Origin of the sequence: Cerasicoccus sp. TK19100 (assembly GCF_027257155.1) — a bacterium.
Classification (GTDB): Bacteria; Verrucomicrobiota; Verrucomicrobiia; order Opitutales; family Cerasicoccaceae; genus Cerasicoccus; species Cerasicoccus fimbriatus.
Map to the genome: position 1 here is coordinate 628,291 of NZ_JAPWDU010000002.1, position 57,671 is coordinate 685,961.

The 57,671-nt window shown below is 54.7% G+C and carries 45 protein-coding genes (2 of these 45 only partly in view); 26 read left to right on the top strand and 19 right to left on the bottom strand.

Annotated elements, in window-relative coordinates; all coding sequences use genetic code 11:
• Positions 1-2,523 carry the 5' portion of a PQQ-dependent sugar dehydrogenase gene (locus tag O3S85_RS06145; RefSeq protein WP_269538932.1) on the bottom strand. The gene continues 759 nt to the left of window position 1, outside the view, so the window shows 2,523 of its 3,282 coding nt (coding positions 1-2,523); the start codon lies at positions 2,521-2,523; its stop codon lies beyond the left edge, outside the window.
• A 241-nt stretch (positions 2,524-2,764) separates the two neighbouring features.
• Entirely contained in the window at positions 2,765-4,249 is a 1,485-nt protein-coding gene (locus O3S85_RS06150) for a tryptophan halogenase family protein (protein ID WP_269538933.1), read from the bottom strand.
• A 263-nt stretch (positions 4,250-4,512) separates the two neighbouring features.
• Here O3S85_RS06150 and O3S85_RS06155 point away from each other — a divergent pair, with 263 nt between their 5' ends.
• Positions 4,513-5,433: a PEP-CTERM sorting domain-containing protein gene (locus tag O3S85_RS06155; RefSeq protein WP_269538934.1), complete on the top strand. Its 921-nt coding sequence runs from the start codon at positions 4,513-4,515 to the stop codon at positions 5,431-5,433.
• Positions 5,434-5,771: 338 nt separating this feature from the next.
• Here the strand turns inward: O3S85_RS06155 and O3S85_RS06160 are convergent, their stop codons facing one another.
• The 4 genes from O3S85_RS06160 to O3S85_RS06175 are packed head-to-tail and all read right to left on the bottom strand — an operon-like array spanning position 5,772 to position 13,413.
• Positions 5,772-7,265, bottom strand: a complete 1,494-nt coding sequence (locus tag O3S85_RS06160) for a glycoside hydrolase family 30 protein (protein ID WP_269538935.1) — start codon at positions 7,263-7,265, stop codon at positions 5,772-5,774.
• Positions 7,266-7,271: 6 nt separating this feature from the next.
• On the bottom strand, positions 7,272-8,660 hold the full coding sequence (locus O3S85_RS06165; RefSeq protein ID WP_269538936.1) for an MFS transporter: 1,389 nt from the start codon (positions 8,658-8,660) through the stop codon (positions 7,272-7,274).
• A gap of 20 nt (positions 8,661-8,680) precedes the next feature.
• The gene (locus O3S85_RS06170; protein ID WP_269538937.1) at positions 8,681-12,133 is read right to left on the bottom strand and encodes a hypothetical protein; all 3,453 of its coding nucleotides are present in this window, start codon (positions 12,131-12,133) and stop codon (positions 8,681-8,683) included.
• A 17-nt stretch (positions 12,134-12,150) separates the two neighbouring features.
• Positions 12,151-13,413 (bottom strand): glycoside hydrolase family 2 TIM barrel-domain containing protein, encoded by a 1,263-nt coding sequence (locus O3S85_RS06175; protein WP_269539062.1) that lies wholly within the window; start codon positions 13,411-13,413, stop codon positions 12,151-12,153.
• 158 nt (positions 13,414-13,571) lie between these two features.
• Here O3S85_RS06175 and O3S85_RS06180 point away from each other — a divergent pair, with 158 nt between their 5' ends.
• The 4 genes from O3S85_RS06180 to O3S85_RS06195 all read left to right on the top strand — a co-directional run bounded on the left by O3S85_RS06180 (position 13,572) and on the right by O3S85_RS06195 (position 19,853).
• On the top strand, positions 13,572-14,636 hold the full coding sequence (locus tag O3S85_RS06180; protein WP_269538938.1) for a LacI family DNA-binding transcriptional regulator: 1,065 nt from the start codon (positions 13,572-13,574) through the stop codon (positions 14,634-14,636).
• A 260-nt stretch (positions 14,637-14,896) separates the two neighbouring features.
• Positions 14,897-15,391, top strand: coding sequence for a hypothetical protein (locus tag O3S85_RS06185; protein WP_269538939.1), 495 nt, complete (start codon positions 14,897-14,899; stop codon positions 15,389-15,391).
• A gap of 104 nt (positions 15,392-15,495) precedes the next feature.
• Positions 15,496-19,176, top strand: coding sequence for a hypothetical protein (locus O3S85_RS06190; RefSeq protein WP_269538940.1), 3,681 nt, complete (start codon positions 15,496-15,498; stop codon positions 19,174-19,176).
• 17 nt (positions 19,177-19,193) lie between these two features.
• Positions 19,194-19,853, top strand: a complete 660-nt coding sequence (locus O3S85_RS06195) for a hypothetical protein (protein ID WP_269538941.1) — start codon at positions 19,194-19,196, stop codon at positions 19,851-19,853.
• A 201-nt stretch (positions 19,854-20,054) separates the two neighbouring features.
• Here the strand turns inward: O3S85_RS06195 and O3S85_RS06200 are convergent, their stop codons facing one another.
• Both O3S85_RS06200 and O3S85_RS06205 read right to left on the bottom strand, forming a co-directional pair.
• Entirely contained in the window at positions 20,055-21,977 is a 1,923-nt protein-coding gene (locus O3S85_RS06200) for a sodium:solute symporter family transporter (RefSeq protein ID WP_269538942.1), read from the bottom strand.
• A gap of 33 nt (positions 21,978-22,010) precedes the next feature.
• Positions 22,011-23,111, bottom strand: a complete 1,101-nt coding sequence (locus O3S85_RS06205) for a hypothetical protein (RefSeq protein ID WP_269538943.1) — start codon at positions 23,109-23,111, stop codon at positions 22,011-22,013.
• Between the two features lie 372 nt (positions 23,112-23,483).
• Between O3S85_RS06205 and O3S85_RS06210 the strand changes: the two genes are divergently transcribed.
• Both O3S85_RS06210 and O3S85_RS06215 read left to right on the top strand, forming a co-directional pair.
• The gene (locus O3S85_RS06210) at positions 23,484-25,580 is read left to right on the top strand and encodes a hypothetical protein (RefSeq protein ID WP_269538944.1); all 2,097 of its coding nucleotides are present in this window, start codon (positions 23,484-23,486) and stop codon (positions 25,578-25,580) included.
• A gap of 9 nt (positions 25,581-25,589) precedes the next feature.
• The gene (locus tag O3S85_RS06215; RefSeq protein WP_269538945.1) at positions 25,590-26,114 is read left to right on the top strand and encodes a DUF456 domain-containing protein; all 525 of its coding nucleotides are present in this window, start codon (positions 25,590-25,592) and stop codon (positions 26,112-26,114) included.
• On the opposite strand, the gene O3S85_RS06220 is transcribed toward O3S85_RS06215, so the two are convergent.
• Entirely contained in the window at positions 26,111-26,608 is a 498-nt protein-coding gene (locus O3S85_RS06220) for a hypothetical protein (protein WP_269538946.1), read from the bottom strand. The two genes, O3S85_RS06215 and O3S85_RS06220, sit on opposite strands and share 4 nt — an antisense overlap.
• Positions 26,609-26,616: 8 nt before the next feature.
• Entirely contained in the window at positions 26,617-27,105 is a 489-nt protein-coding gene (gene coaD, locus O3S85_RS06225) for a pantetheine-phosphate adenylyltransferase (RefSeq protein WP_269538947.1), read from the bottom strand.
• 169 nt (positions 27,106-27,274) lie between these two features.
• Here coaD and O3S85_RS06230 point away from each other — a divergent pair, with 169 nt between their 5' ends.
• The 5 genes from O3S85_RS06230 (at position 27,275) to sigJ (ending at position 30,778) form a co-directional block, all read left to right on the top strand.
• Positions 27,275-28,033, top strand: coding sequence for a Nif3-like dinuclear metal center hexameric protein (locus O3S85_RS06230; protein ID WP_269538948.1), 759 nt, complete (start codon positions 27,275-27,277; stop codon positions 28,031-28,033).
• Between the two features lie 167 nt (positions 28,034-28,200).
• Positions 28,201-28,650, top strand: coding sequence for a type II 3-dehydroquinate dehydratase (gene aroQ / locus O3S85_RS06235; protein ID WP_269538949.1), 450 nt, complete (start codon positions 28,201-28,203; stop codon positions 28,648-28,650).
• 15 nt (positions 28,651-28,665) lie between these two features.
• Complete coding sequence (locus tag O3S85_RS06240; RefSeq protein ID WP_269538950.1) at positions 28,666-29,295, top strand: GNAT family N-acetyltransferase; 630 nt, start codon at positions 28,666-28,668, stop codon at positions 29,293-29,295.
• A 69-nt stretch (positions 29,296-29,364) separates the two neighbouring features.
• Complete coding sequence (locus tag O3S85_RS06245; RefSeq protein WP_269538951.1) at positions 29,365-29,898, top strand: hypothetical protein; 534 nt, start codon at positions 29,365-29,367, stop codon at positions 29,896-29,898.
• 4 nt (positions 29,899-29,902) lie between these two features.
• Entirely contained in the window at positions 29,903-30,778 is an 876-nt protein-coding gene (gene sigJ / locus O3S85_RS06250; RefSeq protein ID WP_269538952.1) for an RNA polymerase sigma factor SigJ, read from the top strand.
• A 70-nt stretch (positions 30,779-30,848) separates the two neighbouring features.
• Here sigJ and O3S85_RS06255 read toward each other — a convergent pair whose 3' ends face one another.
• The 3 genes from O3S85_RS06255 to pgsA are packed head-to-tail and all read right to left on the bottom strand — an operon-like array spanning position 30,849 to position 32,192.
• On the bottom strand, positions 30,849-31,049 hold the full coding sequence (locus tag O3S85_RS06255; protein WP_269538953.1) for a hypothetical protein: 201 nt from the start codon (positions 31,047-31,049) through the stop codon (positions 30,849-30,851).
• A 12-nt stretch (positions 31,050-31,061) separates the two neighbouring features.
• Complete coding sequence (locus tag O3S85_RS06260; RefSeq protein ID WP_269538954.1) at positions 31,062-31,589, bottom strand: phosphatidylglycerophosphatase A family protein; 528 nt, start codon at positions 31,587-31,589, stop codon at positions 31,062-31,064.
• Positions 31,590-32,192, bottom strand: coding sequence for a CDP-diacylglycerol--glycerol-3-phosphate 3-phosphatidyltransferase (gene pgsA, locus O3S85_RS06265; RefSeq protein ID WP_269538955.1), 603 nt, complete (start codon positions 32,190-32,192; stop codon positions 31,590-31,592).
• Positions 32,193-32,448: 256 nt separating this feature from the next.
• Between pgsA and O3S85_RS06270 the strand changes: the two genes are divergently transcribed.
• The 9 genes from O3S85_RS06270 (at position 32,449) to O3S85_RS06310 (ending at position 40,689) form a co-directional block, all read left to right on the top strand.
• On the top strand, positions 32,449-32,946 hold the full coding sequence (locus O3S85_RS06270; protein ID WP_269538956.1) for a MotA/TolQ/ExbB proton channel family protein: 498 nt from the start codon (positions 32,449-32,451) through the stop codon (positions 32,944-32,946).
• A gap of 110 nt (positions 32,947-33,056) precedes the next feature.
• The gene (locus tag O3S85_RS06275) at positions 33,057-33,449 is read left to right on the top strand and encodes an ExbD/TolR family protein (RefSeq protein ID WP_269538957.1); all 393 of its coding nucleotides are present in this window, start codon (positions 33,057-33,059) and stop codon (positions 33,447-33,449) included.
• Between the two features lie 920 nt (positions 33,450-34,369).
• A complete protein-coding gene (locus O3S85_RS06280) occupies positions 34,370-34,906 on the top strand; it encodes a helix-turn-helix domain-containing protein (RefSeq protein ID WP_269538958.1) in 537 nt (178 codons plus the stop codon).
• A gap of 78 nt (positions 34,907-34,984) precedes the next feature.
• A complete protein-coding gene (locus O3S85_RS06285) occupies positions 34,985-36,358 on the top strand; it encodes a glycoside hydrolase family 88 protein (protein WP_269538959.1) in 1,374 nt (457 codons plus the stop codon).
• A 102-nt stretch (positions 36,359-36,460) separates the two neighbouring features.
• Complete coding sequence (locus tag O3S85_RS06290) at positions 36,461-37,222, top strand: sugar phosphate isomerase/epimerase family protein (RefSeq protein WP_269538960.1); 762 nt, start codon at positions 36,461-36,463, stop codon at positions 37,220-37,222.
• A gap of 43 nt (positions 37,223-37,265) precedes the next feature.
• Positions 37,266-38,078 carry a sugar phosphate isomerase/epimerase family protein gene (locus O3S85_RS06295; RefSeq protein WP_269538961.1) on the top strand — a complete coding sequence of 271 codons (813 nt, stop codon included), beginning with the start codon at positions 37,266-37,268 and terminating at the stop codon, positions 38,076-38,078.
• A 38-nt stretch (positions 38,079-38,116) separates the two neighbouring features.
• Entirely contained in the window at positions 38,117-39,268 is a 1,152-nt protein-coding gene (locus O3S85_RS06300) for a Gfo/Idh/MocA family protein (RefSeq protein WP_269538962.1), read from the top strand.
• A 2-nt stretch (positions 39,269-39,270) separates the two neighbouring features.
• Positions 39,271-40,044 carry a 3-ketoacyl-ACP reductase gene (locus tag O3S85_RS06305; protein ID WP_269538963.1) on the top strand — a complete coding sequence of 258 codons (774 nt, stop codon included), beginning with the start codon at positions 39,271-39,273 and terminating at the stop codon, positions 40,042-40,044.
• A gap of 18 nt (positions 40,045-40,062) precedes the next feature.
• Positions 40,063-40,689, top strand: coding sequence for a bifunctional 4-hydroxy-2-oxoglutarate aldolase/2-dehydro-3-deoxy-phosphogluconate aldolase (locus tag O3S85_RS06310; protein WP_269538964.1), 627 nt, complete (start codon positions 40,063-40,065; stop codon positions 40,687-40,689).
• Between the two features lie 83 nt (positions 40,690-40,772).
• On the opposite strand, the gene O3S85_RS06315 is transcribed toward O3S85_RS06310, so the two are convergent.
• A complete protein-coding gene (locus O3S85_RS06315) occupies positions 40,773-42,284 on the bottom strand; it encodes a sulfatase family protein (protein WP_269538965.1) in 1,512 nt (503 codons plus the stop codon).
• Complete coding sequence (locus O3S85_RS06320; RefSeq protein ID WP_269538966.1) at positions 42,281-43,024, bottom strand: helix-turn-helix domain-containing protein; 744 nt, start codon at positions 43,022-43,024, stop codon at positions 42,281-42,283. Before O3S85_RS06320 ends, O3S85_RS06315 begins: the two co-directional genes overlap by 4 nt.
• A gap of 368 nt (positions 43,025-43,392) precedes the next feature.
• Here O3S85_RS06320 and arfB point away from each other — a divergent pair, with 368 nt between their 5' ends.
• Entirely contained in the window at positions 43,393-43,803 is a 411-nt protein-coding gene (arfB, locus tag O3S85_RS06325; RefSeq protein WP_269538967.1) for an alternative ribosome rescue aminoacyl-tRNA hydrolase ArfB, read from the top strand.
• Here arfB and O3S85_RS06330 read toward each other — a convergent pair.
• A complete protein-coding gene (locus O3S85_RS06330; RefSeq protein WP_269538968.1) occupies positions 43,800-44,447 on the bottom strand; it encodes a response regulator transcription factor in 648 nt (215 codons plus the stop codon). The two genes, arfB and O3S85_RS06330, sit on opposite strands and share 4 nt — an antisense overlap.
• Before the next feature lie 67 nt (positions 44,448-44,514).
• Between O3S85_RS06330 and O3S85_RS06335 the strand changes: the two genes are divergently transcribed.
• A complete protein-coding gene (locus O3S85_RS06335; RefSeq protein ID WP_269538969.1) occupies positions 44,515-47,247 on the top strand; it encodes a TonB-dependent receptor domain-containing protein in 2,733 nt (910 codons plus the stop codon).
• A 16-nt stretch (positions 47,248-47,263) separates the two neighbouring features.
• Here O3S85_RS06335 and O3S85_RS06340 read toward each other — a convergent pair whose 3' ends face one another.
• Entirely contained in the window at positions 47,264-48,145 is an 882-nt protein-coding gene (locus O3S85_RS06340) for a hypothetical protein (protein WP_269538970.1), read from the bottom strand.
• Positions 48,146-48,766: 621 nt separating this feature from the next.
• On the opposite strand from O3S85_RS06340, the gene O3S85_RS06345 reads away from it, so the two are divergent.
• On the top strand, positions 48,767-52,270 hold the full coding sequence (locus O3S85_RS06345) for an ATP-binding protein (protein ID WP_269538971.1): 3,504 nt from the start codon (positions 48,767-48,769) through the stop codon (positions 52,268-52,270).
• Positions 52,271-52,337: 67 nt separating this feature from the next.
• Here the strand turns inward: O3S85_RS06345 and O3S85_RS06350 are convergent, their stop codons facing one another.
• Complete coding sequence (locus O3S85_RS06350; protein ID WP_269538972.1) at positions 52,338-52,730, bottom strand: hypothetical protein; 393 nt, start codon at positions 52,728-52,730, stop codon at positions 52,338-52,340.
• A 398-nt stretch (positions 52,731-53,128) separates the two neighbouring features.
• Here O3S85_RS06350 and O3S85_RS06355 point away from each other — a divergent pair, with 398 nt between their 5' ends.
• Positions 53,129-55,192 (top strand): hypothetical protein, encoded by a 2,064-nt coding sequence (locus tag O3S85_RS06355; RefSeq protein WP_269538973.1) that lies wholly within the window; start codon positions 53,129-53,131, stop codon positions 55,190-55,192.
• A gap of 143 nt (positions 55,193-55,335) precedes the next feature.
• On the opposite strand, the gene O3S85_RS06360 is transcribed toward O3S85_RS06355, so the two are convergent.
• Positions 55,336-55,947, bottom strand: a complete 612-nt coding sequence (locus O3S85_RS06360) for a PEP-CTERM sorting domain-containing protein (RefSeq protein WP_269538974.1) — start codon at positions 55,945-55,947, stop codon at positions 55,336-55,338.
• A 133-nt stretch (positions 55,948-56,080) separates the two neighbouring features.
• On the opposite strand from O3S85_RS06360, the gene O3S85_RS06365 reads away from it, so the two are divergent.
• Positions 56,081-57,671 carry the beginning of a type ISP restriction/modification enzyme gene (locus O3S85_RS06365; protein ID WP_269538975.1) on the top strand. 1,799 nt of this gene lie beyond the right edge of the window, so the window shows 1,591 of its 3,390 coding nt (coding positions 1-1,591); its start codon is at positions 56,081-56,083; the stop codon falls past the right edge of the window.

Below are 57,671 nucleotides of genomic sequence, written 5' to 3' on the forward strand. Positions count from 1 at the left end.
TCCTCCATCGAAAAGCCCCAAAGTAATGACACGCTCTGCCAAGTCAGCGTCGTTCACCGTTTCGGTGACCAAGATGCGCCCATAAACACTCGCGCCGCGATCACCCGTTGTGTCGAGGGTGAACTCAGCATCACCATCACCTGAAGCAATCGGAAAATAGAAGTAACCGAGGTCATCCGCGTTCAGCCGGTGGTTAACACCCGTCGGCGCAAATGGCGTAGCCGGAAGAAAATCGCGCGCTCCAGGAACCGGATAGGGAACGCGGTTAGCGCCGGTGCTAAGCCCGATGTCAACCGCTGCCGGATCACCGCGCGTATCCAACACCCGTCCGGCCAGAGCCGTATCTGAAAAGTACAAATCCAGGTCGACATCGGCACCGTTATCCAAATCAACGGCGAAGCCCCGCGTAATCGCAGCCAAGCCTTGCGGCAGGCCATCATCGGCGACGATCACCATCGCTGGCCCGGTCAGCGCCGCATTGATCGCCAAGTTGATGCTAGCGCCCGCAGGGATCGTCAGCGCATTGGAATCCGTCCCGCTGCCACCGGTGATTGCGGCTGGCGTTACGGCATCGGCTTGGAAGAATGTCAACTCAATGTCGTCGCTCATCGTATTGCCCGACCCGCTACTGGCGTCAAAAATATCGCCACTAATCGTAATGCTAGGTGACTCAAAAACTGAAATCTCCTGCTCAGCGGTATCGGTTAGCGTGAGCGCATTCGACACGGTCAGGCTCACCGAATAAACACCCGCATTCGCGAACGTATGTTGTGGACTTGGCTGGGTGGAAGTGGAGCCATCATCAAAATCCCATGCCCATGAAGCTACAGTGGAATCAGGTGCCGTCGACTGATCAGTGAAGCTGACAGTTAACGGTGCTGCGCCACTGTTGGCTGAGGCCGTAAAGCTTGCCGTCGGTGGCTCACCTCCTTGAAAACGAATGCGCCCGATTTCATAACCGTTGCCCAAGGAATCGCCCTGATTGGAATCCGTATAGTAAAGCGCACCATCGGGCCCCAGCTCGAAGGCGACCATGCTCGCTGGTGGGTTGGTCAGAAAAGCACCGCCATTGTCCGCCGCAATCGGTGTCAAAGTATCTAGCTCGGCCCCGGTCAGTGTCCAACGACGGATTTCCTGGCCATAGCGCGCCTGGTAAATCGTCGGGCCTTCCGGTGCAAAGGGTCCATCGCGCACAATGATTAGCCCCGTTGCGGAAGGGCTGTGAGTGCGCATAACGGTTCTCTTTCCATCGGCGGACGAGGTCGTAAACTCATCCGGCCAACCACCATCGGCACCCTTTTCGATGCGCACCAAGCGGTCCGTGCCATCACCGTTTTCCGAAAGATACATGACGTCGTCAATTGGGGCGGCAGGATCGAACACAAAGCGAAACGCGTTGCGAAAACCGTGCGCCCAAATGCGTGACCTGACCGAGTTTGGATTACCATCGTAGAATGGATTGTCCGCTAAGCCCAGGCCTGTGGCCGGATCTACTCGGAGAATCTTTCCGTTGTAGAGGTCCATGTCATCAACGACGTAGCGGTTACCATCGTCGCCAAGCATCACGTAAAGCGCATAGGGATCGCTTGGGTGAAACTGGAGATCGCCTGCGTTGTGTACGTTGGTTTCGTTGGGCAGTTCGGAGAGTAAAATAACTTCCGAGCCCGATACCATTTGCGTGAAAGTTTCATCGACCGTAATGCGCGACAGGCGCTGATCATTCGAGGTCGAGTAGAACAGGTAAATGTAGCGATTGTTGGCGAAATCCGGATCCAGGCGCATGCCCAGCAAACCACGCTCGCCATTGGTATTCACCACCGAAGATATATCCGCGACGACAACCGGCGGCGTAAAATCTCCACCGCCGCCACCAAGCTGTTGACGCACCATGCTGGCGCTTTCCCATTCGACTTCGAGGTTCTCGCCACCTCCGTTTTCGAAGAACTCAACGACAACGGAGTGTTGCCCCGCTGATAAATTAATCGTGCCCTGCTCTTCGTTGTTGCCATGCAAACCGTCGTTATCGACGACCTCGACACCGTCGACCAATAAGCGACTACCGTCATCCGAGGTTGTGTAGAAAGTGTAGTCACCAGCGATGGAGATATCCAATGTCGCAGTAAAACGGAATGCAAAGTTGTCGTCCTGCAAACGATTCTCGAGGTCGAAGCCGGTTGCCGTTCCACTTGCGATTGGCGTGAGGCTGTCAAAGTCCGGTAGCTCATTCCACGTCCCCTCAAAATACTGATAGGAAATGGTAATTTCCGGACCATCGCTCGGCTCTAGAACGAGCAAACGGCCCTGCTTCTCGATCACGTATAGGCGGCCTTCGTCGTCAAACTCCAACGAGATCACGCCGTTGCCGCTGTAGATCGTTTCCGTAACGAAATTCGGGTCGGAGAATGCCGCATGAAGCGACGAATGGCCGGTAAATCCCGTTACCGTGCCGAGGGCCGCGATAAGGCCAAGGATGTTGAAAGCGGAGCCAGCGCGTTGGCTGATTTTTTGGAGAGTCTTATTCACGGGAGGTTGGGTTGAGCGGTATGCGGGGTAATGGCCTACTCGTTTATCTATTTTGCAATTAAATGCAACTAAAAGTTTTGAACGCCCAGGATTGAGACATTAAGAATTCGCTAAATCCCGCTAACAAGGGCGTGATTCAGACAAAAGAATTTTCCCTCATTTTAGGCTGACTGACAAACAATCTGCAGAAATCAACGCGTTCCGATCTACCCAAAGACCATACAAAACCACGGACTTTGAGCTACGCCGCCCACTTCCATTTGGGATCGCGAATGATCTTAAGGCACTCCTCCACCGTGTAACCCCGTTTGGCAGCCTGCTGGACTTCAGCCAAATACTTTTGCCACAGCTTGGCTTCCTTTTCATTGGGCTGATATGCATTATCGCAGGCCACGCCCTGCCCCATGAGCAGCGCATAAAATCCTTCCAGACCGTAGGAATTCGTCGGGTGCAGCAAGTAACTCCGGCAAGCCTGGCTTGGTCCATTGTCCCGAAAGAAATCGACCAGTTGCTTGGCCCCACCGAGTTCGACATGGTCACGGCAATGCTGCCAAAAGGGCGTGTTCTTCGCAGTGTTAAACGCATAATGAACCGCCAGAAAATCACGTACATCATCCCATGCATCCGCATTGGCGCGGTTATGAATGTCGATAAAGCTCGGTGTCGGCCGCCGTTGGGTTTCCTTCAGAACCACCGCCAAGCTGCGCGCCTGATAGCAAAGCACATGAATAGCAGTCGCCTCCAGCGGCTCCACGAACCCTGAAGCATTGCCCACGGCAACCACATTACCAGCCCAGGAACGCTCATGCCTACCCGAACGAAACGGCACGAGGCGCGGCTCTCTGGTTACCTTGGGATTCTTCGCGAGAAACTCAGCCTTTGCATCGTCGTCCGAGATAAATTTCGAGCAGAATACATAGCCGCGATTGATGAAATGCTCGTGCTCAATGCGCCAGCACCATCCTGCATCCATCGCCTCGGCGGTGGTATATGGAGCAATGGGTTCGCCATCACGCTCCCAACCACTGATCAATGCACGATCGCAAAACAATGTCTTCGAATAGTCCGCCCAAGGCTCACGCAACACCTTGGAGATTAATTCCGCGCGAAAGCCTGATGCATCGATAAACAAGTCCGCCTCCAGGCGGGTGCCGTCCTCTAGCAGCAGCGTTCTTACTTGTCCGTCCGATTGCTCAATTGAAGCCAGGTCACCAGTTAGCAGCTCGATTCCCAGGGATCGCGCCACCCCCTCAAGCCATTGGACCAACTTGGCATTTTCGATATGAAATGCATGCGGCATCGACATATCCGGTGCACCATTGTGCTGTCTGAGGAATGCCTTGTTTGCATGCATGCAAGCAGAGATACGCCCCGTGGGCTCGGCCATGTTTTTTATGTAAAAACCGGCGCTGCGCTCGAGTTCATTGAACTTTAAATCGATCTCATTTCCAAAGGTGTAATAGAAGTTCGAGCCCTCCCCCCATAGAAACCGGATACCGAGTTTCCACGTCGGGCTAACTTCTTTGTAGAACTTCCGCGGACTGAATTCCAGGAATTTAAAAAAGTGGTTGGAGAACTCAACCGTCGTCCCCTCACCCACACCAATGATCCCAATTTTTTGGCTGTGCACCAGTTGGATATCCAGCATTGGAAGCTTTCGCTTCAAAGTTACCGCGGTGAGCAGTCCAGCGGTTCCGCCGCCGAGAACAATGACCTTCTCAATCATACAGGGTAGATGTGGGGATTATAGAAACGTGCTAAAGAATCAGCGGAAATTTTCCTTAGAAGTTCAAGCGATTAAGTCGATAATTAGCATCATAAAGCGAACTAGCTCAAAGATCTCACCCCAATACACCCCGAGTATTACCCGCATTAATTCCACCCCGAAGAGATTTCTTTTCACAATATTTTTCCGAAAATGGATTGACTAAATCACATCCATGCAATTTCATGCAACTAAACTCTTACCTCTCCCAATACACATAAGCAATGAATACTCCTAGAAACATCCCCTTACTAACCGCTGCAGCAATTCTTTCGGGCAGCATCACCGCACAAGCCACCGACATCACTTGGGACGGCGGAGGCGGTGACGGTTTATACCTGACTCCTGCCAACTGGAGCACTGACACCGTTCCAAACCTGACTGGACCAGATAATGCGTTCCTGAACGCATCCGCTCAATACGATCCAGGCGGCGATCTACTCATACAAGGAGGTAGTACTCTGACGATTCAAGACGGAGGCAACTGGGAGCAAATTAATGGTATTGCCTGGATCAAAACCCAGGGTGGCAATCTTATCATTGAAGAAGGGGGTGTCTTCAACACAGGCACTTCGCAAAACATGGAAAGAGACGCCACTACCTCAATTACCGTGAATGGCACACTAATTTATGGCGCAGCAGCTGGCAACTTTATATACAATCCGGCTACTTTTGGGTCCTTCTCTCTCGCCAGCAATGCCAACTTTTCAGTTGGCGCAGAATTTCAGCCGGCTGTAGATTTTACATTCAATAGCGGTGTAACCTATACGGGCGGAAGCGTGATGGCAGCGCAAGCTTCGGATGTGGTCGTAACAATCAACGGATCAGATTTAACATTAGTAGATAACGGGCCATCAGTTGCTGGTTTGTATGGCTTCAATGGCACAACAAGCTACCTTGACTTCACCACAGCTGGCGGCACCATCACCCTGTCCAACGTCGATAGCGCCACGGAAGTAGAAACTGCGATCAACACCGGCCTGTATCGCTACCAAGGTGCAATCGATCCAACCAACATCACCTTTACCGACCTCGGTGGTGGTGACTACATCATCAGCGCGACGACCGTTCCAGAGCCATCTACCTATGCGCTTCTGCTCGGTACGATGACCCTCAGTCTGCTGATCATTCGTCGCCGCAAGTAAAGTTTCCAAATAACTTTTTCAAAACCGTTGAGTTAAGGCCCAACGGTTTTTTTTGTGCTTGGATACAGTAGTGGTATTCGCGCGAAAAAGGTGTGCGACTTGAATAGCTTTCAATAAATCCTCACGGGGATAAGCTTGTAAAGCTTTGCGGCGCAAAGTTTCAACAGACAGAGCCCTATTCATCATGTCGCTTAGCCCAAGAGCGCACCTTTCATTGCCTCAAGCAGAAAGCGTTGAAACATTATAACGTTCTCAGTGGTTCCAGCCTTCAAGAAGATGGACACAAAAAAGCAGCGCCACGAACTGACGCTGCTCTGCTTAAAATGTTTCCAATTGGGTTACTTGATCACCACCGTCTGGAGTGCTTGACCAGGGATGAAAATCGACTTCTTCGCGCCGCTCATTTGCAGCTCATAGTTGATGTCTTCCTCGGTCGTATTGAAAACCGCAATTGCGATCGAGTTATCCGGATTCTTGAAGGCCGTGGCCATCAGCTTGTCGTCATGTCCGGTCAAATCCACACGTTGGGCTCCTGGGCGCATAAACCGGCTGAAGTGGGCAACGGCATAGAATAGCGGCGTGCGGTAGAACTCGTCTTTACCACTGTCGACCAGGATCGGAGCCAGGCAGAAATTACGCGCGTGGTTTGGTCCACCACGGGTGTTCAAGAACATGTTCCAGTCGACCCAACCAACCAAGTGATGATTAAAGCCGCCGATCATGTCGCGCGCATAGCGATAAAATGGGCGATACTTCGGGTGATTTACCTTGTCATCTTCAGCGGCCCAGTCGTAGCCCCAGTCAGTAGCCTCAGCGCGCCAATACCAGTCATCTTCCAACCAGGAACCAATTTCTTCGTGGTCGCCCACTGCGTCGATACAGCCTTCACTGTGCAGAATTTGCTTGTTGGGAAATTCCTCATGCACCTTGTCCAAAGACCAGGCACTGTAATCGACGGTGCTCTGATACCAGTGCACAGCCATGCCTGTCGTATAGCGCGATGCCTTGGAATCACCCAGTATTGCCTCGGCCCATTCTACAAGATGATCACCGCGATTCTGATCATAAGCCCAGATCTTCACATCTGGCGCATGCTTGGCAAGCGTCGGCCCCAGGTACTCGCCGATATAGTTCGCCATCTCATGCGCTGAGAAATGAACGCTCTCCCATTGGCTACCATTACCCAGTGGTTCGTTGGCAGGTGTCACGCCCCAGATCGGGATTCCTTCTTTATCGTAAGCGTCGATATACTTGACCATGTAATCGGCAAAGGTCTGGTAATGCTCCCGCTTCAAGTGGCCACCGTTGTAAGCGTTATTGGTCTTCATCCAGGGTGGAGGTGTCCATGGCGAAGCGATAATGTTAAAATCAGCACCCGCGATGCCCTGCGCTTCCTTGATCATTGGCAGCAGATACTTGCGATCAGGCTCGATGGTAAAATGTTCCAGGTCCTTGTCACCCGGCACTGGCGCATAGGTGTAATTCGTCACTGAAAAATCGCAACTGGCGATGTGCGTACGAGTCAGCGAATAGCGGGCACCTGAAGGTGAGAAATAACTGCGTAGTGCGAGCTCTCGTTTCGTCTTGGACAACTCGCTGAGCACATGCGCCGCCGACTCGGTGAACGAGCCACCGATGCCGACTAGAGTCTGGTAAGTCTTGCTAGGATCGAGCTTCAGTGAATAGCTCGCCGCACCACTCGCATTGGCCTCGACTTTGTCCAGGCGATCTCCCTGCCGCGTTGTTTGATAAATTTCCATCTCAGCGCTGGCGCTCAATGGAATCAGTAAGGTCGACGCCGACAGCGCCGCGATAGAGGTTAACTTTTTCATTTTAATCTAAGGAGTTACTGGGTTGGAAATTTCGCGGCGGACTTTAAGCTCGGCCTCAATGTCCGCGACTTCTTTATCGGTTAGTGGATACCAGAAAAGTATAATGCCGTTCGCCACTGCCAGCAATCCTGGCAGCACGGAAAAAAGTAATCGGATGCCATGGATTGCCTCCGGCGATTGCGCTTGGTTTGCCACGTAGCCGAAGTAGCCGAGCATCCAGCCGGAAAGGCCGCCGCCAATCGTCAGCCCCATTTTCTGGGCAAACATTGCGGCTGAAAACACAAGGCCCGTCGAACGCCGGCCAAAGCGCCATTCACCATAATCGGCAACATCTGTATAGATTGCCCAAACGAGTGCTGGAGTCGGCCCGGCTAGTAAACTACCCAGCGCATTGACCGCTAGCATCAACCCGAAATCTTCGGCGGGAATAAAATAAAACGTCAACAGAGTAAGGCCATTGAGTAGCGTCAAAGCCATCAGCGAATTGCGCTTACCGAACGTTTTGCTAAACCAGGAGGTAAAGAAAATACCGATGATAAATGCGATCGATCCCGAGGTAAGCATCAGGGATGTTTTGTCTAAAAACCAGAAAACCGGCGCACCATCATCCCCAACGTAATATTTGAAAAAATGCGCCGTCACTGCACCCCGTACGGCGACATTGGACAAAGTCAGAATCGCCGCGATTACCATGATGATCCATGGCCGGTTGCGAAACAAAAACGCAATGTCCTGCTTAATGCTGGCACCGTTTTCATCCTGCGGTTTAATACGCTCTTTAGTCCAAACGAACGTTAACAGAAACAGGACAATAGCAACCACGGACAGCAACCCCATGGTCAGTTTAAATCCAAGCGCTTCATCCCCTCCTCCTAGTTCACGTACCAGTGGACGCACGCCAAGGGAGATCAATAGCGTTCCGGAAAACGCACCAACGAAACGATAGCTAGCCAGCTTCGTCCGCTCTTCAGAGCTAGGCGTCATGACACCCATCAGCGCCGAATAGGGCACATTAATCGCGGTGTAGACCATCATCAGGCCGATGTATGTCGCATAGGCATAAACAAGCTTGCCCATCTCGCTGAAGTCCGGGTTCGCAAAGCAAAGATAGCCCATTAGTCCGAAGGGAATCGACATCCATAAGAGATACGGACGGTATTTGCCCCAACGCGTATTCGTGCGGTCAGCAACTGCCCCCATCAACGGGTCATTGATCGCATCCCAGAAGCGCGCGGCAACGAACATCACCCCCACTGCAGCAGGCGAAAGTCCAAACACATCCGTGTAGTAATACAGCAGGAAAATGTTTACAAACTGAAAGAAAATGTTCGATGCGGTATCGCCCAGCCCGTAGCCGACCTTCTCCCGAATCGATAGCTTTTCGATGTCACTCATGGGGGAGTTTATGTGAAGATTCAAGCAGGCAAGCGCACGACCAGATGATCGATACTGCCGGTGCGATCAATGATATCTGACGCAATGCCGCGCGGCAATTGATATCCGTTAACGACGGTTACCGAGCCATCCACGTAGCACACCTCAATACGCGCGGTTGCACGGTCGGACTGTGCGTAAATGATCGGCGTTTGCGCGAGTGTGAACATCATGCCGCCAGCCGGCACATTGAGCCCACGCGTGATGCCATCAGCGCCCAATACGCGACAACCAGTTTCTTTAGCGAGAAACTCTGAGTCGCGCATCACGCGCGGCTGAAAGCTGATACCTTGCTCACGATATTCTACGCCAAGCTCTGCAAATCTTGCCAGAATGCCTTCCTTCACCATGCCAGTGAGACCCGGCTGCTGGGCACCGGCATGCGCAGGCGTGTGTGAATATGCATCGGCAGAAAAGGCACCGTATTCATGCGGCGTTTTCCGGAAACCCAAGCCATTCTGGATCTCAAAGTAATGGTCCTTCAACGCCTCAAAATTCGTATCGCCAGCTCTTCCAGCAGCCACCGCTTTCTCACCTACAGCGAGCATCAGCTTCGACACCATGTGCCAGTAAATACTACCAAGCCCTTCGTAGGCAAACATTGATCCACTGCGCCCCGTAAAGGCTTGGTGGTTAAAAGTTGCTTCATACAAGTCCTGAACCGAACGGCGATCTTTGGCCACCATATCGGCCAGTTCACTTTGCGATGCTAAGCGATCCAGCGCCTTATCCAGTTCAAAGCGATTCGCCAAGTTGGAGTGAAAGCGGTAACAGCCTTCCGAAGCCGAGTATTCAATGATCGAGCGGTCGTCCCGCTCAACCAGCTTCGCGAGCAAGGGCATTTCCTCGACGGCGTCGGCAGGCACGCAATTCATCTCCAGGAAAGATGGTAACTCTTTGTCCGCATACAGTATGTAGCTATTCCGATGGGCGCAGTAAAGGCGACTGTTACGCAACTGCCTTAGCACAACCAGCGTCTCATCAGTGGAGAGCAGGCCAGCGCTTAGCATCGCAACTTGCCCTTCGAGCATTTCACCCAAATGAGCGACACTTGCCGTCTCCAAGTCGGTATCAATTCGGAGTGTGTTGTAGGAGTGGAACAATCCATCACTACGCTGACTAGCCTGGAGCGTTGTCGAAATATGTGCCAGAGCTGCATCGATCCAGGTAATCACTTGCTCCGTGCTAACGTTACTTTGCGATCCAAAGTCATTGCAATAAACCTGCTTACGGTAATGCTCTCCGGAACGGCCCAACTGAAAGAGCATGCGATAGCGGCTCTTGTCATCGTCTATGACATCAGCCGAATTGCTTTGTAGCGTTTCAGTCTGCGCTGCCATTAGACCAAGCAGCGCATCACTACACGCGTAGCTGGCATCCCCCTGCCCTACCACGCGCTTTAGAAAACTCAAATAGCGATACAGATAAGCGGTTGTTACGACCGACAAGCCCCACCCGGCCAGTGCATTATTTGCATCGTTCCATTCCGGACGCTGGGTATTCATCCAAATGCCACCGCCGGGGCAAAAATTGCTTATCTTTACGAGCGCAGGGATCAGTAGCTTCTCCAGAAATCCTGCATGGCGTATTGCGCCGTTTGCGTCGTGGAGTAACTTCCCGTCCGCTCCCGCGTGCGCGACGCGCTCGGTGATCATCCGATCCTTTTCGACATCAAACTCGATTGAGTGATTCGGATCGCGTGCCAAATCAGCAAACGGCTTAAGTGCATACGGAATGTCGGTAAACACGTAGCCACCTTCACTCAACATACTTACCAATGCACCGCCGTTAAACTGCTCAGCGAACTCCAACAGCTTGAGCAAATAAACGATCTGATGATCGCCCCAATAGCCAATCGTGGCCCAAGGGTCCTCTGGGTCAGGCTTTTCCCAATCCACGCCATCCGCCGTGATTCGATACGGATTGTAGCCATCGGCCGTCGAGGCATTGAGGAACTTACGCAAAAAAGCTTCGTTGTATTGTGGGAAACTGAAGGCAAGCGCCTCCCAGTTTTGAAATATATCCCGCCAATTCCCTTCATAGCCGACAACATCGTCGCCACGTTCATCCTTCATCCGTAGCGTAAAAACATTCCAAGGGCGGCTCGGGTCGCCATGACGACGACTAAAAATGAGCGGCAGATGCTCCTGGCAAAGACGTAGCAAATCATCACTCGCTTCAGCACGTGCACGTTTCACCAACTCAGGATATGCAATGCTGTCTGGCAGCGCATCAAGCCACTCGACTTCCTCCTGGCTTAGCGTCTTCTTGAATGTGCGCATCGATTTGATCAGTTGATGCTTATTCAACTGATAATTGTCCGCAAAGACGCCACCACGCATGATGTTGAAGAGCACATTGGAACGATGGTGCGAACAGTAGGAAGCGTCGCTGGTAACTTGTTGACCATCGGCAGACGCGATCAGTTGTTCCAAACGCTGACTTCCACGATCGATATCATCGCGGACGGCTTTCCAGAGCTTCTGTGGTTGCTTTAGTTGTTGGACGATATCGGCTACAGCGGATTGAGTCTGATCAATCTCAGCAACCTGAGACCACTTAAACTTCCCGCTGGCCGGCAAACGAACCTGGCCAACATTGAAGTATGCACCACGCGTCGCACGCACTTGAGGCCCTTCTGAGTTAGCTTCGCCTTTGAGAATTTTCTCAGCGGATTTCCGATGCGCAACAACCTTACTATCCGGCCATCCATACGACCAAACCGTAGTTGCCAGCAACGACTCCATCGGTGCCGCTTCATCCGTTAGGCCCGAGGCCATGCGGTGAATTAGCAAACCATTTTCAGCATGAATCTCGGTCAGCTTGTAAGCATCGCACAGACAACTGTAAGCATTCTGCGTGCGCACATCGAGGCCGGCTGGAAGAAAGTTTTCAATCCCATCCATGACCATCAGCACGCGGTCTTCCGCAGTCAGGTTTTCCAGCTTCGCCGAGCGAATGAATCCATATTTTTCCGAGGTCCTAAGCCGGTAGCTGAAGCGCAAACCAAGATCATTGTTTGTTTCTTCAAAAATGATTGAGTCACTATTGATGCTCTTCAGCAGGCGTCGCTCGATCTGGAAGAATTGAGCCATGTAAGGCATGAACGGTTCCCAGCGCTGGTCTTCACACAGGATAACGGTCCGAGGACCGGTGGTATTCCAGTTGTCCATGATCTTATCGACCGTGTAATATGGGAACAACGCGCGGTCCGGCGATTCGCGACCAGCGGTCAACGGCCCTTCACTGCTGGCAAAAAGCCAGTGATCCGTTGCGCTAACCATCGTCATAAAAAATGGCGGCATGGCCTCAGCATTATCGATGCAGCTAAAGCGCTCACCATCGATCATCACTGTAGCCGGCGCAGCATTGGTGATGGCAACACCGTTATCCTGCACCCCCATCTTGGGGGAAAGAACCGTTTCAGAAATCATTACTTCAGGGGGTAGAGTTACTCGACGTAGAATGGGAAATTCGCAGTGGCTGCGCCACCTTCCCCATCACGGATGTAAACAAAGAGACGATAGGCACCACTACGAGACGGCGCACGAAACTCGACCGATTCACCACCGTTGCGGGCAATCAATTCCGGGAATGAAGGTGGTACGGCTTCGGCATCGCCACCGGTCTTGCGATCCGTATTTTCCGCGGTAACCACCCATTCGATGTCCAAATTATCGCCGTCCGCATCCTCTACATCGACTTTGGCTTTCTGTGTTGTGCCACGCTTGATTCGCTTCTGATCAGCAGGTGAGGATAGGGAAATCAATTTCGGGCTACGGTTGTCCGGAAATTCGCCGTTCCAAGCGTAGCTCATGGCGTCGACCGTGCCGAGCTTTTCGCCGGTCGGCAGAAACATGCCATACCAAGTGGAGGTGGTTTCCTGCTTGTGGCTCCAAAGGAAGGCAAACGTCCCCAGGCACATTCCCTGTCCGTCTTCGATGACACGCTTCTGTGTCGCAAAGTATGAGGCAGCCTTTTCGCGGCTGGTAGGCTCTATCGGCGCACCCCAGGATGTGTGCCCGACTTCCCAATGACCACTTGGACCAAATTCCGTTAGCATGAATGGCTTCTTCCAGCCTTGATCGACTAAGCCACTGCCCACGCCTGGAGCACTGGCGTAAGCATTCACGCCAAGCACATCAATCTCCGGGTAATACTTGATGATGTTCTTTACCTTTTCGCCGCCGATACCAGCGATAACTGTCATCACCGGGTGATCCGGGTCTTCGTCTTTGACGAGCTTAGCCAGGTGGTTCAATTCCTTCCAAATGCGAATTTCGCTGCCGTCTGAAATCGGCCCTTCCATTTCGTTACCAAGGCCCCACATGAGCACGGCGGGGTGGTCTTTGTATCGGCGAACAGCATCTTCCACATCCTTGCGCTGCTTGCGGAGCTGCGACTGGTCCGTATAATCAAACCCATGCCGCTCGTGGCCCAGCCAGATACCCACAACAACCTTCAGGCCAAGATCGTGGGCGTAATCGAGCAGTGGCTTGCCATCGATACGTTTCTCAAGCGACTCTACCCCCCAGGTACGGAAGCAGTTGCCGCCCATTTCCTTGAGCATTGGCAAATTATTATAGCCGCCAACGCCCTTTCCGAAAAATGGCTGACCATCAACCATCAGCTCAAAATGACTCGGCGAGGTTTCTTTTATCTCAACCTTGCTTTGAGAGAATAGTGGCGAAACGGCCAAGCTGAATCCGACCATGGCCACGGCCAACGCCCTAAGTGGGAACCTTTGGGGTAACGAGTTTTGCTTCATGCTTAAATTGCATAGAATTGCACTGCTACATGTCAAGGCAAGAAAATGATTTAGTTGCATTAAATCGCAAAATAGTTCAGCAAAATCCTACTACTTAATTGACTATGAAACAAGTTAATCAGCAGGCGATTGCCGATGCCCTGGAACTCTCTCGCGCAACCGTGTCCCGTTGCTTCACCAACCACCCGGGGATCAACCCGGAGACGCGGGCGCGCGTATTTGAGCTAGCCTCACGGATGGGCTACAACCACATCTCGATGCGCACCTCACGCACGGGAAACAAGCGCACGCGCCCCATCTTCGGCGTCCTAATCTGTTCCGACGAAGAGGAATACCATCGCAAGGACTACGAGAGCCCGGGACGCCTTCTCCTGAAAGGAGTTTCCGAGTATTGCCAACTCGCTAAAGTAGGTGTTTCCGTGCACTTCGTCGACCCCGACATCGAGTCCATTGAGCACCCGACTTACAAAGATCTATTCAACACCGTTGGACGCCACTGGTCTGGCCTTCTACTACTCTACCCATTCCCCAAGCCAGTGATCGACGAGCTCCTCATCCGCATGCCGTGCGTCTCCCTGGTAGAGCAGCGCAACTCCGGGGAACTGGACTGCGTAGACGTCAACCACTACCAAGGCATCGCGCTCCTAATCAACAAGTTGCACAACATGGGCCATCGCCGCATCGGCTTTTACACCAAAGCTTATCCAACGGAAGCCAGTTGGTCACTGCGACGCTTCGGTGCCTACACTGAAAAGATGACCCAGCTCGACCTCCCCATCCTTGAGCGCGATTTAATCAACGCCCAACCGCGCAAGATGGTTTCACTGGCTGACAGCTTTGACCTCGCAGCCGAGCGAATTCGCGATGGCGTCACCGCCTATGTGTGCGCCGCCGACCACCAGGCGTACGATCTCATTCGCGAGCTCAATAAACGCGGTATCCGCACACCAGAAGATGTTTCCATAACCGGCTTCGATGGCATTCCCGCCCCGAAAGGTGCCCCAGAACTGAGCACTATACAGATCCCCTACCGCAACATCGGCTACGCTGCGGCCAAGCGACTAAACGACTTGCTTAAGAAGCGCTTTGGCCCTTCGCAACACATCCTGATGGGTTGTCAGTTTAGTGATGGCAACACGCTCACTAAGCCACGCACGCAGGCCATCTAACCAAAGCCAAGCATGGGCTTTAGAATCAATCTCCACACTAAAGCCAAATTTGATTACGACGATAAATACCTATCGGCGGAGAACTTCATGCAATCTTCGCCCACCCGACATGCACTCTCCCCATCCCCCTCTCGGACAAAGATTGCAGTCTCATGCAACATTCACACATTGCACTAGAGTGAGCATTTTCTTACAAAAATTGCATTAAATTGTATAAATTAACTTGACCATAAACGACGACTCATTCAATTGCTTTTACTATGAACAACCGTTACCCGTTGAAAACTTTTCTCACAATCACGCTCGCAAGCCTCATGCTTGCGTTATCCGCGTCCGCACAAGACGCGCCGGCAACAACTCCAGCGGCCGATTATGGTGACTTCAGCTCCGCAACGCTGACATCGAAAGCATGGGATGCCTTGGGCCAGAAAAACTATGCACTTGCGATCGACTTCGCCAGCAAGTGCATCGAGATGTATTCTTCCCAAGCCACCGAGATGCAAGCCGGCCTAACCGAACCCGCGCCCAAAGAAACTGCTTCCTCCCTCTGGGCACTGAACGATGTGGGCACTTGCCTCTTCATTCGCGGTCAGGCCTACGAAGCGCAGGGCGAGTCCAAGCTGGCACTCGCAGACTACAAGAAACTCGTCGCAGACATGTCCTTCGCTCAAACGTGGGACCCCAAAGGCTGGTTCTGGCGCCCATCTGATGCCGCCAAGCAGCGCATTACAGTGGTAGAATTCGAAGCGCTTTAACGCTTTGCTCGCCCGGCGGTTTGGCGCGTTATTTTCGCGACAAACCGCCGGTGCTTTATTATTCTCGTATCGCAATTTACAGTTGGCGCACCGACTACCACCCCATGAAAACTACCCCCCGCAGCCCCACGGACCACACTAAGCCCCTCCGCTCTCCTCCTGGAAAGCCCGGCTTTGCACTGGTCATCTCGTTGACGCTCATGTCGCTCATTATCTTGTTGGTCATCTCCATGGCCACGCTGGTCAAGGTTGAGCTAAGCACTGAGTTACATACCCAAAACCAATCTTTGGCCCGGCAGAATGCACTGTTCGGCCTGCAGGTGGCAATCGGGCAACTTCAGCAGCAGATGGGCCCGGATAAGCGGGTTTCCGCCACTGCCTCCATCCTGGACATCACTCCCGAAGACGCAAATTTCGATGACTCGGAGGCCGCACCCAATGTCCGCCAGCCCCACTGGACCGGCGTATGGAACAGCCTCGACTGGGATCGCTCTTCCAACCGAGAAGACTCACCGAGCCTTCCTAAAGCCTCAGACGGCAAACCCAATGAATTTCGCGGTTGGCTGGTTTCTGGTTTCAGCAACACTCAATTAACTGGTGCAGAAATGATTGGGCAAGCCACGAGCTTCGACCCCGATGCTGATGACTCCATCCTTCTCGTTGGCGAGGGTACCGTGGGTCAAACGACTACCCCACGCAGTGATTTTGTTTACGCCACGCGTGAAGTGTTGCAGACTGAAGACTGGAACCAGAGCGGCTTTGCCTACTGGGTAGGCGATGAGGGCGTTAAAGCGCCGATTAACGGCGAGTCTATTGAAGATGCCAACGTCAGCCTCGAAAAGCTCAATGCAATCAGCTCAAACAGTCGCGCCAATCTGCGTGCACTCAAGGACTGGTCCGAGCTGGACTATGAAACGTTGAATCCGTCGACCATCTATAGCCACGACATCCTAAAGCTGTCAGCCGTGCGCGAGTTGAACAACAGCGAGGCCTACCAGGGAAAATTTCACGATGTCAGCCCCTACAGCAGTGGCATGTTAATCGACACGCGCAACGGCGGATTTCGCAAAGACCTCAGTCTGTCCTTTTCCCAAGAAGACCTACCCGAAGCGTTTGTGGATGAAACCGGAAACCCCAGAAAGATGTTCTACCTCGGCTCAGAGGCAAACCCGACCATCAGTGGTCCTGGCTGGGACTACGTAAAGCGCTTCCACAATCGCTATCAGATTCTCGAATCACACGTTAACGCCGCGCCCAGTTTTGACATTTTGGATGTGCGCTCGGAGGTTCACCAAAGCTTGGCCCCGAACAAAAAGGGCGACACACCTTTACCCGTTTTAGTTCGCTACCAATATGTATTCTCCCTTTACCAGGGCTACAATACATATGATGGTCTACCCTACGATCCGGAAGAACAGGAGCTCGATGGCAAAGGCTCCGGCAAAGGCCCCGCTACGACGGACTATCAGAGCAACGAGAAAATAGTCTACCTGATGGTGACGCCGATTTACTACGTTTGGAATCCATATAACGTAACCATCGAAATGCCCAAGGGCAAAGACAGCTCCCTAAATCTGCTTCCTTCATTTCCCGACATTGAATTTTCGTTCGATGGTGGAGCGAGATTCAAGGAGATTGACCAAATCTTTGAGTTCTATGTTGGCGAATTGGTTTCCCTGAACACGCCTAATCACGAGCTTGAGGACGCCATCATCATTCCCCCGGGCGAGATGAGGCTGATCACCCTCAGCAAGGCTAATAACAGATTCGATGAGTATAAAAATAAGCTTTGGGTAAACTGGTCTGATCGCGACGTGTTTTGGGGTGACGCCGCCGGCGGCAATAGCTGGCGCGCACAAAATTCGACAACGAATTTCAGCGAAAGCACCATGGGACTCTTCTCGCCCACTCTGCTTCCCAGTGTGCAAAATCCAGGTTTGAAATCCGCACCGGACACCAAGCTTTTAGCAAGTGGAAACAGCGACATTCATGTCCGCATCAAAGACAGCGAGAGCAAATTTCTCTTTAAGGTCAATGTTGGCGGCGAAGGCGGCAATCGCCAGAATGCAGGCGTATTCCACGTCAACTCGTCCGACCCGATGTCGACCAATTATCACTCCTCTGAGTACATTCATGACGAAACCATCAGCCTCGGTTCCCTGCCCGAAATCATTGACAGCAACTACAACTTCACTGGCCTGAGCCCCCTCTTCAGCATGACATTCGATGTGCGCGCTTTCGATGAACAAGAAGGCCTGGGAAAACCCGGACTCTTCACCGACCCAACGAATGGCCACTTCTACACCGAGACCGTAACGGAAGCCGCCATGGCAGTTGCGCCGTTTAATTTTGCCTTCGAAAGTGACGCTGCTTCAGGCGATTACTTGCAATTTGACCCGAATACTTCGCGCGCATTTTTCCGCTCCGGCCTGGACTTAGTCTACTCCAACGTCGCCAAGGAACTCCCCGTTAGCCCAATGCTGTCGTTGGGGCAGTTGGAACACGCGCCCCTTGGCCGTGATTACGACCATCTAGTCTACCAATACACGGAATGGGGTAGCGAATCGACGCCACCTTCCAAATTGCAACCCAGCGATCCGCGTCGCCGCGATATGGCACCGGTTTACAACCGGGCCGTCGGCAACGGGTATCTGCACCCAATGATCGCAGCAGACGAAGTTTGGAACGGTGCCTATAATGTCGACCGCTCATACTTTCTCAACGACACCCTTTTCGATAGTTATTTTTTCAGCGGCCTGGCCAATAACGGCGGCCCCTTTGCCCCAAATGCAAAAACGGGTGACCAATTATTGGACGATCTGCTGGAAGGCGATTACGAGCTACTCAATCCGGCCTACTCGCTCAATCTCACTGACGGCGAAACCCTCGAATCCATTGCATCCAGCATCGGCGAAACTTCCGGCGATGAGTATCTGCGCCTCGCTGCGTTCCTGGCAGTCAACGGCGCTTTCAATATCAACTCAACATCGGTTGATGCCTGGGCGGCGATGCTCTCCGCCTCACGAGGTAAAACAGTGATCTACACCGATGCGTCTGACGGTGAGATCAAAGAAGACAATGACGCGCTGCGCACTCCAATCATCTCCAAGACATTTCCTTCCGGGGCGTCGGCCGATAGCCAGAGTAATTACAACTCGGCAAACGCATCATTGTGGAGCGGCTACCGCGCACTGACCGACGAGCAAATCCACGAATTGGCCGAGCAAATCGTAGCCCAAGTCAAAGCGCGCGGCCCCTTCCTTTCTCTCGGACAATTCTTAAATCGCGAGGTCTCAAACCGGAATGACTTCAACCGCACAGGCGGCGTTCAAGCTGCGATCGACAAGACTACAATTAACATCAGCGCAGACAACGTATCCATTAGCGATGCACTCAAGGCGCGATTCGATTCCAGCGAAGTCACCGAATCGGATATCCAGGATTTAGTGGGCGTAGAATCTCCTCATGCGCTGTTGGGCGATCGCAATGAAGGTCTGCCCGGATACATCACGCAAGCAGAACTCCTCAAGCCAATTATGCCCGTGCTGAGCGCACGCTCGGAGACCTTTCTTATACGCGCTTACGGCGATGTTCGTAACGCCGATGGCGTAGTGGCTGAGGCGTGGTGCGAAGCGGTAGTCCAGCGCAAACCGAATTACGTGAATCCAGAAGATCCCACATCACCGCAACCATGGGAGCTTCCGGAGGCAGACACTCCAGCGGACACGTTTGGACGCGAATTTGAAATCGTGAGCTTTCGCTGGTTAGCCAAGGACGAAGTTTAAACCACACGTCTTGATTAATGAATTTTTCTAAAACCACATCACTCCTTCTTGTCGGCGCAATCGGCTTTTGCGGCTCATTGATCGCGGATAACTTTCGCGTCGTCAGCCTGTCGCAGATCCCCAACTTAGCCAGCTTGGAATACCCTAATGGCGACGAGGTAACAACCGTCCCGGTATCCATTTCCAGCTTCTCCAAGCCGATGCCCATCCCCCAGAGCCGGGAACTGGCGCTGTATGACAAGGCTCCCCTCCCCAACGAGGAGAAACGGCCGATTCTTAATCTAAAATTCCCCAAGAGCGCGGGTGATGTCATCGTTCTGTTGAAGGCCGTGCAGACAGCTCAAGGTCCAACCTATCGCTACGAAATCCTCGATGACTCGTCTTCGGCCTTTCCCGCAGGATCTGTATTTATCTGCAATTATATGCCGGAATCGGTGATCATTCGTCTGGGCGACAAGCAGGTGCTAGTCGACTCCAATGACCGCAGCGTCGTGCCTCTGGCCAAACAAGAGCAACCCTTCGATGACGGCGTTGCCTTTGCCGCAGAGATTGATGGACATGGCCGTGTATTTTCCACGAGCTCATGGTATTTGGTGCCTAGCATGAAGATCTTTTGCGTCATCTATAAAGACGACCACGGGCAGCCCAAAATTAGGCGCATTCGACTTACTTCTTAAGCTTGGCAAAGGACGATAAAGAACGGCGGGGAACGATACCTCGCCGTTTTTATTGGCCGAAAGAAAGGCCGTGTATGCGATCTGTCACTCATGCAACAGAACCCATGCTCCTCGCGCCTAGCTAGACACACACAACCACAAGGCCTGTGTGGTCCATATGCTGGCTAAAGCACGCTAGCTTGGCAAAGGAGCTACCCTCTTCTACCAGAAGATCACGTATAGCGCCAACGTCGCGACCACGACAACGCATCCCCAGAACTTGGCGGATTTCGAGCTCTCCATTTCGATCTGCTCATTCACGGGCATTGTCACTGGCTCCTTCAGAGGGTTAACCAAGGTCAACACCAGCAGCACTGTGCACACAACGCCGAAGCAGATGGCCATCCGGTTCAAGAAGGCGATTTCTGGGGCTACCATTTTTAGCCCACCATAAAGCAAGAAATTTAACAAAATACCCAGCCAGCCTGCGTAGCGCGGGCATCGCTTCGCGAGAAAGCCAAACAGGAAGACCGCGAGTATACCCGGACTGAGAAAGCCCTGAAACTCCTGAATAAAGTTGTAGATCCCACCGAATTGTGGGCTTCCCAGATTGGGTGCGATGAATCCTGCCACCAGCACAAACAACACCACAAACACCCGGCCAGCACGGACCAATTCACCCTGGCTCGCTTTGCCGCGCACCTTGTCATAGATGTCCATGGTCGCAATCGTCGAAGCCGAGTTTAGCATTGAGGCAAGCGATGAAACAACGGCACCAAAAATCGCCGCCAACACGAACCAGGCGATGCCGGGCTTCAGCAAATTTCGCAGCAAGGTGGGGAACGCCGAGTCGTAATCATAGCCCGCCAACGCCACGCCGATCTTCCCCGGGTCGGCTTGGCTGAGCAATTCTGCGTTCACCACATGCCAATTACTTTGCGATGCAGAGTTATCCAACTCATTATTCAGCAATCCCGCATTATGCTGCACGACTAGTTGGGCTTCAGCCGGATTGAGCCGCGCGAATTCTTCGCTGAACGGAATGAGCACATCCTGCCTTGCCTCGACCATGGCCAGAATGGGCGCGTTTTTAACCGCCGCTTGTTCGCGGAGATCATCCGCAAATAAATGAAACGCTAATATGCCGGGAATCACCACAATAAAGGGAATCAGCAGCTTGAGCCCGGCCGCGAACACGATCCCTTTCTGCCCCTCGGCCAAAGACTTCGAGCCCAGCGTCCGCTGCATGATGTATTGGTTCAAGCCCCAGTAGAAAAAGTTCGGTATCCAAAGACCAATAATCAATGCCGTCCAGGGGATTGAAGCATCGTCGCTGGGCCGAATCATGTGCATTTTCCCACCCGCCCCATTCTCGCCGGTTACGGCGGGGCCATCGGTCAGATGAAATAAGCGCGCGATAGGACCCGCCTGCTCCAGGTCTTCCAAAGTCGCCGGCGATGTGTGTACCTTGTTCGCCATCAGTTTTTCCGCAGGCATTTCGCCCAGTGTTTGGAATGCGAAAAACATCACCATCGCACCGCCAAGGATCAGCGCCGATCCCCATATCAAGTCCGTCCAGGCACAAGCCTTCAATCCTCCGATAAACACATAAGCTGCCGCAGCAATGGCGATGATCCAGCAGCCAACGGTCAAGTTACCCAAGTCCAAGCCGAGCAGCGACACGTCGACAAAGAACACACTGATCACTTTTGCCCCCGAATAAATAACGGATGCCGTCGGCACGCCAACGAGGATCACCATCGTCGCCACGGCCATGATCATGCGCGACAGCAAGCCGTAACGATACTCAAGAAACTCCGGCACCGTGTAGATACCGCAACGCAGCAAACGGGGCAAAAATAGAAACGCAATGACCACGAGCGTGATCGCTGCCATCCATTCATACGAAGCGATAGCCAGGCCGAGCCAGTCGGCTGCCTGCCCGCTCATGCCCACAAATTGCTCGGTGGAAATATTTGCTGCGATCAGCGAAAAACCGACCAGCCACCAGGACAGACCACGGCCCGCCAAAAAATAGTCGCTGGCATCCTTCGGCGCTTCGCCAGGATCGCGGCTTTTCCAAAGGCCGAAGCCGATGACGCCAATTACGGACACAAAGAAGAGAATGATATCAAGCGTACTCATGATATTGAAATGGGAGAATATTGTCCGCGGGCTTTACTGGATGCGCGCGAAACTGGGCCCTTTCAGGCTCATCAGGGACTGCTCATGGCCTATCTCCGCCATGAGCTGCTGCTCGAAACCGGGCGGCAGCGGAGTCATCTTAAAGATCGGCAAAATCGGTCGTCCATCCTGGGCTTTTGGATACTCTTTGTCTTTTTCCTCAACGAGAAGATAGGTCGAGAAATGACCGCCCGGCTCTTCACCAATGAGGATTTCTATCTTTAGCTTGCGGCCTTCCTGCACATTAATCCAGTCGCCCACCGCGAGTGAGCCATTGCCAATATTATACTTCCGGTTCAGCTCGGGCTCACTCGATTCCCAGTCGGTGTAATTACGCGGGTGAAACGAACCATCGAGCACGATGCGGCCATTGACCCTGACGATTAATACATCGTCGGCGAATCCCCAGAAGCGCAGCTTTCCGCTAAAAGGCGGCGTGATCTGGCCTTCATAATGCGCCAGCCATTGCGAGGGCTGCACCTCCTCCGCCACCCCAAACGCAGCGGGTGCCTGATCAGCCATCCGGTGCGGTATCAAAAGCGTTGAAGCATACAGCTTGCGGTCTGCCTGATAAAAACGCTTGAGCTGCCCCATCGGCCAGGAGCCGGTCGCATAGCGGCGCACAAACTCCTTGTAGTCCGTCGATCGTGGCTCACGGTTGGGCGACTGCTTGAGATCGAAGAAAGCCCCGGCCAAGTCAAAACCGCCCGACTGCGTGTTGCCGAACAAAGACTCCAGCGTTAGCTTGGGCATCTCCTGCTGAATCGCGAGGCCGCCCCCGCCAAAGCCACCGAAACCCACGCGGCTGTCCACGGAAGGCATGCTGATATCGACCGAATCAAGGTCGGTCATTTTAATGTCCTTCACCGCGATACGCGACTTGGTTGGCCGCATCATGTCATTTCGAAGAGAGACCGGAAACCGCTGAGGCGGTGGCGGCGGAGCTACCTCTGGCGGTGCCTCCAGCTCCGGCGGCGCGGACTTTGCGTTCTCCCAAATGATGACACTACCCAGCACCACCAAGCCCAATAAATGGGCAAGAAAACTAACGACTAGAACTACGTAAACGGGTTTGCGGTTTTTGGGCTTACTCATGGGGTGCAAGCGAAGAGCCATGCGAGGGGTTTTAGAAAACGGACGCTGAAAGTATAAATCTCCAACACTCTTAACTCATTTGAGTCCTGAATCGCCCGTGAAGCAAGCAAAATTGCAATTTAATGCAATTTTACAGTACCATGCAACCCTTCCCCTCCCATAAATTCGCTCCCCAAAAGTTCGATCTCAGGACAAGGTAGGTCAGGCGCGACACATCCATTTCTTCCTGCACACCAATGGCGACCTACTTCGACATCGTTCACGAGACGCGAAAGGTCAGCTGGGATTGCCATGGAAATTGAAGAACACCTCTTTTTCACGAATTAGCGGCTGACAAGATTGCCGACATCAGCAAGTATGGATAACGCATAAATGGACGATAACCCGAGCAAGCTACGATACATTTTCTGGTTGATAGGCAACTGGTTCGCCGACATCTGGCATTTCCTGCGCTTTGGCCTGCGCGATGGCTTCATCCGCTTACTCGATACACTGGACCATACCTGGCATGAGATTACCAGTTGGTTTGGCTCCGGCCGCGAACGGGCCAAAGCCGCTCAGGCGGATCGACGGGAGCAGGCTGAACGCATGAGAATGGGCCTACTGGCGAGTATGGCCGTCATTTGGGATTTTATCCTCTGGCTCATCCGGGCCCCCTTTCGCTTCGTTGCCTGGCTGTGGAAGCTGTTTCAAATCATGCGGGAAATGTCCTTCCGCGCAGCCTGTGCGGAAGCCTGGGGCAGCTACCGGGAGCTGGTCGATCGGGCACTAGACCATGGGATGCTCCTGCTTTACCGTTTCCTCGATACACGCTGGTGGGTAAAGCTCTGCCTGAGCGTCATTTTCATCAGCGGCATGGCGGCAGTTATTTTCGGCCCATGGGCGATTCGCTACAGTAAGGAGATCCGCAGCCAATCGATGCTCGAAGAGGCGCTGGCGCTGCGCGAGGAGGGCCTGACAGAAAAAGCATTTTGGAAAAGCCGCGCCGCGGCGATGCTGGCCCTCGACAACGAAGAGGCGCTCGACCTGATCATCGAACTATCCGAAGAACTTCGCTCCCCGGAGACTCTCTGGTGGGTAGAGCGCAAGGCAAAGCAAGAGAATTACACTGAGGAATCGCTAGCAAAAGTCATTGAAATTGCCGCATATCTGCAAAGCCCTCAGGCGGGCACGAAGTACCTCAGCATGCTGCAGGAGCGCTATCCCGACAGCGATCAAATCACAGAAGGTCAGCTACGACTGCTGATGTCTGTAGGGCGCCGCTTGGAGGCGATCAAGCTCGCCCAACAAGCCTTCAAACGCGGTGAAGACGGCCCCATGGTGCACGAAGTCCTAACCACTAACCTCATCAACACCAACGAGCCCGGCGCAATCGAGCGCACGCGGAAGCACCTCCAGGAAAATCTTTATCGCACGGATGAATCCGGCTACGCGCTCCAGCGCCTCATCCTCTCAAATGCGCGCACGTTGTCTGATGAAGTCCGCGAAAGCATCGATTACTCCCGGCTGATCGAAGCCCTGCGCCAACAGGAAGAAGTCGAAAGCGTTTACATCGCCATCGCAGTCTGCCTGGCCATGGAGGAGGGCCTGATCTCCAGGCAGCAGGCCATAGACGCCCTCTTGGCTGAGTATGACGCCCAAGAATACAGTGAGCAACTGGACGCCATTAAAATTGCCTGCCATTTTGGCCTTTACGAAATACTGGACCAAGCCGAGGAAGACCAATCTGCGCCGATCAACTTTCGCATCGAAAGACTGCTTCTCGGCGCAGAGCCTGACCTCGCCGCAGCCATGGCCCTCGCAGAGAGCTCAGCTGCTGAATTGAGCCCGATGGATCGTGACTTCTGGCGCGCCATTTTCGCCGGAGAACAAGGAGACTTCCAGCGGTATTCATTCCTCCTGCAGCAGAGTATCGACTTCGCCACTGAGCCGGGCGATTTGGATTACATGCAGCGCATCATCACGGCAATTGGCACGCCGGACCAAAAAATGGAGTTCTACAATCTGCTCTTTCGTTATTTTCCGGGCAATCCAGTCACCACGATTCAGAGCATTGACTACGCCTACCGGCACGGCACGGACGAAAACGTCAGCAAACTCATCCAGCAAATGCCAATCGATTCGCTCAAGCAATATCCCTCCAACCAGCTTTTCCTGATCTACCTAAAAGCACTCTATCAGCGAGATCTGGATGCCTGCCGCATCCAGGGCGAGCGACTGGTCATGGAATATCCAACCGATGCCCTATACTACGTAGTGCTTGCGTTTACCTACGTGCAGTCCGGCCAACCGGAGCTAGCGCGTGAGTTGCTCGGCACGATTCCACCTACGGGATACGAAATCATGCCCCCATTTGTTCGGCTAAGCCTTGCCGCAACTGGCTATACCGATGCCCTCCCCGCGCCAGAGGCCCTGTATCAGGATCGAGAACGTGAGCTGGCCATGAAGCTACGCCCTCTGGCAAACTAAACGTTCATCATGGAAATTGAACACCATTGGCTCGCGCTCAGCGTGACCTTCCTGATTTTCCTTATCGGGCTGCTAGGCTCGCTGCTGCCGGTGATTCCTGGCTGCTTCGTGGTCTGGCTTGGCGCGTTGATTTACTGGCTTTGGGTGCCCGAGGGCGGCGTTGGGCTGGTCTATATTTTGAGCACAGCCGGGCTCGTCATCCTGGCGCAGTTATTGGATTTCATCGCAAGCTACTACGGCGCTCGAAAATTCGGTGGCACTTGGCGCGGCGGCGTTGGCGCATTGCTCGGGGCAATCTTCGGTCCGCTGCTTTTGTCCCTGATTCCAGGCATTGGCACGATCGCAGGCCTGATCCTGGGGCCGATCATTGGTGCCGTGCTTGGTGAGCTGTCCGCCGGGCGCACCTTTAAAGAAGGGGGCAAGGCCGGTTTTGGCACCGTCGTCGGTGGGCTGGTTTCCTTCGCGATGAAGTTTGCTATCGCCGTTGCAATGATCGGCTGGTTCTGCTTCGAGGTATTCTTTACGCGCCCCTAGCGAACCTCCGGGTCGACCTCGAACTTCCCGCCGCCAAAGCACTTTACGGCGAAAATTACGATCCACAACAAGCCGTAAGCCAGCCCTAGAATGACGCCGAGATCAACGATCCCGCGCCAAGGCTGAGGCAGCTGGCGGACGAGAATAATCAGGATGATGATGCCGGTCGTCAGGCTCCAGGTCACTATTTTGCGCTTCTTGGTCGCATGGAAAAACGCCATGCAAAACAGTGGTGCCAGCAGCACGTGCAGTGGCTTCGGGTTCTCCGAAAGGTATTTGGCTCGCGCGACCACTCGCGGAGAAAATTGCTTCTGAAAGCCGCGATAGCCCTCGCCGACCAGCATAAAGACCGACCAGCCAATCGTGATCAGCCATTGGAAAAGTGTCAACTGGTCGGAATACGCCTCGACCACGTAGGGCGTCAGGCGGAACACCGCGCTGCCAATGATGCAAAAGACGCCGCCAAGGCCCCAAAATATCGCCAGGTATCGCATGCGCCCGGTTACGCCTGAGAGGGGTATTTTTCGCGCAGAGCTTCCATCGCGCGGGCTGGCACAAAGTGCTCAATACGGTCGACATCGAAGTTCGCCACGGCTTTCACAATGTTGGAGCTCGTGTAGAAATACTCCTGGTTGGGCATGAGGAAAATTGTCTCAATATCGTCGGCAAGGTGTCGGTTCATCTGCGCCATTTGAAACTCGTATTCGAAGTCGGAAATCGCCCGCAAGCCACGCACCAGCGCCACCGCGCCCAGGCTCCGAGCGAAATCAACCGTCAGGCCTTGAAGCAACTGGACGCTGACTCCGGGCATCTCGGCGGTAATTTCCTTCACCAGTGCCACGCGTTCATCCAGCGTAAAAATCGGGCTCTTGGGATCGTTGGGGGCCACCGCCACCACAACTTCGTCGAAGAGTAGCTTGGCTCGTGCGAGCACGTCGAGGTGCCCATTGGTGATGGGATCAAAAGTGCCTGGGTAGATAGCGCGGCGCATAGCAAGAGCATGCCCCGCCCTTTACGCGAATCAAGGAAATAGCGGCGCAGTAAACTCACCGCATCCCCCCCAGCAACCTACCGCTAAAGAGGCCCTACTCCTCGCCACCCCGCATCGCAGATTCATTTTAAACTTTAACCCGTCGCGCCGTGCCTATTTCCTCCCAGCCATGGCACGCTTGAAAGACATCGTCGAATACTGTGATCAACGCACGCACCGCGAAGAGATTAAAGACTTCCCAGGTGCCATGAACGGCCTGCAATTCGAGAACCACGGCGACGTGGGTAAAGTCGGTGCTGCGGTCGACGCCGGCCTCATCCCCTTTGAAATGGCGGCCGATAAAGGGATCGATTTCCTAATCGTTCACCACGGCATGTTCTGGAACAAACCTGCGCCGATCGTTGGCCAGCTCCGCAAAAAACTCCTCGTGCTCTTGGCCAACAACATCGCCGTTTACAGCTCACACCTGCCGCTGGACTGCCATCCGCAGATCGGCAACAACGCCATCCTTGCGCGCAAGCTCGGCCTCAAGGTCGATGGCGGCTTCGTTCGCTACGAGGGGCACGATATCGCCGTGACCGCCCCGGCGACTGACGGCCACCGCGACCACCTCAAGGACAAGCTGCAAAAGCTGTTCCCCGACACCCTGACGTGCATCGAAGCCGGCCCGGCCAACATCCGCCGCGTGGGCATCCTCACTGGCAGCGGTCGCTCAGCGATCCCCGAGCTGAAAAGCCGCGGCATCGATACCTTCATCACCGGCGAGCTCAAGCAGGAGCATTTTAACATCGCCCAGGAGGAGGAGATCAACCTCTACCTCGGCGGCCACTACGCCACGGAAACGTTTGGCGTCAGCGCTCTCGCTGCCGATGTTGCGGAAAAGTTCAGCCTCGACTGGGAGTTCATCGACACCGGTTGTCCGCTTTAGCCGCTCGCGTAGCGAGGGAGATTAAAGGAAAAAGATTAAAGATTAAAGTTCGGCCAGAAAGCTATGTTAAGACGGTAAGTCAGTTGAATTGAATGAGCCCTTAGCTGTTTAAAATACGCCCACCCTTTTTCCTTTTTCCTTTAATCTTTTTCCTCTACCTTCCCCTCATGAAATTCGGCATCCTCAACGGCCCCAACCTGAACCGACTCGGCAAACGCGAGCCCGCCATCTACGGTTCGCAGACGCTGGCTGACCTCGAAGACCTGATTGAGGCCAAGGCCGAGGAGCTTGGTGTGGTTGTCGATTGCTTCCAGTCCAACCACGAGGGCGACATGGTCGAGAAGATCCACCATTGGGCGGAGGACAAGTTTGACGGCTTCGTGCTCAATGGTGCCGCCTACACCCACACCTCCGTTGCCCTGCGTGACGCCATCGCCAGCAGCGATCTGGCCTTCGTCGAAGTCCACATTTCCAATATCTACGCGCGCGAGGAATTTCGCAAGCACTCCTACACCGCGCCTCTGGCCAAGGGCGTCATCACCGGCCTCGGCCTCAACGGCTACCTCTACGCCCTCGATTGGCTGGCCAAGCATCCCAGCGCACCGGACTTGGTTTAGACCAAAGTCACATCCATGGGCTGGCTGAAGGATATATTTGATACGCGCTACCCCTGGAAGCACTCCCGGGTGCGTCAAAGAATTCTCCCGCTGACATTTCGCCCCGCGCTCAACGAAGAAGACTTCGCCTTCTGCGAAAGTCTGCATGAGAAAAATATCCCACATGGCGTCCCTAAGGGGCATCTGCCGATCTATCAGGATTCGCTGCGTAGCGGCATGACGTTAACGCTCATTGCCGAGCATAATTCCACCCCGGTTGCGACATGCGGGGTGCATTGGTGTAATGAAAATGTTCTGGGCTTCGCGTATGGGTTGGTTCACCCGGACTATCACGGCAAAGGCATCGGCACCACCATGAGCTTTGCCCGTTTCGGCCTACCGCCAATCAACCGGGATCCTTTCCTCATCACGCTTTGCGCGCTCGAAACATCGCTGACTTTTTACCAATCACTGGGCTTTAAATTTCTCTGCCGTGAGGATGCGCAGGACCACCGCTTTTGCCGCGCCGACATCAACCCATTCACTGCGGAGCTAGTCGCCTACTCACGCGACCTGCTGAACGAGGCTGGCGCTGAAGTTCAGTGGGACGCCTATAACATTCCCGTGGCGGAAGAAACGAAAGAAATGATTCTCGCCGAAGAGTAACAACTTGCCAGGGTGAAAAAGTTTTCGCCGCATGTCACACTTTCGGCGACTGGCTCGTCGTATCGGGTGATGAAAACAATAGACACCGACCCAACCCTCGATCAAATCCGCGCAGGCCTCGACGCCTACTCCAACCAATACGATTACGACATCAGCTACATGCGGCACATGCTGGATCACCATCCGGAGGCGCTACAGGCGTTTCAGGGCGTAATCGCACTGGCCAATTGCCGACAGCACGCACCGCTCGATGTTTTCTTCGTCGCCAAGCTGGCAGGCTTCAAACAGAGCGACTGCGGTGCCTGCCTGCAGTTGTCGATTCGGCTGGCACTGGAAGCCGGCGTCCGCCGGGAAGTCGTCGAAGCCGTGGTGCGCGGCAAGCCGCTGCCAGCCGAGCTGGAGGAGGTCACACGCTTCGTTTACTCGCTCGAAGAATACAACGCCGAGACGGACCAGCTCCGCGAAAGCCTGCGCAATAAGTATGGCGAGGCCGCGCTGATCGAGATCGCACTCGTGGTCACGGCAGCACACATGTTTCCTCGCACCAAGCGCGCACTCGGGTACTATGAGAGCTGTCATTTGATGCAATTCGATTTCGAGTAAAGCCATGGACGGCGATCAATTTGAACAATACCGCTCCTCCATCGAGGGCCTGGCCTATCGCATGCTGGGCTCTCGCGTGGATGCGCAGGACATCGCTCAGGACACCTACTTGCGTTGGCAAAAACGCCCCCGGGGCGAGCTGCGTTCCGAGAAATCCTGGCTGCTGAAAACCGCTTCCCGGCTCGCTCTGGATCGCCTGAAGTCCGCTCAGCGCAACCGCGAAACCTACGTCGGCCCCTGGCTGCCCGAGCCTTGGCTCATCGAGGAATCCGCCCCCGACCAGCAGGCCATGCTCGACGACACCGTAACCATCGCACTGATGATCGCTATGGAGCGCCTCAGCCCGGCCGAGCGCGCGGCCTTCCTGCTCCACGATGTATTCGGACTGACCTTCGACGAGATTGCCGAGGCCCTGGGTAAATCGACCGTCGCCTGTCGCCAGCTCGCCTCGCGTGGCCGGGCGTCCATCCGCGACAAGCGCCCACGCTTCGACCTGAATCCCGCGCGACACCAGGCGCTGCTCGATGCCTTTCTGGCCGCCTGCAACGCAGGTGATCTGGCGGCGCTCAAAGATATGCTCGCGGAGGACGCCACCCTTGTCAGCGACAGTGGCGGTAAGGCGATTTCCGCACGCCGCGTCATCGAATCGCAGGATAAAGTCAGCCGCTTTTTTCAGGGCGTGTTCGCCAAGGCGCGCAGGCGCGGCGAACAGCGCGTGGCGCACTACGGCCATTTCAATGGCCTGCCGGCGCTCATGCTCGCGGATGCCGGCCAACCGCACTCTGCCTTCAGCCTGTCAATCGTCGATGGCAAGATCCAGAGCATCTACGTCCACCGCAATCCGGATAAGTTAGCGCTCTTGGGCAGCGTACCACGGTAAGCCGAGCGGACACGCAGCCCTCAGCAAAGTTGCCACAACGGGATTGCGCTAAACTGATGAGACCTTGGCCTTAGAAACGCGTTTGCGCGGGCTGGTCGTGGTAGTTCTGAAAACCGGAGGTGCGGATGCTTTGTTGCTCGGCTTCGCGGTCGGCTTGCTGCGCTTTCATCTTAGTGGAATAGTCCAGCTCTTGTTCGCTGGTTTCGAGGTTCGCGCAGCCGGTTAGCACCCACACGGCGAGGAGCGTCGAAAGGAGGAGAAGGCGATGCATGACAGTGGATGGTTAAAGAATATACGGTCCGCCCAGCCATACCAGCAAGTGCAGGCAAATACAAGTCGCCACCCCCGCGGCCAGATCGTCGGCAACAACGCCCAACCCGCCCGGCATGAATTGCAATTGCTTAATGCCCAGCGGCTTCAGGATGTCGAAAAGGCGGAACAGCCCAAAGCCCGCCAGCAGGATCAGCCATGCCCAGCCGCCCCAGGCGGCAATCTCAGGCTGCAAGCCGATAAAACACACCGGCAGTGCCACGACTTCGTCGAGGATGATTTCGCCCGGGTCCCGCTTAAAGAGACGCTTTTCCGCCTCCCCGCAAAACGCGATGGAAAGATAAATCCACAGTGCCAGCATCAACAGATAGCCCAGCGGCGACAGTGGATAAAACATCACCGTGAAGAGGATCACCCCGGCCACCGAGCCATTGGTACCCGGCGCTTTGCCCAGGTAGCCCAGCGGGCCAAGCGTGGCCAGGTTCGTCACAATCGGGCTCGGCACAAACGCCGTCCAGGGATGCCATTTATCGGGGTTCATCTATTTTACATGCTTGTCGCCATCTTCCGGTGGCTTGAAGAGGAACCAGTATTTCACCAGATAGGTGCCACCGGATTGCACCGTCAGCCCAGTGGCAATGATGAAGAGCCCCATGCCAGCCCAGAAAAAGCCGTCGACAACGCCCTTGCTCGCGCCCATTTCCTGCGCGAGGGACAACACCAGCAGCAGAATGCTCGCTGCGAGAATTTGAAAGACGGTCTTGATCTTGCCGCCCTTCTCCGCCGCCAGCACCACGCCTCGACTCGCCGCCACCAAACGCAGCCCGGTGATGAGGAATTCCCGGCCGATGATCAGCAGCACCAGAAAGAGGCTCCAGCGCGGCATGAAGCCCGGTATCGTGATCAGAATCACAAACATACCGACCATCAGCACCTTGTCCGCCAGTGCGTCCATCAGCTTGCCAAAGTCGGTGATCATATTAAAGCGGCGCGCCACCCAGCCGTCCGCCCAGTCCGTAATCGCCGCGATAATAAACAGCACCAGCGCCGACAGCTTAGCATAGGGAAACTCCGCAAACAGCAGCGCCGCGATCACAAACAGGAACGCGATACGCGACAGGCTAAGCAGGTTAGGCAGATTCAAGGTTTCTAAAAAATTGGAGTTTCCGGCGGGCACTGATCGCGCCACAAACCCGCCACACTAGACAAGCCCATTCGGTGCCCAAGCCAAAAATATAGGAATCGCTCAAAACCCGCCCGCATCACGCTTCGGCGAAAATTTTCATTGCTAGCCGGGCGTTGAGGGTCAATGTCCCTACTCCATGACCAATTTACTGCAAGGAGCGGGATGGTTTCTCTATCCGCTGGCGCTGTGTTCAATATTGATGGTGTTCATCCTCGTGGAACGTCTCGTGGCACTGCGCAGTTCGAAGATCCTCCCGAAGTCGATCGTCGATAGCTTCGTCAAGGGCGACGTGCTGGAGCTCGAGGGCGACCACGACTCAACCGCAGGCCGCATTCTATTCTTCTACCAGCTCAACCGGCCGGACCCCGAGGCGCTCAAGGCCTTCGCCTCGCTGGAAACCGCCCGCCTCGAGCGCGGCATGTTCATCCTCGACATCGTTGTCGGTGCCGCGCCGCTCCTCGGCCTGCTCGGCACGGTGACGGGCCTCATCGACGTCTTCAGCGGCATCGACCCCAGCTCCGGCATGCCCGACCCGACTCAATTCATGCAAGGCATCGCCATGGCGCTGACCACCACCATGCTCGGCCTGTCCATCGCGATCCCGGCCCTCGTCGGCGCCAGTTATTTAAACCGCCGCGTCGACCTCCTCACCGCGCAACTCTTCGTCGGCGTCGAGCGCATGGTGGATCTGGCCAAGGGCCAGAAAGATTAAAGGAAAAAGATTAAAGGAAAAAGCGCCGACACGACGTTCATTCCTTTAGAGAATCCAACCCACCACTCTGAAACTTTAATCTTTTTCCTTTTTACTTTTTTCTTCCTTCCATGAAACGCCTCCGACCACGCCGCAAAGCCGAGATCAACATCGTGCCGTTGATCGACGTGTTGATCGTGCTCATTTTCTTCTTCCTGATGACGATGCAGTTCCGCAACATGAACGTGCTCAACATCACCCCGCCAAAAATGGAAACCGCCGGCAAAAGCGGCGAAGTTGAGCAGATCGTCATTGGCATCACCACCGAAGGAACCTTTTACCTGAACAACGAAATCGTCACTGAAGACGAGATCAAGTCGGCCTTCACCGAGGCCGCCCGCCAGGAAAACAAGCCCAACATCCTCGTCCAGGCCGATGAGGACGTCCCGCTCAAGCACGTAACGTTCGTCATGGACGAATCGCGCAAGGTCGAGCTGGGCAAAGTCCGCCTGCAAGCACGTTAAGCAGTCGCCCACCCTACGAAGGAAACCTTTCCACCGAAACATCCGCCTTTCCTGGCGGATTTTTTGTGCCCCGACACCTCATCCAAGGCAGGCAGGCAGCAATGCCCAATCATCGAGGCAGAATTGCGGGCCATTCAGCCGGAATGAACAGGGTTTGCGGCAGATTGAAAGACGGTTTGGGCAGATTCAGGCAGATTGCATGAACCTGGCGAGTGGTTAAAGACAGATTCGAAATGAATTCGGCAAGCGTGGCGGACTTAGACAAATTTCTCCCGCTACAAAGTACATTGCTATGCGGTTTGCCTAACTTTTCGTCCCGTAAGCAAGACGCGAAGCGTCACCCACCCAACTTGAATATAATTCTCGAATTGGTAGGGACGGTTGCCCTCAACCGTCCGTTGCCGCCAGTTGGCCGCCCCACATAAACACCTGGCTTGGCGCTCGGCCCTAACGCCCACGCTTAAACATGTCTTGCTGCGACGACTCATTCTTGCGCCTGCATCACTCAAACTGCACGCCAATGACACATCAATGCCACTATTGGCGCCATACATTTGAATGGCCGAGCCATAAATCTGACTTTCCTTGCAATACAGGCGTCTAGACGAGCAATTCAGACGAATGGACGAGCCATATATTCAAGTGGACGAGCAATAAATTCGAGTGGACGAGCCATAATTTTGACTGGCAGAGCTCTATTTTCGCGCCCTGAAAGCTGCTTGCCGACTGGTTTTGCACGCATTGCGCGGCCGGCAAGCCCGTTGTTTCGAGCCACCGCACAGCGAGAGCACCCACGCCGCCCATTGGTGGCCGTCGGCGCGGCCACGGCGCCTTAGTATTGCTCTAAAGATAAATATTTATGCATTTTTTGCCTTTAAAAATAAATAAAACCTGTTCTAATACGCTCAACCCCGTTACTCATGGCCTCCAACGAAACCACCCTCGATTTCTCCGTCGTTCGCGATATGCGCAAGCGCGCCGGCATGACGCTGGAGGACGTTTCCAAGCTCTGCGGCATCACCATTGCCGGCCTTTCCAAACTGGAGCGAAACCAGAACATGATCGAGCTCGACACCCTTTACCGCCTCGCGCGGGTGTTTGGCCTCTCCGCGACCGATCTGCTCAACCTCGCCGAGTCCTGCTCCGCCACCAAAAAAGATCAGGAGAGCTACATTTCCGGCCCATTCGACTTCGACCGTGTCGACTTCAAGGGCATCCAGTGCTACCACGCCACGGCCAAGGCCGGTGCCCAGCTCTCCAAGCCCGAGGCCCACGGCGACGACTTTGAAATCTGCTGGCTCAAGTCCGGCAAAATGCAGATCAACCTCCCCCGCGAAAAGCACCTCCTCGAGCCCGGCCAGGCGCTCAAATTCGACGCCGCCCTCGAGCACACCTACGAGATCCTCGAAGACAGCGAGATCACCATCATCCACCTCAACAAATCCCACCGCTTCTAAACCACCCCCGCAACCTCCCCACCCTCGAACCCTTACGAACTTTCGAACCCTACGAACCTTTCGAACATTTAAAATCCCATGATCGACCTAAAATCCGCTCCCGAACTCAAGTCTCTCGAGCCGCAGCTCAATCAATTCTTCAACTTGGCCAAGACCAAGATCAATGCCATCGACGCCGAATACGACGACGCCAAGGGCTCGCCGGTTTTCACCGTTGAAGGCAAATACACCACCCGCGGTTGGACCGAGTGGACCGAAGGTTTCCGCTACGGCATTTCCGTGCTCCACTTTGACGCCACGGGCGACGAGGAAAGCCTCGCCTCCGGCCGCAAGCGCACCGTCGACAAGATGGCCAACCACGTGAGCCACATCGGCGTGCACGACCACGGCTTCAACAACCTGTCGACTTACGGTAATCTGCGCCGCCTCATGCTCGAAGGCCGCATCCCCGAGAATGTTTGGGAGCGCAATTTCTACGAGCTCGCGATTAAGGTATCCGGCGCGGTGCAGGCTGCCCGTTGGACCAATCGCCAGGGCGGCGGCTTCATCCACTCGTTCAACGGACCGCACTCGCTCTTCGTCGACACGATCCGCAGTTGCCGCATCCTCATGGTCGCGCACCGCCTCGGCCATGTGCTGATGGGCGAAGGCGACAAGCCGATCAACCTGCTCGACCGCGCGCTCCAGCACATAGAGTCCACCGCGAAGTACAGCGTGTTCTACGGCGAAGGCCGCGACAGCTACGACGAGCGCGGGCGCACGACGCACGAAGCGATCTTCAACACCAAGGACGGCGCCTACCGCTGCCCCAACAGCCAGCAGGGTTACACCGGGTTCTCCACGTGGACCCGTGGTCAGTCCTGGGCAATCGTCGGCTTCGCCGAAGAGCTGGAGCTGCTCAAGGAATTCTCCGACGAAGAGCTCGCCGAGTTCGGTGGCCGCGAAGCCATCGAAGGCATGATGCTCAAGGCCGCCACCGCAACCGCCGACCACTGCATCGAAAACACGCCGGTCTGCGGCATTCCTTACTGGGACACCGGCGCGCCGAAGCTGCACTTGCTCGGTGATTACATGGACCGCCCGGCCGATCCTTACAACGCCTACGAGCCGGTCGACAGCTCCGCCGCCGCGATCAGTGCACAAGGCATGTTCCGCCTCGGCAAATACTTCGAAGCCAAGGGCGACGCCACTAGCGCCGAGAAATACACCAAGGCCGGCATCAAGATGGCGTCCAGCCTCTTCAGCGAGCCTTACCTCTCGACCGATCCGAAGCACCACGGCCTCATCCTGCACTCCATTTACCACGAGCCCAACGGCTGGGACCACAAGCCCGAAGCCGGCAAGGCCGCCCGTGGCGAGTCCTCCATGTGGGGCGACTACCACGCGATGGAGCTCGCGGTCTACCTGCAGCGCCTGATTAACGAAAAGCCTTATTATACGTTCTTCGCTTAAGGCGGAAAACGTTCGAAAGTTCGGAGGTGTGAAGGTTCGAAAGTATAGAACCAGAGCCCTGCAAAAACCTTCGAACCTTCTAACATTCAAACCTTCGAACCTATGTTAAAAACCGGCCTAACCTCCATCACCTTCCGTCCGCTGTCCGTCGATGAAATCATCGCGCTCGTTAAAGAGTGTGGCATCGACGGCATTGAATGGGGCGGCGACGTCCACGCCAAGCCCGGCGAAATCGAAGTCGCCCACGAAATCAAATCCAAGTGCGACGCTGCTGGCATCGACTGCCAGTCGTATGGTTCGTATTACCGTTGCGATATCGAAGCTGGTGACTTCGATGGCGACCTCGCCACCGCGCAAGCATTGGGCGCTACGGTGGTTCGCGTTTGGGCTGGCCGCAAGGGCTCCAATGACGCCGACGCGTCTTACCGCGCCGAGGTGGCCGAATCGCTGCGCAAGGCCGTCACTGCGGCAAGAGCGGCGGGCATCACCATTGGCCTCGAATACCACGGCGGCACTTTGACCGACACGCAGGCTTCCGCGCATCAGCTCCTCGCCGAAGTTGGCCTGCCCGAGCTGAAGCTTTACTGGCAGCCGCGCTCCGGCGGCACGTTGGAAGACGACCTCGTCCAGCTCAAAGCCGCCCTGCCTCATCTCGCCCACGTCCATTGCTTCCACTGGGGCCCCGGCGGCTGGAGTGACAAGCTGCCGCTCGCTGACGGCATCGCCCCGTGGACCGAATACCTGAAGCTCATCAAGCAGGCCGAAGGCGACCGCTACATCATCACGGAATTCGTCGCCGGCGACACGCCCGACCAATTCCGCGACGACGCCAAGATCCTCAAGCAACTCGTCGCCGACGCTTAATTCCCCACGCTCGCGAACTCGTAACTCATAACTCGCAACTTTCATGGACAACCTCGACCGACTTGCCATCCACACGATGACCACCAAGCCCTGGGACCTCCCCACGGCTTGCGCCAAGTATTCCGCCGCCGGCGTGCCCGGCGTCGGCCTCTGGCGCCAATGGCTCGACGGCCGCCCACTGGCCGAGTCCAAACAAATGCTCGACGACCACGGCCTCAAGGCGGTGTCGCTCGTTCGCAGCGGCTTTTATCCGTATCTCAACGCCGCCGAAAAGCAGGCTGCCTACGATGACAACATCAAGGCACTCGACGAAGCTGCCGCCGTGGGCGCGCCACAAGTCGTGCTGGTCTGCGGCGCCAAGCCCGAACTGAGCATCACCGAGAACCGCAAGCAGATCACCGAAGGCATTGGCTCGCTGATCGACCACGCAAGCAAGGTCGGCGTGAAGCTTTCCATCGAGCCCCTGCACCCGATGTATGCCGACTGCCGCAGCGCAGTCAACACCATCGGCCAGTGCAATGACATGATCGACCAACTCGGCGACGAGTGGGTAGGCATCGCGGCCGACGTTTACCACATCTGGTGGGACCCGCAGCTCGAGCAGGAAATCAAGCGCGCGGGCAAGCGCATTATAGGGTTCCACGTATGCGACTGGATGACCCCCACCGCCGACATGCTCAACGACCGTGGCCTGATGGGCGAAGGCTGCATAAATAACCGTGGCATCCGCGAGCTTGTTGAAGCCGCAGGTTTCGACGGCCCGATCGAAGTCGAAGTCTTCTCCACCCGCCACTGGGCAACTGACCAAGACGAGTATCTCGAAAAAATCATCAGCGCTTACAAAACCCACGTCTAAACCTTCCAACTTCCAACCTCCAAACATTCGAACTTAAAATGAAAACACACACCATCGGCATCATCATGAACGGCGTCACCGGACGCATGGGCACCAACCAGCATCTGCTTCGTTCCATCGACGCGATCATCAAGCAAGGCGGCGTTAAGGTCTCCCCGACCGAAGTCATCATGCCCGATCCGATCCTTGTCGGCCGCAATGAAGTAAAGCTCAAGACGCTCATTGAGAAGACCTCGGTCACCAAGTACACAACAGACTTGGACAGCGTCATGAATGATCCGGCCTACCCGATCTACTTCGACGCCCAAAGCACGCTGCGCCGCTTCGACGCCGTCAAGCAGGCCGCTGCCGCAGGCAAGCACGTTTACTGTGAAAAGCCGACCGCCATCACCACCGAAGACGCGCACAAGCTTTACGAAATTTGCCGCGACGCCGGCGTGAAGAACGGTGTGGTTCAAGATAAGCTCTGGCTGCCCGGCCTCGTGAAGGCCAAGCGCCTCATGGAAAACGGCTTCTTCGGCGACATCATGTCCGTCCGCGGCGAGTTCGGCTACTGGGTCTTCGAAGGCCACACCGTGCCGCCCCAGCGCCCGTCCTGGAACTATCGTAAGGAAGACGGCGGCGGCATGATCATCGACATGCTTTGCCATTGGCGTTACGTCATCGACAACCTCTTTGGCCCGGTAAAGGCAGTGTCCTGCCTCGCCGCAACGCACATCCCCGAGCGCATCGACGAAGAAGGCAAGCCCTACAAGTGCACCGCTGACGACTCCGCCTACTCAACCTTCGAGCTGGAAAACGGCGTCGTCTGCCACTTCAACTCATCTTGGAATGTTCGCGTCCGCCGCGACGACCTGCTGACCATGCAAATCGACGGCACCAAGGGCAGCGCGATCGTCGGCCTGCGCGACGTTTGGACCCAGCACTATGGCAACACGCCACGCCCGGTCTGGAATCCCGACATCGAAAACCCGATCAACTTCTTCGACGGCTGGCAGAAAGTTCCGGAACAGGAAACCTACGACAACGCTTTCAAGATTCAGTGGGAAATGTTCCTACGCCACGTGGTGCTCGACGAGCCGTTCCGCTGGAACCTGCTCGAAGGCGCCAAGGGTGTGCAGCTTGCTGAATATGGTTTGAAGAGCAGCGAGGAGCGTCGCTGGTTGGAACTGCCGGAACTGAAGGCCTAGTCATGAGCAAGCCTGTAGCATTCATCACTGGCGGCAGCCGAGGCATTGGCTTCGGTTGCGCCGCCAAGCTTGCTGAACTCGGGTTCAACGTCGCCATCAATGGGATGCGTGATGAGTCCGCGGTTTCTGAGCCGATCGAAGCACTAAAGGCGCTCGGTGCCGAGGTGCTTTACTGCCAGGGCGACATCGGTTCCGCCGATGCACGCGCTGCGATGCTCGGTAAGATCAAGGAACGCTTCGGCAAGCTCAACGTCCTCGTGAACAACGCGGGCGTGGCGCCGAAGGAGCGTAAGGATATCCTGGAAGCGACCGAGGAAAGCTTCGACTACGTCGTCGGCACCAACGTCAAGGGTCCCTACTTCCTGAGCCAAGCTGCGGCCAACTGGATGATCGAGCAAAAGGCCGCCGCGCCGGACGAGTTCTTTACGATCATCAACGTGGGCTCCATCTCGGCAACCGTTGTTTCGACCAACCGCGGTGAGTATTGCGTGTCCAAGGCGGGCATCGCGATGATGTCGCAGCTCTTTGCCGCCCGTCTCGGTGAGTATGACATTCCGGTTTACGAAATTCGCCCGGGCGTCATCAAGACCGACATGACTAGTGGCGTGACTGATAAGTATGATAAGCTCATCGGCGATGGCCTTTGCGTTACCAAGCGCTGGGGTTTCCCGGAAGACATCGGCAAGGCCGTGGGTTCGCTCGCCAAGGGTGACTTCCCCTACTCGACCGGTCAGGTAATCATGATTGACGGCGCCTTGACGATGCCACGTCTTTAATATGGAAAGATTAAAGCCATGGTAAATCTAGAACAATTCCCTGTCATTCCGGTCATCGTCATCGATCACGCTGACGACGCTGAACCGCTTGCTGATGCTCTGCTCAAAGGCGGCCTGAACATTATCGAGGTCACTTTCCGCACTGCGGCGGCAGCAGACGCCATTGAGCGCATTGCGAACAAGTTTCCGGAAATGCTCGTTGGCGCCGGCACCGTAGTCACTCACGAACAGGCCCAACGCGCGATCAACGCGGGCAGCAAGTTTGGCCTGGCACCAGGCACCGACCCCGACACCATCGCATACTTCAAGGGCAAGAACGTCCCGTTCATCCCAGGCGTCATGACGCCGTCGGACATTCAAGCGGCCTACAAGGCGGGCTGTGAGCGGCTGAAGTTCTTCCCGGCAGGCGCAGCGGGCGGCCCCAAGCTGCTCAAGGCGATGTCCGCTCCTTATGGAAACCTCGGCATCAAGTTCTGCCCCACGGGCGGCGTGTCTTTGGACAACATGCTGGAGTATTTATCGATGAAGGAAGTTTTCGCCATCGGCGGTTCCTGGCTCGCGACGAAGGATCAAATCGCCAACAAGGATTGGTCCGGCATCACCCAACAAGTGAAGGAAGCGCTCGCCAAGGCGGCTGAAGCGTAGTCCAACTTTTTAAATAAACACCAAAGCGCCCGGGCCATTCACCCGGGCGCTTTGTTGGGCAAAGTTACTTTGTCTTGCAGAGTTTATGTGCCTGGCTCCACCACGCCATGCTTCGCGGCAAGGCGGTCAGCGGCTTCGGCACGACCGGTATCACGCAACCGCTGTAGATAGGCTACGGGGTCGGTCTTTGAGTGCAACGATCCGCCTTCGCTAAGCACGGTGTCCAGCGGGTCGATATCGAAGCGGGACTTGTTCATCATCTCTTCCTTCCACTGCGCGATCATGGCCTTGCCCTTTTCGACCAACTCCGGTTGCGAGTCGGCGAGGTTGTTTTGCTCGTGGGGATCATTGGCCAGATCGAAGAGCATCAGGTCCGGATAGTCATGCCAAGAGTCGTGATACGTCTCGATACAGATATAGTCGTCCCAACGAGCCGCCCGCTGGCAGCACCAAGCCGCCTGCGAGACCACCAGGTTTTCACGGTGCGCCTTGTTGGGGCTGTTTAAATTCTGCGAGAAGCCTTGTCCATCCCACTCCTCAGGCACTTCCATACCGGCAAGCTCCAGCGAGGTCGCGGCCATGTCGATAGAATACATCAGGCGATCATCGGACTCGCCTGCACGGCTGTCCGTAACGCCTGGCCAGCGCACAATCATCGGTATATTGCAGGTAAACTGATCGGCGGTTTGGTGGTCACCATACACGTTCAGCTCGCCAAGGTTTTCCCCGTGATCGGCGGAGATAATGATCGCCGTGTTATCATAAAGCCCCTGCTCCTTCAGTGACTGAATAATCTGGCAAACATAGCGGTCGGCGTAGGCCACGCCGCAGTCATAACCGTCGAACATCGCGCGCGCCTCCTTCATGCTTTTAATCGAGTCCGGCTGACGCAGTGCAACCGCGTCACGCCCATTATACATCCATTTCGGTTTTGGGAAATAATCGTTCACCTCTTGCGCGGAGTGCGGCCCGGCCTGTAGCCAATGTTTCTGGCGCACCTCTTCATCATACCAAGCGGGCAACGGCTCATTCGCAAACGGATTACCGAAGTCCACCGGCGTTCGGTACGGCGTATGCGGGTCCCAAACATTGAGCCACATGAAGAACGGTTTATCGCCCTTGTTGGATTGAGCGGCATTGCGCTCAATCCAATCAGTGACCTGTGGCGCGATGACATCCGCCGTCTCTTGGCCTCCGCCGCCGGTGTTATGAATTTCCATGAACCCTGCGTACCAATGCCACGCGCCATGCCGCTGTGCAAACGGACTGAACGCCACCGTGTGGTAGCCCTTGTTCTGAAATTGACTGGCCCAGTTTGGCTGCGTCATGTTGCACGAGAACTGACGATCCTCGCCCCATATGAATGGCTGTGACGCGACGCCTCCGTGATTGATCACCCCCGTATGAATGCCAAAGCGCCCTGTCGTCATCGCAGTGCGGCTAGGCAGGCAGGGCGCATCCGGTGCATAGCAGTTGGTGAAGCGCACGCCCTCTGCGGCAATGGCGTCGAGATTCGGGCTGGTCTTGCGAAGGTAGCCATAGCAGCCGAGATGGTCGGGCCGCAACGAGTCGATATCGATGTAGAGAATGTTCATGGGATCGGGTTAGATTTTAGGGTTTTGATCAGGTGGGGCTTTTCCCGCTCGGCCAACGGTGTGAGTCGTTGAGCAATTGCAAGCACGCCAACAAGTGTGTCGCCATCGAGAATCGGGTAAGCAAAGCGCCGGTAGCCATATTCGTTAAAATCATTGTCCAGAGCCCAACCGCTTTCCCGCACTTCCGCGATGCGCTGTTGTGCGGTGCGCACGCTGACTTTCTTTTGGCGGCCTTCATTCCAGACCCACGACCCACTGCTGGGCACGGTCGTTTCCTGAAAGGCAAAGAAGATCAACGACGTCGCGTCGAGTTCCTGCAAATTCCGCTCAAAGCCAATACGGGCGCGCAGCGAGACCAGTTCGTTTTCCGGCTCAGCACGGTCACTCAGCACCAGTGTGTTTCGCTCCAGGCGGTAGAGCTCCACGCAGCAGTTCACATCGTTCGCCAACTTCGGTAAGCGGGTTCTTGCGCGCTCCAATACCTCCGACGCATCCGGCACGATCGGACAAAGCTTCTGCCGCGCCTGCCAGAGCTTGGAATCCTCACTGCGGCTCACGGCCCCATACGCCTCCAACGCCTGCAAATAGCGCAAGATCGACGACTTCGGCCATGAAGTTTTCTTGGCCAACAACTCCAATGAGCAGCGCCCATCACTGGCCAGTATTGCCAGTAAGTCCAAGCCTCGGGTTAAGGCCGGAGCCGAATCCGGCTTTATCGAGCTATCTACTGCTACACTCATGTTCTATATTTGAAATTTATTGTTCTTTATATAAAACACAGGCCGCAGTTCAAGGCCATTGTGAAATTGAAAGCACTGGCTAATTTGAGCTGCTTAAGTTCTCGCCGGTGGCATCAACCAATGGATATAGACTGTAGGTTTTACGCTGTAGGCTTTGAGCTGGATAGCTTCTCAATCTCGGCGGATGAGATGAACTGACAATGGATGGCGTCGGCTGGAATTTCCAGCAATCAGGTCATTGTTACCGGCAGTGATAACGCTCCAGAATACGTGTGCGATGGCATGCAAGGACAACCAACGGGAAATCAAATTAATAAAGAAGGGTTGCCAGCGTCGGTGTTCTCGACTGCCGTAAGTTATCCTGAGCAATGCTAAAACTGTCCGCCAGAGTCACGATCCCCGCGCACGAAATCCAGTGGAACATGGTGCGTGCGCAGGGTCCCGGTGGGCAGCACGTTAATAAAACCTCGACGGCAGTGCAGCTGTTTTTCGACATAAAGGCGTCCTCCCTGCCCGACTATTACAAGGAGCGGCTGCTCAAGCTGAATGACTACCGCATTACCGATGGCGGCAAGGTCGTCATCAAAGTACAGGACTCACGCTCACAGGAAGCGAATCGGCATCTGGCGCTGGAGCGACTGCGGTTATTCATCATGGACGCAATGAAGGTCGAAAAAAAGCGTCGCCCGACCAAGCCAACCCGCGGCTCGCAGAAGCGCCGGATCGAGAAGAAAAAGCAACAAGGCGAAAAGAAGGCGCTTCGCCGCAAGCTGGATTAATTATCAATTTGGGCGCTCTCGTCGATGTCCCAAAACCCTTGAGCAATACCATAGCGCATGAGCTCGGTAGTGGCGTGCAGCTCAAGTTTTTTCATGATGTTACGCCGATGCCAGCGCACCGTCTTATCACTTAGATTGATCATCACACCGATGGTAGAGTCGTCCAAGCCCTTCGAAAATAATGGCAGCAGCTCCAGTTCCTTGTTGCTTAATATTTTGTGAAACGCTAAGGGATTCTTGCGTATCTCATCCCTGACTTGCGAGAAGGACTCCGAGAAATACGGTTCGCCGCGAGAAATCGCATCCAACGCATCCATGACAGTTTCCAGCTCATCATTGAACTTATTGACGTATCCGTGCACGCCGGATTTCAACAATCGAAAAACTGTTACACTATCCAGCTTGGCAGATAGGGCTAAAACCCTTAATGATGACTGCTCCTCAATTAAAGTTTCCGCAACCGATATCCCATCCGGCTCAGGAATCCGAATATCCAACAACAGAATTTCAGGTTGAGTCGCACGGCATACGTCCAATGCTTCCTGACCACTTCCAGCCTCCCCCACGACCTCATATTTTTCGCTGCACATCTTAACGATCAACTGGCGGAATAAACTCTGGTCCTCAACAACGACAACTCTCATATGCGCTTAATATGGTGTTAACCTTAGACGGTTACAAGAAAGAGCGCTATTTTTTCTCGTTACTGCAATGATTAAAAATTTTAACCTGCTAATCCGTATTTCAGCACTGCTGCCTCTCGTTGTGGGGCATTCAGGGCTACAAGGGCAGGAAGAATCCCCCGACTACAGTGATTCAACCGAAGTCGATACACTTGAGCCAGTATACATGTTTGGGTCTCTTTTTACCCCTCATCAAGTCGACACTAAAGAGCCGATTACATTTCTATCCCCTGAAGACATAGAGTTGATGGGAGTTCAACGTCCCATCGAAGCCTTGCGCCTCCAACCGATGATGTTCGGTGCCATGAATACTGAAAATGACAGCAATGGCGGCACCGGATCGGCCTCGCCCAACATTCATGGCCTCGGCACGCTCCGCACATTAAACTTGATCAACGGACGGCGCGCTGGTGGCAACAGCGCCTTCAACCTGCAGCCTGGCGGCTTCGCCAACTACAACTTGATACCACAGGCTGCGATTGCCGGTATGGAAATCCTCCCCGAATCGGCGAGCACCACGTATGGCTCTGACGCCATAGCCGGCGCGATCAATGTGGACCTGATACGACGTTTTGAAGGAGTGCAGGTGTCCGGCCTTTACGGCGATACCACATCCGGCGGTGGCCAAACCCAACAGTATTCGCTCACCGGTGGCTTCTACCTCGACGAAGACACACACCTTACCCTCCTGGGAAGCTTTTACGATCAGCAGGTCATCTGGGCCAGAGACCGGAGCCTCTCTTCCACGACCGATTTCCGCTCCCGTGGGGGCACCAATCGCGGCAGCAGCACTTTCTCCGGGCGCGCAAATCTTCGCGTTGGCGGAAATCCGGTTCAGAGCGTCCTCGCACCCGGCGTCGATTTTCCCACATCCGGTGCAAGCTACGTCCCCTACAATCAGAGCACCGACGCATTTAACTACAACCAGTATGCGCCGGTCATTCCCGCGTTGGAGATTGCCAATGGATACGCCGCGCTAGAGCACGAGTTGTCAGAACAGATAACGCTCTATGGCGACTTCCTCTACGCATACAGCAATCAAGACAACGGCCTGGCACCGGCCCCCTGGAGCGCATCGAATGCCCCTGGGCTGCTCACAGCGGTTCGCGCTAGCCCACATACGCCCGTGGCACCGACGGATGTGCTTGATGTTAGCTACCGCAATTTTGAAGAAGGTAACCTCCTGACGCAGTTCACGCGAAACGCCTTTCGCGTAGTGGGTGGCGCACGCGGGATTGTCGACGATCGCTGGGAATGGGACAGCGCGTTACTCTATACTCAAACCGATTTTAAAGCCAACATCAGCGGTATCTCCGACGCCAGGCTACTCATCCCCCATATCAATAGCGGGCTCTTCAACCCCTATGCGCGATCCGTCACGGGTGTGAATGGTGGCATTGCCTTTGATAACGCCACTGCGCTGAACGCCGCTTCAATTAAGGCTCGAGACGAGTTCTACGAGAATCTGTTTTCCTATGACGCCACCGTTTCCGGTGAAGTCTTTAAACTTCCGGCAGGCAGTCTCACCAGCGCCGTCGGGGCAGAGATACGTTATGAAAGCATTGACGCCACCCCGGACCCGATCTGGGGAACCCGGCAAAACCTGGGGGGAACGGGATACGCCAGCCCGTTTTCCGGAAAGCGCGAAGTCTTTGCCTTGTTTAATGAAAACCGCATTCCGCTCATTTCCAGCGAGCAGAAGATTACTGGCATCCACCAGTTGGACCTCAGCATCGGGCTGCGCTACGAAAATTTCTCCGATCAGGGCGACGATCCCATCACCAACCTGCAGGCCAATAACCGCTACGACAACTTTTCCTGGGAGGCCGCCATTCAGTTAAAGCCGATTGAGAGTGTCACGCTACGCGGTTCCTACAGCACTGGTTTCCGTGCCCCCACCTTGTTTGAATCCTACGCCAGCGATGTTTTCGACTTTCCTATTTTGGTGGACCCAACCGGTGCCACTCCTCCCGGCACACCAATCCCAACACTGGTCCGAGGCAATCCCAACCTAGACCCGGAGACCTCGCAGAGCTGGAATGCCTCCGCCGAATGGCAACCGGAACCTGTGCCCGGCCTCACGCTTCGCGCCACCTACTACTATGTAAATGTAGACGATGCTATCGCCAATGGCGCACAATTCACCCTCGATAACGATCCCTCCAATGTCATTCGTCGGCCGGACGGAACCGTGGCTCTGGTTAACTCCAAATTTTTCAATGCCTCCAGCCTGACCACCCAAGGCATGGACTACACCATCGAGTATGAACGCCCATTGAGCACCGCAGTAAGCATGGTCACCACGCTGAGCGTGAACCAAGTTATTTCGTACGAAGCGGTCGTGCCTGGCGTGGGAAACATCGACTTCGCTGGCAACTATATTGACAAGCGCTCCAATAATCTGAGCCCGGGCGCGATCCCAAAGTGGCGCGGTCTATACACGCTGTTTTTCTTTGTTTATGACGCTTCCCTTGGCGCTACGGTGCAATACATCGGCTCCTACAACGATGACTCAAGCTTTACCGCCGGTAACCAGCCGCGACGGGTGTCCGATTACGCAACACTCAACTTGGTAGCAACCTATGAGTTCAAGGATAGCGGCAGTGCCCTTCTCAACGGAAGCACCGTTGCCATAGGGGTAGATAATGTCTTTAACAGCAGCCCCCCATTTGCCGCCGGTGCGTTTGCCGACGGCTACGACACGTCACTCTACTCGATTCAAAACCGCTTCATCTACGGATCGATCAGTAAAAAGTTCTAACGGCAAGCGGACCCAATTACCAAAAGAAATAGTCGGCTCTGTCGCTCGCGAATTCACGGTTCGGCTGCTCGTAGACCACGCGCCAAACGGTTACGTATTGATCCCAAGGCCCCTTAACCTTACGATCAATCAGGACTTTGGGCTTGGTGGACCATTTTCCAGCCGGACGGCTCTCCATGCGCTTGATTAATTCAGTGAACCCATCCGGACGCGAGTAGAACAATGCCCGCTTTTCAAACAAATGCTGCGACTGCTGGACATATTCGAGATCAATGGACTCATGCTTTTGATAGTGTTCTTTAATGATGTTCGCCATGCGGTGCATTTCCACCGCTGCGCGCCAACAGGCATCCCCCTCTTTATTCGCTAACCCGAAACCGTAAGTATAAAATCGCTCCTCCACGAATTGCCAGAGCAGTACCACCACATGGTCGCTGATAGGATTCTCCAATTGGATAGCGCGAATCCCTGGGTATGGATCGCCCAATGCAGTGTAGTCAAGATGCCCCTCCCACCACAGGATCAAAATATGGCGCTCAATTGCCTCACGCTCGGCCGACTGCCGGGCACCCTTGTCGAACAAACCTGGAAATGCGCCCATTCCATTTGAGGTCGGATCATAGTCAAAGCCGTATTCGCTGACGTTATTTAACTTACACTCACGAAACGCCCACCTTTCCAGGGCTTCAGAGACGGCGCGAAACCTGGCAGTCGTCGGATCGGATGCGGAACCAACACCATCCGGATACGGCTGATCGATACGCAACTCATCCCGCAGGAAACCGGCTGCGGAATATTGCTCCCGTCCCAAAATTACCTCAATGCCGACCTCCATTGATTTGATCGGCCCTCCATCCTTGGACATGACATCCCGATATTTGATCGGGGCTAAGTTCATGTTCATAGTATTAAACAATAAGCGTGCCGCTTCCGACAGGAAAGCGACACGCAAAAAAGTAGTGATTAGTATTGGGGAGATTTTTGATGACTAAACTTCGCAGGGGTATGAGGGCCAAGCCTTCGTTTGCATTTTATCCATCGAAGACTGAGAGCGGAGCCCAACGTTGTAAGTAATCGTTGAGATAATGGATACTATTGCTTTTTTCATGATTCCTTAGTTACTTGATATTAACGAAGTAATCCCGTTTTGAGATCACAACTTAGCATAATCGAAAACTTGAAAATACTCCAAGTATTCAAACCCCTCAAATTTGGGTGGTTCGCTTTAATATTATTCTATTCTGTAGTCTGTGTAGAAGCTGAGCTAATCGGCTCTCCTCCCATCAAAACTTACACGCCCAACGAATACTTGGCCAAAGGGCACAACTGGGCCTTCACCCAAGACCGCGAAGGCCGAATTTACACCGGAAACGACGCAGGAATACTGCAGTATGATGGTGTCAATTGGCGCTTATTTCCTCTGCCTTTCAGCATTTTCGACTTATTCTATGATTCTGAAAATCGTATCTGGGTGTCAGGTGTTAATGCGATGGGATATGTCGAGTTACAATCCGGAGTAATGTCGAAATACGTCCCGGTGGCAGAGGAAATCCACCAGGACTTAGGTGAGATTTGGAACATCACCAAAATAGGCAATACCATCTATGGCACCGCCCAAGGCAGCATCATCGAATATGATGGCAAAAACCTCACACGTCACAACCTGCCAAACACGAACCGCCTGACCAGTGCAACTGATCAGCAAGCGCTCTACATCAGCCAAAATGAAATCGGCTTACATATCTTAAAACCCGGCGAAGAAATGGTAACCATTACCGGGGGCAAAGCAGACGTTGCCAGGGTCCACTCTGAATTCATCTCCGCACAAGGCACACACATTTTTGCAACATTTCGGAACGGCTTGCTAGAGCTAAAGGACGACGCTCTCGTCCCTTGGAATCACGAGCTGCAAGAGCTGCTAAACGGAACGAACTGCTATAAATCGCTACAATTAGACGACGGCAGGATACTCATCGCAACCCACCAATCAGGCGTCTTGCTAATCTCTCCCGATGGCGAATCTTTAGGCCAAATTACCGAGGAAGACGGCCTGCTCAGTAACTTCGTCATCAACATGTTTCAGGATATGGACGGCTCGATTTGGATTGCGCATGAGATCGGTCTTAGCCTGCTCGACCTGCTTTCGCCTTACACCATTTTGAATGAACGCAACGGCCTGGCCACGAATATTGTTTACAGCCTGGAACAACAGGATAACCGGCTTCTGGCTGGCACGGCAAATGGGTGCATGGAATTCGAACCACCTACCGAAAATAACCTTAATGGCTCATGGAAGCTCTTGGGCGAGGAGAACTCGGGTATTTGGCACATCGCCAAGACATCTCGCGGTCCATTGATTGCAGAGAATGACGGCTTCGGTCTCCTTACCGAAAATCAGCTAAAGACGGTTCTCTCCCTTGGCCATGAAGGCATCTATGCCACCACTATCACCCATAACGATCAGGAGTATATCCTGGCCACACAACGGCGCCAGTTGCATATTTGCCAATGGCAAGGCCAAGAGCTGCTGGTCCGTAAATCAATCGATGCCCCGGGCCCGCTCTGGACGATTGTTAACTTTGAAGATGAGGTCTATCTGGGCTCAGTGGCCAACGGCGTGCTGAGAGTAAGCCAAGAGGCGTTCTTCTCCGATGAGCCTGTATTACTGGATAGCTTTCTGGACAGCCTCACGAATGCGCAATCATGGGGCTACTTCATCAAGCTTGCGCGCGGCGTTGTACTCCTGACTAATTCTGGCCTCCATTACCGGGCCAACAACAGCGACGACTGGCAACGCGTCCCGGGCAGCCCCAAAACATATGGGGCCAATCCGTATGCCGTCAATTTTTACCAAAGCTCAGATTCGAAGCTGTGGATCAGCTACCTAGAGGACAAAGGCTATCAGTTTGCTCAAGTGAACTGGTCGGAAGACTCCCTCCGACCATTAGTGAGCCGCATACCCGTGGAAGGCTTGAAAGAGCTCAACGAAATCCACAGCCTACTTGTCGATGAAGATACTTCGGTTGCTTGGTTTGGCGGCAGTGGTGGGATCGTGCGCGAAAGGAGCGTGGGTAGCAAACCAGACTATTCAGAACGCGCTCCCATCATCACCGACTCCGAAATCGCTGGGCAAAGCACCGGCACTCGCAACGAATTTAAATTCCCGGTAAAGCTGGCCACATTTAACTTTGCGCTACCATACTACGGTGCCAAGGAGGTTTCCTATCGCACACGCATGGCGGGCCAAAGTGACGACTGGAGCCAAGCGACGACCAACACCTTCAAAGAGTTCACAAACTTGGCCGAGGGCGAGTATGCATTCCAGGTCCAGGCCCTACTCGATGGCGTTCCCCTGCCCTCTATCGCGAGTCATTCATTCCGCATCCTCCCCCCTTGGTATCGCACTTGGGGCGCGTTTATTCTTTATCTACTTGGTGCGATTGCCTTGGCCTACTTGCTGGTTTATTTCCGCACCCGCAGCCTGCAACGAGCCAATGTGATGCTGGAAGAAGCCGTCCGCAACCGGACCGTCGAATTGGAAAAAACCAACGTCAGGCTCGCCCAGGCCAATACCGCAAAAAACCGCTTCCTGGCAAATGTCAGCCATGAGATTCGCAACCCCATGAATGGGATCGTGGGCCTGGCGCATCTACTGCTCGAAGATGGCCGGCCAGCCGAAAAGCGGCGACTCACCCACCTGCTCAGTACATCAGAGCACCTGAAGGTGCTGCTTGATGGCTTATTGGATTTTGCCGCAATCGAGAATGGACAGGTCCGCCTGCAAAAGACGACCTTTTCCCTGGAGACGCTCTTGGACGAGCTCGAATCACTACACCAGCGCCTCGCACTAGACAAAGGCATCGAGCTAATCGTTGAAAAACGCTTTGAAAGTTGCCCCGAACTTTATGGAGACGTGGGTAAGCTACGGCAAATCCTCTACAATCTAACCTCCAACGCCATCAAGTTTACCGGCGAAGGCAGCGTCACCGTTCGTGCCTTTACCCAACACGATAAGAGCCACAACAAAACCGAGCTGTATTTCGAAATCGAAGACACCGGCAATGGCATTCGCCCGGAAGACCAAAAGCGCATCTTTGAGCAATTCAATCGGGGCGCGAATACCAATTCGCAAATCAAAGGCATCGGCTTGGGCCTATCCATCGCGGATCGCCTGGCCAAGCTGCTCGACGGAGCCTTGGAGCTAGATACCCAATACGACAATGGGGCGCGCTTCACTCTGCGCCTTCAGTTACCCTTTGCCGACCAGAGCACCTCACCCGAGAACGGGGACGACTCCAGTTGCGCAGAAAGCCTGAAGGGTTTGCAGGCTTTGGTTATTGAAGATGAGTCATATAACCAAATCGTGGTCGAAGGACTACTCAAACGCGAATCCGTAAAAGTGACGCTGGCGAGCTCTGCCGAAGAAGGCATCAAGGAATTCGTCAAGCACAACTGGGACTTCGTGCTGGTGGATATCAACCTGCCCGGAGCCAGCGGTATTGAATTCGCACGCATGGTTCGCGATGCCGCTGAAAAAGCAGAAACACCGCTGATCGCGATGAGCGCCTATGTTGCCGACTTTGACCGGGAGGAAATGATCAAGGCCGGCATCACCGGTTTCGTCCCCAAACCATTTACACCGGAAGAGCTCACCAATGCCATCCAGGCTAAAACCCAATCAGCCTTACCTAGCCTGACGAAAGCGAAGAAGGATAAGGTATCGCTCATGAAATACATTGCCGGGGATGACGCCAACAGGCTCAAAGATCTTCAAAAAGAATTACACGAGAGCCTTCAGAGTTATTGCGAGAAATTGACCAAAGCCATGCAGTCCAACGACCTTGAGAGCGCCCGATTGCTCCTCCACGACATGGCACCGCTGATCCGGCTAACACAGGACGACCACCTGATCCACTTGACCGAAACCCTACATAATCTCGTGCACGAGGGTGACTTTAAAGGATTCGAGCAGGTTTTTGCTGAATTCGTATCCGAGTGCGGCAAACTGGCACCGGAGGAGTAACGTTCAATGACTGAATTCGCAATCAGCGATCGCCAGCACGCAGTGTTCTGGCATCACCCAATCGCAATCAAATAACGTACCGTTTAATCAACTGAGCAACTTCGTCAATGCCCTCGGCGATCCAGATAACGCCGCGCGTCATTAAATCATCGCCCTTGCTAATTTGCGAATAGTCCAGCACCCAAAGAGGCTCAACTGTCTCTAAGCGAATACGATATGCCGAAAGAAGATGGATCAGTTTATCAGCCTGATCCAGGTTCGCCATATAACCTTGCTGATCCGAAGGCATGATTCGCGAGACCCAATCATCTAGCGTCTTAATACCTTGGAAACAATTAACATAAGCCGACCCATCTGGCTGAAAATGGAAACGACGATAATCTGCATCTAATTCATAGGTAACAGACTCTAGTATTCCTTCTGACTGGAATATCTGGCGATGCTTATAAAATTCCATCATTTGAACGATTGACCCTATAATCTCGCGCCAACGTTCATATAACAACTTGCCAATTCCAGCAAAAATACGGGTTTTAATAAATTGACTATTTAGCTCAATTAAAGTAACAAATATAACTAAATTTAAGACAATTTATTCACTAACATCTTTTGCGGTTATTAATAGCTAAATATCAATTACGCAAAAATGATCGGTTGATTAAGCTAGCATTAATATTAATCAAATAATTACTAGGCTGTTTCATTTTTTACAAGTAATAATAACCAGATTCCCTTGCATAATGCAAAATGCAAGCACAACGCATAGTAAAATCACCGCATGGCAGCACACATTAAGAATGGGGCTTGAAATTCCCGGCGAATCCCCCAGGCTAACGTGTTTTATAACGCACGTATCCCATGAAGAAACTGACCCCCTTCCTCGTTCTCCTTATCCTATCGTTCACTGGTCTTAGCGCCGCCCCTGACGCCCAGAAGAATCTCGATGGTGCCCTGAACTATCTAAAGAGCCAAAACGTCGGCTACGGTGAACAGTTCTGCTGGTTCGTCCACTTTAACGGAGATCTGTGGGTCGAAGGTTACAAGGCATACGGCGACCCGCAGTGGATTGACGCAGGCGAAGAATTTTTCGACTACGCCATCAGCAAGATGCAAAAAGACCCCGACGGCTACCCCGGCTGGATCGGTCCCGAGATCGGACAGGAGAAAAAGAAGGGCCTCACGCATCACACCGACACCGTCGTCGGCGACTCCGTCGTTATGGTAGACATACTCGGCTGGGCGGAGACCGTTCTCAAGGACCCCGCCCTCAAATCCAAATACGGTGCCAAGGCCAACGAATACGTCCAGCTCGCCGAAACCGTCCTATGGGAAAAGTTCAACCACCGCGGCCAATACTACACCGATGCTGCAGGCTGGGTCAGCTACCCGACCTATTCCAAGATGGTCCGCCTCTCCGACGGCGAGTGGGAAGAGTTTCCCGGCCGCGTTATCTCCAACAACCTCAACAAACACTACGACCTCGCGCACGGCTTGCTCAGGCTTTATCGCATCACGGGCAAGGAAGAATACAAGGAGCGCGCCAAAGCCGTTTTCGGACGCGCCAAAAGCATGTTCCGCTACTACAAGGACGACGACCGCTACGTCTGGAATTTCTGGATGCCCCACGGCCCCTACGACATCGAGGGCCAGGCCCCGCGCAGTTGGGTCAGCGTCCACCATCAGCGCGCTGGCTACCAGGCCGGTGAGGCAAAAATGTTCGTCGAAGCCTACGACACCGGCATCGTCTTCACCGAGGAGGACATCGACCGCATCGGCCGCACCAACGAATGGATGGGCAAGAAGGGCTGGGTTAACGCCGAGGGCGGCACGGCCGGCACCATCTGGCCTTCCCTCACCCGCTTCAACGACTGGGTCAAGCAAACCTACGAAACCAAGACCCTCCCCAGTGGCAAAGGCGACCGCGGCCAGATTACCCGCGATTATTATAACAAAGTCCTCAAAGACGAAGGCCCTGGCTGGCTCTATCGCCAGCCCGCCCCCGGCGACATCACCGACGTCCCGCTCAAAGACGGGGAAAATCTTTCGATGACGGTCATCATCCCCAACAAGATCGAGCTCATCAACGACGACCGCGTGCAACTGGCCACCAAGACGCGCACCGCGGGCGACCTCAAGATCGAGCTCATGGACAAAGACGCGAAAACCGTCTACGGCACCATTTACGAGAACACCCACAACGACGGCGGCCAGTTCGACTCCCCCCTCTGGGACGGCTCCATCGAGGGCAAGGGCAAGCCCAACCCCGGCCAATATACCGTCCGCTGGACCTTTAATGGCGACGTCCGCACCGAGCCCGTCTTCATCGTCCAGGGCGAGAAGCGCGACGACGCCGAGTCCACCGCCATGAAGCCCGGGCAGAGCTACTCCGAGTCCTTCGAGGGCAAGCTCAACGACCGCTGGTCTGGCAAAGACATGGAGACCTCCTACGACCACGCCCACTCCGGCGACAAGTCCCTCAAGGTCCCCCGCGAGGCCGAGTTCCTATTCGGCGAGAAAAAGCGCGACGACCTCCCCGCCAAAATCAGCCTCTGGGTCTACGACTCCGGCGGCAACACCAAGAGCGGCAACGGCATCGGCTGGGGCGTGGAAACCGCCCTCGGCGACAAGTTCGTCTTCCGCCAGGCCTGGCGCCCCTACCTCAACGGCGCCGACCGCCTCGCCTGGTTTAACACCGCTGAAAACGCCTGGTTCACCCCACACCCCAGCGTCGGCCGCACCTCCGGCTGGTCCCACTGGGTCTTCGACTTCTCCACCACCCCCGCCACCATCACCAAGGACGGCAAACGCGTCGCCGGCATCGACGACAAGTGGCTCCCCAAGGGTGCCATCGCCCTCTACCTGACCAACGGCGCCACCGGCCCCCTCTACATCGACGACGTCACCGTCGAATACCCCCAATAACACCCCCACGCCCAATGTTCAGCAGCGTGGCGGAACGCGAATCTCCGTGTTCGCATACCTACCTACCACTTCCATCCAGATTGTCAGGCACAACTCCCCACCAAGCACACTAAATCCAAGGTAGCACAACTGTGCCTGTCGCCCTAAGCCGCCTTCGCCTTGGCCCGGCGACGCCACAGGAACAGCCCGAGCCCCGCAAAGCCGGCGATGGCCATGTATGTCGAAGGCTCAGGGATCACCGCCACGCCCCCCACGGATGTAGGGGCGCTCAGGGCATTGGCAACCGGACCTGCAATTACTGAATCACCGGTAAAGCTAAGCCCATTGAGCGCAGGATTCATTCCGGGGTCTGTCGTTGTGTTCAAGTATGTGCCTGGTAGAAAGGTAATCGTCTGACCACTATTAATTGTTATGCCATTAAAAGAAATATAGCCGTCATTAGCCGATAAGGCTAAGAGGTCAGTCCCAAAATTATCAAACAAGGCGGCGTCCGAAGTGAATTGAATGGGGCCGGCGTCAATTTGATAACTCAAATTTTCCATCAAAACGCCATTGTTAACTCCATCGTACACCACCCATTCATCCAATATTATCATAGTGATGGAGCCATTGGAGGTCGCGCTATACGAAATAGAATTCGTGAGCTGCACACTGCTCCCCCCGACAGTAGTAAAGTCGCCATTGACGACGATCGCGGCCGGCAAGGCGGTCGCTAGGGTTAAACTCGCAGTAATAGATAGTAGCAGTATCTTCATAAGAACCATTAAAAACCCTAAATCATCCCAATACAAGCCCTAACTGCCCACCAACACCCCCAAGCACCCCCACCACTTACCCGAGCGGCATTTAGACTTCCCTTAGCGCCATGGCCTTGTGATAAAACACGCCATGCCCACAACAGATTCCTTCGCTGACCTCTGCCAAGCCTACCTCCAGGAGCTCGCAAACGTGCTCACGCATGAACAAGCTCAGCACGAGTTGGCATTACGACCTGCCCTCGCGGATTTTCTCAGCAAGGCGCAGGCACAGATGGGCAGACCGGGCAAATTACTCCATGAAATCTCAGCCGCCAAGGGCGACCAACATGAGAAATCCATTGGCCGGCCGGATTTCCTCTTCGCCGAGGACAAAACACAGGTGCCGCTGGGCTATGTAGAAGCCGAGGGCATCGAAAAAGAATGGAAGTCCCTGAAAGGACACGCCAAGGAGCAAAACGAACGCTACCGCAAGAACCTCGACAACTTCCTCTACACGAATCACCTGGACTTCCGCTTGTTTGTAGACGGCGAAATGGTTGCCCAGGCGCGACTGCCCGAGCCGGAAAACCTCGGCTTCAAGCTCCTGTCCTCCAAAGACACGGCCGATCTCTACAACCTGCTAGATCGTTTCTTCGCCGCCGAGGCCGAGTCGCTCGCCCCGCTGAAAAGCCCCGAGATGCTTGCCAAAGCGCTGGCCCGCCGCGCGAAACAGCTCAAGGCCCAGACGGCCAGCGCCTACGAGCACGGCAGCGACTTCCTCCAAAAGTTGCACGGAGCCTTCAAAGAGAACCTCATCGCCCAGATGTCCGCCGATGAATTCGCCGACCTCTTTGCCCAGACCCTGGCCTACGGCATGTTTGCCGCCCGCGTGGCCAAACCGCAGGACGACGGCAAGCGCTTCGACCGTCGCCACGCCGCCGAACTCATCCCCGAGACCAATCCATTCCTTCGCGAGCTGTTCGAGATCGTCTCCGGCAACAAATTAGAGGACGCGCTCCGGTGGATTGCCGACGACATCGCGCGCTTGCTGGACAAAGCCCCGCTCGTCTCCATCCGCTCCAAGACCAACGCCGCCGGCAAGCAGGATGTAGTCATCCACTTCTACGAAACATTCCTTAAAGAGTATGATCCCAAGCTCCGCGAGCTGCGCGGGGTCTACTACACGCCGCAATCGGTGGTCAGCTACATTGTGCGCAGCCTCGACAAGTTGCTCAAGGCCAAGTTCCCCGACGAAAAAGGCAAGCCACGCTTTCCGCTGGGCCTCGCCGACCCGGCGGTAAAGATCCTCGATCCCGCCACGGGCACCGGCACCTTCCTCTCCGAGGTCATCGCGCACATTCACCAGTCCTTTAAGGACGCCAACAACCTCGGCGCGTGGGACGCCAGCTACATCGAGGAGAAGCTAACGCCCCGCCTCTTCGCCTTCGAGCTCCTCGTGGCACCCTACACCATCGCCCACTTAAAGCTGAACCTCCAGCTGCGGGATTCCTGCCCCGGCTACGCCCAGGGGAAACGCCGCCTGAACGTTTACCTGACCAACACCCTGGAGCCGCCCCAGGCCCACCCGGAATTGCCCCTCGTCGAGTTTGTCTCCAACGAAAACAACCTCGGCGCCCAGATCAAAGCCCGCGAAGACATTCTCGTCATCCTCGGCAACCCGCCCTACTCCGGCCATTCCGCCAACCTCAGCAAAGATGCGAAGGGCAAACTCACGGCCATCG

What these genes read in the sequence shown, in the direction of transcription:
- O3S85_RS06150 (WP_269538933.1), bottom strand. Translation starts at nt 4,249, where the DNA reads ATGATTGAGAAGGTCATTGTTCTCGGCGGCGGAACCGCTGGACTGCTC.
- O3S85_RS06155 (WP_269538934.1), top strand. Translation starts at nt 4,513, where the DNA reads ATGAATACTCCTAGAAACATCCCCTTACTAACCGCTGCAGCAATTCTT.
- O3S85_RS06160 (WP_269538935.1), bottom strand. Translation starts at nt 7,265, where the DNA reads ATGAAAAAGTTAACCTCTATCGCGGCGCTGTCGGCGTCGACCTTACTG.
- O3S85_RS06165 (WP_269538936.1), bottom strand. Translation starts at nt 8,660, where the DNA reads ATGAGTGACATCGAAAAGCTATCGATTCGGGAGAAGGTCGGCTACGGG.
- O3S85_RS06170 (WP_269538937.1), bottom strand. Translation starts at nt 12,133, where the DNA reads ATGATTTCTGAAACGGTTCTTTCCCCCAAGATGGGGGTGCAGGATAAC.
- O3S85_RS06175 (WP_269539062.1), bottom strand. Translation starts at nt 13,413, where the DNA reads ATGGTCGGATTCAGCTTGGCCGTTTCGCCACTATTCTCTCAAAGCAAG.
- O3S85_RS06180 (WP_269538938.1), top strand. Translation starts at nt 13,572, where the DNA reads ATGAAACAAGTTAATCAGCAGGCGATTGCCGATGCCCTGGAACTCTCT.
- O3S85_RS06185 (WP_269538939.1), top strand. Translation starts at nt 14,897, where the DNA reads ATGAACAACCGTTACCCGTTGAAAACTTTTCTCACAATCACGCTCGCA.
- O3S85_RS06190 (WP_269538940.1), top strand. Translation starts at nt 15,496, where the DNA reads ATGAAAACTACCCCCCGCAGCCCCACGGACCACACTAAGCCCCTCCGC.
- O3S85_RS06195 (WP_269538941.1), top strand. Translation starts at nt 19,194, where the DNA reads ATGAATTTTTCTAAAACCACATCACTCCTTCTTGTCGGCGCAATCGGC.
- O3S85_RS06200 (WP_269538942.1), bottom strand. Translation starts at nt 21,977, where the DNA reads ATGAGTACGCTTGATATCATTCTCTTCTTTGTGTCCGTAATTGGCGTC.
- O3S85_RS06205 (WP_269538943.1), bottom strand. Translation starts at nt 23,111, where the DNA reads ATGAGTAAGCCCAAAAACCGCAAACCCGTTTACGTAGTTCTAGTCGTT.
- O3S85_RS06210 (WP_269538944.1), top strand. Translation starts at nt 23,484, where the DNA reads ATGGACGATAACCCGAGCAAGCTACGATACATTTTCTGGTTGATAGGC.
- O3S85_RS06215 (WP_269538945.1), top strand. Translation starts at nt 25,590, where the DNA reads ATGGAAATTGAACACCATTGGCTCGCGCTCAGCGTGACCTTCCTGATT.
- O3S85_RS06220 (WP_269538946.1), bottom strand. Translation starts at nt 26,608, where the DNA reads ATGCGATACCTGGCGATATTTTGGGGCCTTGGCGGCGTCTTTTGCATC.
- coaD (WP_269538947.1), bottom strand. Translation starts at nt 27,105, where the DNA reads ATGCGCCGCGCTATCTACCCAGGCACTTTTGATCCCATCACCAATGGG.
- O3S85_RS06230 (WP_269538948.1), top strand. Translation starts at nt 27,275, where the DNA reads ATGGCACGCTTGAAAGACATCGTCGAATACTGTGATCAACGCACGCAC.
- aroQ (WP_269538949.1), top strand. Translation starts at nt 28,201, where the DNA reads ATGAAATTCGGCATCCTCAACGGCCCCAACCTGAACCGACTCGGCAAA.
- O3S85_RS06240 (WP_269538950.1), top strand. Translation starts at nt 28,666, where the DNA reads ATGGGCTGGCTGAAGGATATATTTGATACGCGCTACCCCTGGAAGCAC.
- O3S85_RS06245 (WP_269538951.1), top strand. Translation starts at nt 29,365, where the DNA reads ATGAAAACAATAGACACCGACCCAACCCTCGATCAAATCCGCGCAGGC.
- sigJ (WP_269538952.1), top strand. Translation starts at nt 29,903, where the DNA reads ATGGACGGCGATCAATTTGAACAATACCGCTCCTCCATCGAGGGCCTG.
- O3S85_RS06255 (WP_269538953.1), bottom strand. Translation starts at nt 31,049, where the DNA reads ATGCATCGCCTTCTCCTCCTTTCGACGCTCCTCGCCGTGTGGGTGCTA.
- O3S85_RS06260 (WP_269538954.1), bottom strand. Translation starts at nt 31,589, where the DNA reads ATGAACCCCGATAAATGGCATCCCTGGACGGCGTTTGTGCCGAGCCCG.
- O3S85_RS06275 (WP_269538957.1), top strand. Translation starts at nt 33,057, where the DNA reads ATGAAACGCCTCCGACCACGCCGCAAAGCCGAGATCAACATCGTGCCG.
- O3S85_RS06280 (WP_269538958.1), top strand. Translation starts at nt 34,370, where the DNA reads ATGGCCTCCAACGAAACCACCCTCGATTTCTCCGTCGTTCGCGATATG.
- O3S85_RS06285 (WP_269538959.1), top strand. Translation starts at nt 34,985, where the DNA reads ATGATCGACCTAAAATCCGCTCCCGAACTCAAGTCTCTCGAGCCGCAG.
- O3S85_RS06290 (WP_269538960.1), top strand. Translation starts at nt 36,461, where the DNA reads ATGTTAAAAACCGGCCTAACCTCCATCACCTTCCGTCCGCTGTCCGTC.
- O3S85_RS06295 (WP_269538961.1), top strand. Translation starts at nt 37,266, where the DNA reads ATGGACAACCTCGACCGACTTGCCATCCACACGATGACCACCAAGCCC.
- O3S85_RS06300 (WP_269538962.1), top strand. Translation starts at nt 38,117, where the DNA reads ATGAAAACACACACCATCGGCATCATCATGAACGGCGTCACCGGACGC.
- O3S85_RS06305 (WP_269538963.1), top strand. Translation starts at nt 39,271, where the DNA reads ATGAGCAAGCCTGTAGCATTCATCACTGGCGGCAGCCGAGGCATTGGC.
- O3S85_RS06310 (WP_269538964.1), top strand. Translation starts at nt 40,063, where the DNA reads ATGGTAAATCTAGAACAATTCCCTGTCATTCCGGTCATCGTCATCGAT.
- O3S85_RS06315 (WP_269538965.1), bottom strand. Translation starts at nt 42,284, where the DNA reads ATGAACATTCTCTACATCGATATCGACTCGTTGCGGCCCGACCATCTC.
- O3S85_RS06320 (WP_269538966.1), bottom strand. Translation starts at nt 43,024, where the DNA reads ATGAGTGTAGCAGTAGATAGCTCGATAAAGCCGGATTCGGCTCCGGCC.
- arfB (WP_269538967.1), top strand. Translation starts at nt 43,393, where the DNA reads ATGCTAAAACTGTCCGCCAGAGTCACGATCCCCGCGCACGAAATCCAG.
- O3S85_RS06330 (WP_269538968.1), bottom strand. Translation starts at nt 44,447, where the DNA reads ATGAGAGTTGTCGTTGTTGAGGACCAGAGTTTATTCCGCCAGTTGATC.
- O3S85_RS06335 (WP_269538969.1), top strand. Translation starts at nt 44,515, where the DNA reads ATGATTAAAAATTTTAACCTGCTAATCCGTATTTCAGCACTGCTGCCT.
- O3S85_RS06340 (WP_269538970.1), bottom strand. Translation starts at nt 48,145, where the DNA reads ATGAACTTAGCCCCGATCAAATATCGGGATGTCATGTCCAAGGATGGA.
- O3S85_RS06345 (WP_269538971.1), top strand. Translation starts at nt 48,767, where the DNA reads ATGTCGAAATACGTCCCGGTGGCAGAGGAAATCCACCAGGACTTAGGT.
- O3S85_RS06350 (WP_269538972.1), bottom strand. Translation starts at nt 52,730, where the DNA reads ATGATGGAATTTTATAAGCATCGCCAGATATTCCAGTCAGAAGGAATA.
- O3S85_RS06355 (WP_269538973.1), top strand. Translation starts at nt 53,129, where the DNA reads ATGAAGAAACTGACCCCCTTCCTCGTTCTCCTTATCCTATCGTTCACT.
- O3S85_RS06360 (WP_269538974.1), bottom strand. Translation starts at nt 55,947, where the DNA reads ATGAAGATACTGCTACTATCTATTACTGCGAGTTTAACCCTAGCGACC.